Origin of the sequence: Acinetobacter sp. OYA S30 (genome assembly GCF_033599315.1) — a bacterium.
GTDB classification, from domain to species: Bacteria; Pseudomonadota; Gammaproteobacteria; order Pseudomonadales; family Moraxellaceae; genus Acinetobacter; species Acinetobacter baumannii.
This window is the reverse complement of the sequence record NZ_JAWVAV010000023.1, coordinates 1-57671: the sequence shown is the minus strand read 5'-3', so window position 1 is coordinate 57671 and position 57671 is coordinate 1. Positions and strand designations below refer to the sequence as shown.

The 57671-nt window shown below is 40.3% G+C and carries 55 protein-coding genes, 4 tRNA genes, 1 pseudogene and 1 riboswitch (1 of these 61 running past the window's edge); of the genes and pseudogenes, 38 read left to right on the top strand and 22 right to left on the bottom strand.

Annotation, left to right across the window (positions count from 1 at the left end; all coding sequences use genetic code 11):
* The 3 genes and pseudogenes from R5R67_RS12405 to R5R67_RS12395 all read right to left on the bottom strand — a co-directional run.
* Positions 1-560, bottom strand: the 5' portion of a protein-coding gene (locus tag R5R67_RS12405; protein WP_188198993.1) for a hypothetical protein. 169 nt of this gene lie to the left of the window's left edge; the window shows 560 of its 729 coding nt (coding positions 1-560); its start codon is at positions 558-560; the stop codon falls past the left edge of the window.
* A 130-nt stretch (positions 561-690) separates the two neighbouring features.
* Positions 691-1593: pseudogene (locus R5R67_RS12400) on the bottom strand (YifB family Mg chelatase-like AAA ATPase); the annotation flags it as partial.
* Between the two features lie 65 nt (positions 1594-1658).
* Entirely contained in the window at positions 1659-1886 is a 228-nt protein-coding gene (locus R5R67_RS12395; RefSeq protein ID WP_000894500.1) for an accessory factor UbiK family protein, read from the bottom strand.
* Positions 1887-2165: 279 nt separating this feature from the next.
* Here R5R67_RS12395 and glnK point away from each other — a divergent pair, with 279 nt between their 5' ends.
* The 6 genes from glnK (at position 2166) to R5R67_RS12365 (ending at position 7668) form a co-directional block, all read left to right on the top strand.
* The gene (gene glnK / locus R5R67_RS12390; RefSeq protein ID WP_000780326.1) at positions 2166-2504 is read left to right on the top strand and encodes a P-II family nitrogen regulator; all 339 of its coding nucleotides are present in this window, start codon (positions 2166-2168) and stop codon (positions 2502-2504) included.
* A 57-nt stretch (positions 2505-2561) separates the two neighbouring features.
* Positions 2562-3959: an ammonium transporter gene (locus R5R67_RS12385; protein ID WP_135013342.1), complete on the top strand. Its 1398-nt coding sequence runs from the start codon at positions 2562-2564 to the stop codon at positions 3957-3959.
* Between the two features lie 158 nt (positions 3960-4117).
* Positions 4118-4576 (top strand): transcriptional regulator NrdR, encoded by a 459-nt coding sequence (nrdR, locus tag R5R67_RS12380; protein ID WP_000543541.1) that lies wholly within the window; start codon positions 4118-4120, stop codon positions 4574-4576.
* Positions 4577-4591: 15 nt separating this feature from the next.
* Positions 4592-5677 carry a bifunctional diaminohydroxyphosphoribosylaminopyrimidine deaminase/5-amino-6-(5-phosphoribosylamino)uracil reductase RibD gene (gene ribD, locus R5R67_RS12375; RefSeq protein ID WP_135013340.1) on the top strand — a complete coding sequence of 362 codons (1086 nt, stop codon included), beginning with the start codon at positions 4592-4594 and terminating at the stop codon, positions 5675-5677.
* Complete coding sequence (locus R5R67_RS12370) at positions 5674-6966, top strand: DNA adenine methylase (RefSeq protein ID WP_001083669.1); 1293 nt, start codon at positions 5674-5676, stop codon at positions 6964-6966. The genes ribD and R5R67_RS12370 overlap by 4 nt, the downstream gene beginning before the upstream one ends.
* Positions 6967-7008: 42 nt before the next feature.
* The gene (locus R5R67_RS12365; RefSeq protein WP_000493866.1) at positions 7009-7668 is read left to right on the top strand and encodes a riboflavin synthase; all 660 of its coding nucleotides are present in this window, start codon (positions 7009-7011) and stop codon (positions 7666-7668) included.
* Positions 7669-7727: 59 nt separating this feature from the next.
* On the opposite strand, the gene R5R67_RS12360 is transcribed toward R5R67_RS12365, so the two are convergent.
* The 4 genes from R5R67_RS12360 to R5R67_RS12345 all read right to left on the bottom strand — a co-directional run bounded on the left by R5R67_RS12360 (position 7728) and on the right by R5R67_RS12345 (position 10602).
* Entirely contained in the window at positions 7728-7946 is a 219-nt protein-coding gene (locus R5R67_RS12360) for a hypothetical protein (protein WP_000354154.1), read from the bottom strand.
* Between the two features lie 130 nt (positions 7947-8076).
* Entirely contained in the window at positions 8077-8715 is a 639-nt protein-coding gene (locus R5R67_RS12355) for a hypothetical protein (RefSeq protein ID WP_001985629.1), read from the bottom strand.
* A gap of 38 nt (positions 8716-8753) precedes the next feature.
* Complete coding sequence (locus tag R5R67_RS12350) at positions 8754-9161, bottom strand: DNA polymerase III subunit chi (protein ID WP_001151592.1); 408 nt, start codon at positions 9159-9161, stop codon at positions 8754-8756.
* Positions 9154-10602: a leucyl aminopeptidase gene (locus tag R5R67_RS12345; protein ID WP_000673449.1), complete on the bottom strand. Its 1449-nt coding sequence runs from the start codon at positions 10600-10602 to the stop codon at positions 9154-9156. Before R5R67_RS12345 ends, R5R67_RS12350 begins: the two co-directional genes overlap by 8 nt.
* A gap of 143 nt (positions 10603-10745) precedes the next feature.
* Here R5R67_RS12345 and lptF point away from each other — a divergent pair, with 143 nt between their 5' ends.
* From lptF to R5R67_RS12325, 4 genes are all read left to right on the top strand, one after another.
* Positions 10746-11846: an LPS export ABC transporter permease LptF gene (gene lptF / locus R5R67_RS12340; RefSeq protein ID WP_000586912.1), complete on the top strand. Its 1101-nt coding sequence runs from the start codon at positions 10746-10748 to the stop codon at positions 11844-11846.
* Positions 11846-12916 carry an LPS export ABC transporter permease LptG gene (lptG, locus tag R5R67_RS12335; RefSeq protein ID WP_000881094.1) on the top strand — a complete coding sequence of 357 codons (1071 nt, stop codon included), beginning with the start codon at positions 11846-11848 and terminating at the stop codon, positions 12914-12916. Before lptF ends, lptG begins: the two co-directional genes overlap by 1 nt.
* Before the next feature lie 125 nt (positions 12917-13041).
* Entirely contained in the window at positions 13042-14589 is a 1548-nt protein-coding gene (gene gpmI, locus R5R67_RS12330; RefSeq protein WP_000128750.1) for a 2,3-bisphosphoglycerate-independent phosphoglycerate mutase, read from the top strand.
* Between the two features lie 15 nt (positions 14590-14604).
* On the top strand, positions 14605-15789 hold the full coding sequence (locus tag R5R67_RS12325; RefSeq protein ID WP_000939107.1) for a S41 family peptidase: 1185 nt from the start codon (positions 14605-14607) through the stop codon (positions 15787-15789).
* Between the two features lie 3 nt (positions 15790-15792).
* Here R5R67_RS12325 and R5R67_RS12320 read toward each other — a convergent pair whose 3' ends face one another.
* The 3 genes from R5R67_RS12320 to R5R67_RS12310 are packed head-to-tail and all read right to left on the bottom strand — an operon-like array spanning position 15793 to position 19452.
* Complete coding sequence (locus R5R67_RS12320) at positions 15793-17214, bottom strand: sigma-54-dependent transcriptional regulator (RefSeq protein WP_135013338.1); 1422 nt, start codon at positions 17212-17214, stop codon at positions 15793-15795.
* A gap of 23 nt (positions 17215-17237) precedes the next feature.
* Positions 17238-18806 carry a sensor histidine kinase gene (locus R5R67_RS12315; protein ID WP_202977410.1) on the bottom strand — a complete coding sequence of 523 codons (1569 nt, stop codon included), beginning with the start codon at positions 18804-18806 and terminating at the stop codon, positions 17238-17240.
* A 10-nt stretch (positions 18807-18816) separates the two neighbouring features.
* Positions 18817-19452: a response regulator gene (locus R5R67_RS12310; RefSeq protein ID WP_000633799.1), complete on the bottom strand. Its 636-nt coding sequence runs from the start codon at positions 19450-19452 to the stop codon at positions 18817-18819.
* 212 nt (positions 19453-19664) lie between these two features.
* Here R5R67_RS12310 and pbpG point away from each other — a divergent pair, with 212 nt between their 5' ends.
* Positions 19665-20711, top strand: a complete 1047-nt coding sequence (pbpG, locus tag R5R67_RS12305) for a D-alanyl-D-alanine endopeptidase PBP7/8 (RefSeq protein WP_001984577.1) — start codon at positions 19665-19667, stop codon at positions 20709-20711.
* Between the two features lie 105 nt (positions 20712-20816).
* On the opposite strand, the gene thrC is transcribed toward pbpG, so the two are convergent.
* The 4 genes from thrC to xerD form a co-directional block, all read right to left on the bottom strand.
* Complete coding sequence (gene thrC / locus R5R67_RS12300; RefSeq protein ID WP_000063596.1) at positions 20817-21956, bottom strand: threonine synthase; 1140 nt, start codon at positions 21954-21956, stop codon at positions 20817-20819.
* 55 nt (positions 21957-22011) lie between these two features.
* On the bottom strand, positions 22012-23313 hold the full coding sequence (locus R5R67_RS12295; protein ID WP_039254228.1) for a homoserine dehydrogenase: 1302 nt from the start codon (positions 23311-23313) through the stop codon (positions 22012-22014).
* Positions 23314-23557: 244 nt separating this feature from the next.
* Positions 23558-24373: a DsbC family protein gene (locus R5R67_RS12290; RefSeq protein ID WP_000011163.1), complete on the bottom strand. Its 816-nt coding sequence runs from the start codon at positions 24371-24373 to the stop codon at positions 23558-23560.
* A gap of 146 nt (positions 24374-24519) precedes the next feature.
* Positions 24520-25440, bottom strand: coding sequence for a site-specific tyrosine recombinase XerD (xerD, locus tag R5R67_RS12285; RefSeq protein WP_000608735.1), 921 nt, complete (start codon positions 25438-25440; stop codon positions 24520-24522).
* A gap of 143 nt (positions 25441-25583) precedes the next feature.
* On the opposite strand from xerD, the gene R5R67_RS12280 reads away from it, so the two are divergent.
* The 5 genes from R5R67_RS12280 (at position 25584) to ftsW (ending at position 30697) form a co-directional block, all read left to right on the top strand.
* Positions 25584-25847, top strand: a complete 264-nt coding sequence (locus R5R67_RS12280) for a FeoA family protein (RefSeq protein WP_001991212.1) — start codon at positions 25584-25586, stop codon at positions 25845-25847.
* Positions 25844-27697 carry a ferrous iron transporter B gene (gene feoB / locus R5R67_RS12275; protein ID WP_001278225.1) on the top strand — a complete coding sequence of 618 codons (1854 nt, stop codon included), beginning with the start codon at positions 25844-25846 and terminating at the stop codon, positions 27695-27697. Before R5R67_RS12280 ends, feoB begins: the two co-directional genes overlap by 4 nt.
* 20 nt (positions 27698-27717) lie before the next feature.
* A complete protein-coding gene (locus tag R5R67_RS12270) occupies positions 27718-27969 on the top strand; it encodes a DUF6587 family protein (protein WP_000942501.1) in 252 nt (83 codons plus the stop codon).
* A 160-nt stretch (positions 27970-28129) separates the two neighbouring features.
* The gene (gene murD, locus R5R67_RS12265; RefSeq protein WP_135013334.1) at positions 28130-29476 is read left to right on the top strand and encodes a UDP-N-acetylmuramoyl-L-alanine--D-glutamate ligase; all 1347 of its coding nucleotides are present in this window, start codon (positions 28130-28132) and stop codon (positions 29474-29476) included.
* A gap of 24 nt (positions 29477-29500) precedes the next feature.
* Positions 29501-30697 (top strand): putative lipid II flippase FtsW, encoded by a 1197-nt coding sequence (ftsW, locus tag R5R67_RS12260; protein ID WP_000907680.1) that lies wholly within the window; start codon positions 29501-29503, stop codon positions 30695-30697.
* Positions 30698-30746: 49 nt separating this feature from the next.
* On the opposite strand, the gene gluQRS is transcribed toward ftsW, so the two are convergent.
* The 6 genes from gluQRS to R5R67_RS12230 all read right to left on the bottom strand — a co-directional run bounded on the left by gluQRS (position 30747) and on the right by R5R67_RS12230 (position 37163).
* Positions 30747-31679, bottom strand: a complete 933-nt coding sequence (gluQRS, locus tag R5R67_RS12255; RefSeq protein WP_135013332.1) for a tRNA glutamyl-Q(34) synthetase GluQRS — start codon at positions 31677-31679, stop codon at positions 30747-30749.
* A 2-nt stretch (positions 31680-31681) separates the two neighbouring features.
* On the bottom strand, positions 31682-32218 hold the full coding sequence (dksA, locus tag R5R67_RS12250) for an RNA polymerase-binding protein DksA (RefSeq protein ID WP_001262524.1): 537 nt from the start codon (positions 32216-32218) through the stop codon (positions 31682-31684).
* Positions 32219-32428: 210 nt separating this feature from the next.
* Positions 32429-33241 carry a 3',5'-cyclic-AMP phosphodiesterase gene (gene cpdA / locus R5R67_RS12245; protein ID WP_000143915.1) on the bottom strand — a complete coding sequence of 271 codons (813 nt, stop codon included), beginning with the start codon at positions 33239-33241 and terminating at the stop codon, positions 32429-32431.
* 4 nt (positions 33242-33245) lie between these two features.
* Positions 33246-33872, bottom strand: a complete 627-nt coding sequence (locus R5R67_RS12240) for an NUDIX domain-containing protein (protein WP_135013330.1) — start codon at positions 33870-33872, stop codon at positions 33246-33248.
* Positions 33873-33947: 75 nt separating this feature from the next.
* Positions 33948-35825 carry a phosphomethylpyrimidine synthase ThiC gene (gene thiC, locus R5R67_RS12235; RefSeq protein ID WP_135013328.1) on the bottom strand — a complete coding sequence of 626 codons (1878 nt, stop codon included), beginning with the start codon at positions 35823-35825 and terminating at the stop codon, positions 33948-33950.
* 89 nt (positions 35826-35914) lie between these two features.
* Positions 35915-36049, bottom strand: a riboswitch (TPP riboswitch).
* 34 nt (positions 36050-36083) lie between these two features.
* Positions 36084-37163 (bottom strand): hypothetical protein, encoded by a 1080-nt coding sequence (locus R5R67_RS12230; RefSeq protein ID WP_202977409.1) that lies wholly within the window; start codon positions 37161-37163, stop codon positions 36084-36086.
* Positions 37164-37273: 110 nt separating this feature from the next.
* Here R5R67_RS12230 and R5R67_RS12225 point away from each other — a divergent pair, with 110 nt between their 5' ends.
* From R5R67_RS12225 to phoU, 4 genes are all read left to right on the top strand, one after another.
* The gene (locus R5R67_RS12225; RefSeq protein WP_000999891.1) at positions 37274-37855 is read left to right on the top strand and encodes a TetR/AcrR family transcriptional regulator; all 582 of its coding nucleotides are present in this window, start codon (positions 37274-37276) and stop codon (positions 37853-37855) included.
* Positions 37848-38753 carry a DMT family transporter gene (locus R5R67_RS12220; RefSeq protein WP_000624466.1) on the top strand — a complete coding sequence of 302 codons (906 nt, stop codon included), beginning with the start codon at positions 37848-37850 and terminating at the stop codon, positions 38751-38753. Before R5R67_RS12225 ends, R5R67_RS12220 begins: the two co-directional genes overlap by 8 nt.
* Positions 38754-38848: 95 nt before the next feature.
* Positions 38849-40180 carry a TolC family outer membrane protein gene (locus tag R5R67_RS12210; protein ID WP_000959169.1) on the top strand — a complete coding sequence of 444 codons (1332 nt, stop codon included), beginning with the start codon at positions 38849-38851 and terminating at the stop codon, positions 40178-40180.
* A gap of 107 nt (positions 40181-40287) precedes the next feature.
* On the top strand, positions 40288-41010 hold the full coding sequence (gene phoU / locus R5R67_RS12205; RefSeq protein WP_000075183.1) for a phosphate signaling complex protein PhoU: 723 nt from the start codon (positions 40288-40290) through the stop codon (positions 41008-41010).
* A gap of 314 nt (positions 41011-41324) precedes the next feature.
* Here the strand turns inward: phoU and R5R67_RS12200 are convergent, their stop codons facing one another.
* Positions 41325-41594, bottom strand: coding sequence for an oxidative damage protection protein (locus R5R67_RS12200; RefSeq protein ID WP_000089996.1), 270 nt, complete (start codon positions 41592-41594; stop codon positions 41325-41327).
* A gap of 9 nt (positions 41595-41603) precedes the next feature.
* A complete protein-coding gene (argH, locus tag R5R67_RS12195; RefSeq protein WP_000213740.1) occupies positions 41604-43037 on the bottom strand; it encodes an argininosuccinate lyase in 1434 nt (477 codons plus the stop codon).
* Here argH and R5R67_RS12190 point away from each other — a divergent pair.
* From R5R67_RS12190 to R5R67_RS12105, 18 genes are all read left to right on the top strand, one after another.
* A complete protein-coding gene (locus R5R67_RS12190) occupies positions 43028-44167 on the top strand; it encodes a sensor histidine kinase (protein WP_135013327.1) in 1140 nt (379 codons plus the stop codon). The two genes, argH and R5R67_RS12190, sit on opposite strands and share 10 nt — an antisense overlap.
* Positions 44168-44227: 60 nt before the next feature.
* Complete coding sequence (locus R5R67_RS12185; RefSeq protein ID WP_135013325.1) at positions 44228-44968, top strand: LytR/AlgR family response regulator transcription factor; 741 nt, start codon at positions 44228-44230, stop codon at positions 44966-44968.
* A 100-nt stretch (positions 44969-45068) separates the two neighbouring features.
* Entirely contained in the window at positions 45069-45986 is a 918-nt protein-coding gene (gene hemC / locus R5R67_RS12180; protein ID WP_002159654.1) for a hydroxymethylbilane synthase, read from the top strand.
* Between the two features lie 4 nt (positions 45987-45990).
* Positions 45991-46758 (top strand): uroporphyrinogen-III synthase, encoded by a 768-nt coding sequence (locus R5R67_RS12175; protein ID WP_000897416.1) that lies wholly within the window; start codon positions 45991-45993, stop codon positions 46756-46758.
* An 8-nt stretch (positions 46759-46766) separates the two neighbouring features.
* Complete coding sequence (locus R5R67_RS12170; RefSeq protein ID WP_001230194.1) at positions 46767-47606, top strand: hypothetical protein; 840 nt, start codon at positions 46767-46769, stop codon at positions 47604-47606.
* A gap of 9 nt (positions 47607-47615) precedes the next feature.
* Positions 47616-48809: a heme biosynthesis protein HemY gene (locus tag R5R67_RS12165; RefSeq protein WP_181951916.1), complete on the top strand. Its 1194-nt coding sequence runs from the start codon at positions 47616-47618 to the stop codon at positions 48807-48809.
* A gap of 7 nt (positions 48810-48816) precedes the next feature.
* A complete protein-coding gene (locus R5R67_RS12160) occupies positions 48817-49257 on the top strand; it encodes an acyl-CoA thioesterase (RefSeq protein ID WP_000661569.1) in 441 nt (146 codons plus the stop codon).
* A gap of 194 nt (positions 49258-49451) precedes the next feature.
* Positions 49452-49778: an H-NS family nucleoid-associated regulatory protein gene (locus R5R67_RS12155; protein WP_000801427.1), complete on the top strand. Its 327-nt coding sequence runs from the start codon at positions 49452-49454 to the stop codon at positions 49776-49778.
* A gap of 330 nt (positions 49779-50108) precedes the next feature.
* Positions 50109-50852 carry a type II secretion system protein N gene (gene gspN, locus R5R67_RS12150; RefSeq protein ID WP_000730345.1) on the top strand — a complete coding sequence of 248 codons (744 nt, stop codon included), beginning with the start codon at positions 50109-50111 and terminating at the stop codon, positions 50850-50852.
* A complete protein-coding gene (locus tag R5R67_RS12145) occupies positions 50852-51688 on the top strand; it encodes a type II secretion system protein N (protein ID WP_000870031.1) in 837 nt (278 codons plus the stop codon). The genes gspN and R5R67_RS12145 overlap by 1 nt, the downstream gene beginning before the upstream one ends.
* Positions 51689-51729: 41 nt before the next feature.
* A complete protein-coding gene (gene gspD / locus R5R67_RS12140; protein WP_001196431.1) occupies positions 51730-54000 on the top strand; it encodes a type II secretion system secretin GspD in 2271 nt (756 codons plus the stop codon).
* Between the two features lie 40 nt (positions 54001-54040).
* Positions 54041-54670 (top strand): FHA domain-containing protein, encoded by a 630-nt coding sequence (locus R5R67_RS12135; RefSeq protein WP_000219965.1) that lies wholly within the window; start codon positions 54041-54043, stop codon positions 54668-54670.
* A gap of 65 nt (positions 54671-54735) precedes the next feature.
* Positions 54736-55404 (top strand): phosphoglycolate phosphatase, encoded by a 669-nt coding sequence (locus R5R67_RS12130; protein WP_000109463.1) that lies wholly within the window; start codon positions 54736-54738, stop codon positions 55402-55404.
* Positions 55405-55512: 108 nt separating this feature from the next.
* Positions 55513-57006, top strand: a complete 1494-nt coding sequence (gene trpE, locus R5R67_RS12125; RefSeq protein WP_000209083.1) for an anthranilate synthase component I — start codon at positions 55513-55515, stop codon at positions 57004-57006.
* A gap of 98 nt (positions 57007-57104) precedes the next feature.
* Positions 57105-57180: transfer RNA gene (locus R5R67_RS12120), tRNA-Thr, on the top strand.
* A gap of 56 nt (positions 57181-57236) precedes the next feature.
* Positions 57237-57320: transfer RNA gene (locus R5R67_RS12115), tRNA-Tyr, on the top strand.
* Positions 57321-57357: 37 nt separating this feature from the next.
* Positions 57358-57433, top strand: a tRNA-Gly gene (locus R5R67_RS12110).
* 13 nt (positions 57434-57446) lie between these two features.
* Positions 57447-57521: transfer RNA gene (locus R5R67_RS12105), tRNA-Thr, on the top strand.
* The last annotated feature ends 150 nt before the right edge of the window (positions 57522-57671 follow it).

Sequence of the window (57671 nt, the reverse complement as noted above, 5' to 3'; positions counted from 1 at the left end):
TTTGATCTTTTAGAAGTTATTATTTTTAGAACATCTAGGAGCGATGATGTGTATATTTTGCCGTAGCTTTTATATATATTGGTTAAATTAATATAAAGTGTATGGCCTTCAGAACAATTTACATACCATCCTTTATAGTATTCGATTTTCTCTAAATTTTTTCTTGAATGTAAATAATGTTTAATATAGTCCTCTACATTTTTAGATTCACATATTGAACTAAATTTTGAATTGTGTAGCGTAAATTTTTCTTTGAAAATTTCAATAAAAAGTTTTAAAAATATTTTTGCATATTTATATTTTGTTTCATATTTACCATCAAACTCACAATACATAAAACCAATAAGCATTTTGAAGTGAGAATCAATGCATTCAATATCTTTTAAATCAAAAGGTTTATTTTTTTCATGCTCAGTTATATCAATGAAAGATCTATAAATATTGAATACTACATCGAATCTCAAAAACTTCTCTTTTTCGATAGTATTTTTCCAATGTTGTTGAAAACTTGAACTTAAAATTTCATCAAGCTCATAGTTTTTTAGCTTAGAGAATCTCATTGTCAAAGCCCAAAAAAGTCCTCAGTTAATTTTGACAATTATCAAAATTATTTCTGTTTATTTTTTGTTCAATGTGATGAAAATTCAGTTCTTTTTCTTTTTGACGAAATTATAGAGTTAGGGAAATATCCAGTTCATCTAAAAATAGAACACCTAAATGAGATAAAGTAATTTCACCCGGTTTAGGGTGTGAACCGCCCCCAACCAGTGCAATTGCTGATGCTGTATGGTGGGGCGCGCGAAATGGACGCTGCCCAAAAGTATGCGGTGTATTTGAAATAGAATAAATACTTGCAACTTCAAGAGTTTCTTGAGTAGAAAGTGGCGGTAAAATGGAAGGCAGGCGTGAGGCCAATAAAGTTTTACCTGTGCCTGGTGGTCCTTTAAAGAGCAGGGAATGTCCCCCAGCGGCAGCAATTTCTAGTGCACGCCGTGGGCGTAGCTGACCTTTAACATCTGCAAGATCAAATTTATAGGGCATTTCATTTGAATGGGCACTTGGCTGTGCGTGAGCTAGCTTTTGTGTGCCTAAAAAGTGCTCGCACACCTCTTTTAAATGATTAACCGGATAACACTCAAGATTAGGTAAATGGCTAATATCTTGGCTATTATCGACTGGTAAAACGATTTTATGCTGAGCTTGCTGGCATGCCATTGCTAAAGTTAAGGCGCCTGACACAGGTCTTACATGACCGTCTAGAGCTAACTCTCCAATAAATTCAAAGTCTTCTGTGCAGTTTTCCGGAAGTTGACCAGAGGCAATTAAGATGCCTAAAGCAATTGGTAAATCTAGCCGTGAACCATCTTTGGGCAAATCTGCAGGAGCAAGATTAATGGTCAGCCGCTTAGTTGGAAATTGAAATCCACTGTTAATAATAGCTGAGCGAACCCTATCCTTACTTTCCCTAACTGCTGCTTCAGCTAAGCCTACAATAGTCAGAGAGGGTAAGCCTTGACTCACATGCACCTCAACCTCAATGAGAGGCGCATGTAATCCTAAAAGTCCCCGAGTATAAATTTTAGAAAAAGACATCTTATTGTTCCATTATGGTGCTTCATTTTTAATCGTTGTAAAGTATAAGTGCGCTACGTTGGTGCTTATTTTTTATTCTTTAAAGCTTCTTCTAATAGACTGACTTGTTTTTGTAGCGCTTCTAAACGTTGATTGGCTAAATGAAGGGCTGTTTTTTGTCTTTCGATTTCTTGTTTAGAGACAAGATCTAATTTCTCGACAGTTTCATTTAATAATGCACGTAAGTTTTTTTCTAAATCTTTTTTAGGCTCGTCAATTTGTTCCAAGATGGCCTGTAATAGAGTTTCTAGCATGAGATATCCAAACTGTTGTATTACCTTATGCTCGCCAGTTTAACACTGCTTGAATCTAGGATATAGGCTTCTTGGCTTTTAGCCATGTCATAACGATAAATTGAAATAAAAACAGGACTGAAAATTCATTTTATTTTTAGTTGCTCATCTACATCTTGATAACTAAATAGGTTATAAAGAAAGCTCATGCAAAAGATTCATATCCTCCAACCTTTGAAATATTGGCATGAAAATTGAACATAAAACCTTACTGGTGAAAAGAAGCCGAAGGAAACAAACATGAAGCTTGTAACTGCAATTGTAAAACCGTTTAAATTGGATGATGTGCGTGAAGCACTCTCTGACATTGGTGTACAAGGGATTACCGTAACTGAAGTTAAAGGTTTTGGTCGTCAAAAAGGACATACAGAACTTTACCGCGGCGCTGAGTATGTGGTTGATTTCTTACCTAAAGTAAAAATCGAAATTGCGATTAGTGATGAAATGGTCGACGCGGTAATTGAGTCAATTACACGTGTGGCAAGCACTGGAAAAATCGGCGACGGTAAGATTTTTGTGACTAATCTGGAACAAGTCATCCGTATCCGTACAGGTGAAACAGGACCAGATGCTGTCTAAATTGGCACAAAGCTTGCTGAGCAATAAATAGCTCGCAAATGAGGTTGGGGGACACGAATGAAAAAAATGCTTATGGCGCTGAGTTTAACCGGCGCACTTTTTGGTGGTACTGCCGCTTGGGCAGAAGAGACTGTAACAACACCAACATCTGAGGTTACAGCAACATCAACGTCTGAAGCTCCTGCAACAATTGCAGCGGCACCAGCAGCTGAGGAAACTCCGGCCGCTCCGACACCGACTGCAAAACTCGATACCGGTGATACATCTTGGATTTTAATTTCAACAGCTTTGGTTCTGTTGATGACAATTCCAGGCTTGGCGTTATTTTACGGTGGTATGGTCCGTAAGAAAAATGTCTTAAGCACTATGATGTTTAGCCTTTCTGCTGCAATTTTAGTAAGTTTGCTCTGGGTGATTGCAGGTTATTCAATCGCGTTCTCTGGCACAGGTGCATACTTTGGTGATTTGTCTAAAGCAATGCTCAATGGCGTCGCTTTTGATGCACTAAGTGGGACAATTCCTGAAAGCCTCTTTGTTATTTTCCAAATGACTTTCGCCATCATTACTGTCGCAATTTTGAGTGGCTCGATTGCTGACCGTATGAAATATTCAGCTTTCATGGCATTCATTGCAATTTGGGTACTTGTAGTTTATGCGCCAATTACTCACTGGGTGTGGGCGGCAGATGGCTGGTTATTTAAAGCAGGTGCATTAGATTTCGCTGGCGGTACGGTTGTACACATTAACTCCGGTGTTGCAGGCCTAGTTGCTGCTTATATGCTTGGTAAACGTATTGGCCTTGGCCGTGAATCTATGGCACCACATAACTTAACTTTAACTGTAATCGGTGCAAGTTTACTTTGGGTGGGTTGGTTCGGCTTTAACGGTGGTAGTGCTTTAGGTGCTGGTGCTCGTGCAAGTATGGCAATTTTAGTGACTCAAGTTGCTGCCGCTGCTGCTGCGTTCTCTTGGTTGGTAGTAGAACGTATGATCCGTGGTAAAGCTTCTGTATTGGGCGGTGCGTCTGGAGCTGTTGCTGGTTTAGTTGTGATTACGCCTGCAGCTGGTTTTGTTGGGGTAGGCGGAGCTTTAGTAATGGGCCTTATTGGTGGCGTAGTCTGCTTCTGGGGTATTACGGCACTTAAACGCTTACTTAAAGCAGATGATGCTTTGGATGCGTTTGGTTTACACGCTGTAGGTGGTATTGTCGGTGCGATTTTAACTGGCGTATTTTATAGTGATGAAATCATTAAGGCAGCCAACGTAGCATTAGCGCCAACATTCGCTGGTCAGTTGTGGGTACAAGTCGAAGGTGTGCTTGCGACAATGGTTTACAGTGGTATCGCAACTTTCATTATTCTTAAAGTGATTGACCTTATCATTGGACTTCGTGTTAATTCCGATGATGAACGTATGGGTCTGGACTTAAGCCAACATGGCGAACGTATTGAATAATCACTAATAATACTTATATCAAAAACAGTCTTGTGCTGTGATCAAAGCGATGCTTTGATCTCGGACAGGACTGTTTTTTTGTCTCATAGAATGCTGGTTCTGTAAGTGTAGAAATTTTGCTACACTAGGTCAAAGTAATTGACCCTATTAAGTCCGCTATGCATTGTCCATTTTGCAACGCCGCAGATAGTAAAGTCATCGATTCGCGTCTAGCCGCAGAAGGCTGTCAGATTCGTCGACGTCGTGAGTGTGTAAGTTGCGGTGAACGTTTTACCACTTTTGAAAGCTATGAAGTGGTGATGCCCCGTGTGATCAAATCGAATGGAAAAAATGAACCGTTCGATGAGGCGAAGCTACGTCGTTCGCTTATGCATGCTTTGCAAAAACGTCCAGTGACACAAGAGCAGATCGAGACGGTTCTCAGCGATATTCAGTTGCAAATTCGCCGTTTGGGTGAGCGTGATGTGAAATCCAGAACGATTGGTGAGATTGTCATGCAATCTTTATTTGCACTTGACCACGTTGCCTATGTTCGTTTTGCTTCGGTTTATCAAGACTTTCAGGATGTTGAAGCGTTTCGCCGCCAAATTGAGCAAATGCAACAACGTGAGCACTAATCATTTGAGATTTTTATGTCTGAGTTAAAACAAGATCAATACTGGATGCAGCAAGCCATTGAACTTGCCAAACGAGGACTCTATTCGACCAAGCCTAATCCAAATGTTGGTTGTGTCATCGTCAAAGATAATCAGGTGATTGGTGAAGGTTTTCACCCTAAAGCTGGTCAGCCACACGCTGAAGTTTTTGCCTTACGTGAGGCGGGTGAACAGGCACAAGGTGCAACTGCTTATGTGACGCTTGAGCCGTGTGCTCATTATGGACGAACCCCTCCTTGTGCCGAAGCATTGGTGAAAGCCCAAGTTAAAAAAGTGGTTGTGGCATGTCCCGACCCAAACCCGCTTGTTGCAGGTAAAGGTGTTCAGATATTAAAAAATGCCGGTATCGAAGTAGAAATCGGTATTTGTGAAGACTTAGCCGCTAAACTTAATCAAGGCTTTTTAAAAGCGATGTCTACGGGCATGCCATATGTACGTTTAAAAGTAGCCTCTAGTCTAGATGGACGTACTGCAATGGCATCTGGTGAGTCGAAGTGGATTACAGGTTCTGCTGCCCGTCAAGATGTCCAACATTGGCGTGCCATTTCAGGCGCCGTGATTACAGGTATTGAAACTGTAATTGCTGATGATTGCCAGCTTAATGTACGTTCACTCCATAATATTGATATCGAGACGGTTGCTCAGCCAAAACGAGTAATTCTAGATCGGAGAGGACGTTTACCGCTCACCGCTAAAATATTAGAAAATCCTGAAACTGTCATGGTGATGGGGCCATATCGTCAGGAACTTGCTGACTTAGGCGTGATACAATTAGAAATTCAACCTTTAAAAACGTTATTACAGACCTTATCTAAGCAATACCAAATTTATGATGTGCTGATCGAGGCTGGCGCGACATTATCAAGTGCCTTTTTGCAAGAAGGCTTGATTGATGAAATGATCAGTTATGTGGCTCCAACTTTATTGGGCCAAAGTGCAAGAGCCATGTTCAATGCAGATTTCGAATATATGGCACAGCAACTTCGTTTTAAACTTCTTGATGTAACACAACTTGATCAAGATATACGCTTAAGGTTAATCCCTACGCAAGAGAAAGTATGAATTCAGAGCCTTCGGTATACCACAAACGTCGTCATGCAGCCCGCACGACAGACGAATATCTTTTCCATCAGCTTGTCCCGTATTTGGGCAACAAGCGCCGATTGCTCCACTTGATTTTAGAAGCTCTGGAAATCACAGGGACGCTGAATAGCAAGAAAAAGAACCCCCCGATTTTTGCCGACTTTTTTGCAGGCAGTGGGGTGGTTTCTCGTTTAGCACGTCAAAATGGATACCGTGTCATTGCCAATGATTGGGAACCTTATAGTCATGCTTTAAATCATGCAATTTTAGCGTGTGTCGATGCACCTGCTTTTAAAGAGTTGGGTGGCTATCAGAAAGCGATTGATTATTTAAACCGCTTACCCGAGGTTAAAGGCTGGGTAACACACAATCTTTGCCCTCGTAATGATGATGTCTATGATCCATCCCGTGACCGTTTATTCTTTAAACGTCGCAATGGTATGCGCATCGATGCGATTCGCCAGCAAATTGCCACATGGCAAGCGCAAGGTGCAATTAATGATGTAGAAATGAGTGCCTTGCTTGCGCCATTACTCTATTCGGCAAGTTTTGTGAGTAATACTAGTGGTGTATTTAAAAGCTTCCACCAAGGGTGGGGCGGACGTACACAAACAGCGTTAGAGCGGATTGAATCATTACTTTGGTTAACACCGAGCCGTTTCTGTGAGATTGGCGATCGTAAACGCCCTGCTGCTGAAATGTGGTGTGTAGATGCTCAGCATCTAGCAAATCAAATGAGCGGTTTTGAAGTAGATGTAGCCTATCTTGACCCACCTTATAATCAGCATGCTTACAGTAGTAACTATCACGTTTTAAATGCATTGACGTTATGGGATCAAGTCGACCTACCGCCACCAGACACTAAGGGTTATAAGAGTGGTATTGACCGTGCATGGCGTAAAGAGCGTCCAAGTCCATACAACTCTTCTAAACATGCAAAAGATGCGTATGAAAAATTACTTTCAACCATCAATGCACGTTATATTCTGACCAGTTATTCGACCGATGGTAACATTGAGCCGAAAGATTTACTGATGGCCAATCTGGAACGTGGAAAAGTGACTTTACTTACTCAAGATGTTCCACGTTATCGCGTAAGTAAACAACGTCAGTCAGAGCGTGCACGTGTGCTTGAGTTTATTGTGATTACAGATACTCATGCCAAACCAGGACCACCGTTACGTCAATTGTTAGGCCAGCTTTACCACTTCGCCGAGCTAGGTGGTGTAGATACTTCAGGTAACAGTACGCAGCTCGCACTTTGGTAAGCGCTGCAATTTAAGCAGTGTAAAAGATTTGGAGATTGAGCCATGTTTACAGGCATTATTGAAAGTTTAGGTAAAGTAGAAAGCCTGCAAAGTGTAGGTGGCGATGTGCGTTTACGTATTCAAACCGATTTGGATATGTCTGATGTACATTTGGGTGACTCAATTGCAACTAACGGGATTTGCCTCACAGTGATTGAGTGGGGTGATAACTGGTATGCGGCTGATGTATCTCGTGAAAGTTTAAACCGCACGACTTTGGGTAACTGGAAAGTTGGTCAACGTGTCAATGTGGAAAAAGCCATGTTACCGACTACCCGCTTTGGTGGACACATTGTAAGTGGTCACGTTGATGGTGTAGGTGAAATTACCCTAGTACGTGAAGATGCTCGCTCAATTTATTTTGAAGTGACTGCGCCTGTAGAACTTGCTAAATATCTGGCAGAGAAGGGTTCAGTAACTGTAGATGGTATTAGCTTAACGATTAATCATTTACGCGGTAATATTTTAAGTTTAAACCTCATCCCACACACAGCAGAGCGTACTAATATTGGAACGTGGCAAGTGGGTAGCAAGGTCAACCTTGAAGTTGATGTTTTAGCACGTTATATCGAGCGTTTATTACTAGGTGATAAAGCTGCTGAACAGAAAACCGAATCAAATATTAGTATGGCTTTCTTAGCTGAAAATGGTTTTTTAAAATAAACTTTTAAATTGCCAAAATAAAAAAACCGGACATACGTTCCGGTTTTTTATTTTAAAAATTAATGCTTGGTGAGAGTAACTGAGTGTGTACCGACCCAAGGTTTATTATGCTGAGTGCGTGTAATTGAAAATTCGCCTTTTTCCGATGCTCGTGTGAGTAAGATTGAAAGCGAATTAAAGTCGTTATGACTCATATAAAGTTCTTGTGCTGAGAAGGTCCATTGCTCGCCTTGATTAAGTTGCTCAATTTGCGTTGAAATCTGATGCGGAATGTCCATTTCTTACCCTCATTAATTTTCATAAATAATCATGACTTATTCTTATAATTGCTTGAACCATAAGAATATTATGCATGACCATTTTGTGACAATTAAATGTCATTTTTATGACAGGAAGAATATTAAAACTTTACTTTTCTATTTTTTCATCAGAAAAGTTAGAATTCTTTAAAATATATTCAATTTCTTCTTGAGCCGCAGCATGCAGTTTGGCACGGAAAACTGTTACTGCCTGTTCAATTAAGCTTTCAGCTTCAAGTTCTAGGCGAACGCGTACACTTTCAAGCTCAGATAAGATCTGATCGTCAGTAATGCTAAGTTTTGCACCAGAAGAATAGTCAATTGCTGGCGTTTCAGGGTTTTTCTGATAACGTGCAGTTTGTTCAGCAACTTCTTGTTCTAAATGACTGCGTAAAGCCTGCAAAGCTTCCGTTTGTTCACTAAATTTACGAACTTCGTCAGCTTGTAATTCAGCAGCATAAGCTGCTTCCTTTGCGCGCTTATCTGCAAGAGCTTTTTCTAAAGCAAGCTGGCGACGAATTCGTGCTTGCTCGATTAACTCTGCCTTTAAGTCAGCATATGCCTTTTCAATATTTTGTTGTGATTCTAATTGCGCTTTTTCGTCATTTAAAACCCATAGTTGAATAGGGGTCTGAGGCTCTAATAAATCACAAATACGAGCCAAATCCTGTTGATAAGCATGACGGACAGCTTCAGGCGCATTTAACCATCTTTTTTTAAAATCTTGCCCGACATTTAATGCCACCACAGTTCTCCTTTGCTCAACAGTATTTACATTTTAGCGCGTTATAATTTAAAGGTTCGAGGTTCTATACCTAAACGACGATACATTTTAAATTTTTCTCGGCCAATTTGCTTGGCTGCTTCATTATTTTCAACAATTTCTATAATGTGGCTAAAATGATTCACTTGTTCAAGTGCATGATTGTTAAAATTAAATACCAGCCAACCTTGTTCAGAAGGTTGTTTAGCCGAAATACATACTGCTGCATCTACCTGATCAACGCCATGAGCAATAAAGCTGGTCGGATCAAAGCTCCACAATTTTTCATCAAGTGTTTGTTGTAACTGCACATCTGGGCAATACCACCAGATTTGTGAATGCTTCAGTAAAATTTTTCGACATAAACGGCAAGCACTATCGACTTGCCGTTCTTCACTGGTTTCAAACAGATAAAAGCTAACTTTAGCCATTCGTACTTACACGGTTAGCCAAGAATTGCATAAGTAGCGGTACTGGACGACCAGTTGCGCCTTTTGCTGAGCCTGATAACCATGCTGTTCCGGCAACATCTAAGTGAGCCCAGCGATAGTCACGAGTAAAACGCTCAAGGAAGCAGGCTGCTGTAATTGCGCCGCCGTGTGGTCCACCAATGTTAGCGATGTCTGCAAAAGGAGAGTCCAATAGTTCTTGATAATCATCAATCACTGGCATGCGCCATACACGGTCAAATGACTGCTCACCAGCTTGTTGGAGTTCAGCTGCCAAAGTATCGTCCGGAGAGAATAAACCACTCAGTACTTTACCTAACGCAACTACGCAAGCACCAGTTAATGTTGCGATATCAATCACAACTGCCGGATTGAAACGTTTGATATACGTTAAGGTGTCGCAAAGGACCAAACGGCCTTCAGCGTCAGTGTTTAAAATTTCAACGGTCTGACCACTCATGGTTGTTACAATGTCGCCTGGGCGAGTTGCTTTACCTGAAGGCATATTTTCCGCAGCTGCAATCGCACCCACAACATGGATTGGAAGACGTGCCTCACATAAAGCACGGATTGTGCCGAGTACAGAAGCTGCACCACACATATCAAACTTCATTTCATCCATGCCAAGCCCTGGTTTTAAAGAAATACCGCCTGTATCAAAGGTTACGCCTTTACCGACAAGTACGACAGGAGCTTGTTCAAGTTGTGCTTGGTATTCAAGAGTCACAATACGGCCCGGACGCTCGGACCCTTTGCTGACTGCAAGAAATGCATACATGCCTAAATCAGCCATTTGTTGCTCATTTAAGACAGTGACTTTAAGTAAGTCTGGGAATTCTGCAGCTAAAGCTAATGCCTGTTCTGCCAGATATTCAGGGAAACAGATGTTACCTGGTCGGTTTCCTAAGTCACGAGCATAAGACTGACCAGATTGTACGGCATGTACTAAAGCGAGTTGATTTTCATCAAGGCTGGTTTGTGAGCTAATTAAATCAACTTGTTGTAACACAAATTCATTTTTTTTCGATTTAAACTCATCATAACCATAAGCTGCTTGAGTTAAGCTTAATGCAAATAAATAATGGTATTCGACAGGTAACGCAGCAATATCAATTGCGATATGCTTAAATTTATTTTGTGCCGACTTGATAATGGTTTGCGCCAATTTTGCTAACTTAGCTGCTTGAAGTTCAGCTGCTTTTCCTAAACCAAGTAATTGGCTATGGGGCTGAGTGCTAAGTTGACCAAATAATGGCAACGTTTCATTGAAGTTGGCTTTAAATTGAGTTGCTGTAAGAATACTTTCTAGATTATTGATTTGATATGTATTGAGATTGCTTTGTAGCTGTTCTGAATCAACTAAAATCCACAAAGATTCATTAGATGTTTGTTCAGGAAAAGTTGTATAAGTTGTAAATTTCATGGCTGCCGTGATTGCCTATAGAAAGTTATGTTGGATTAAAACATTGAAACACTTTCAAGCATAGCGTTGCAATGTGCGGTTTTATATTTTTAACATTCGGGTAAACTAGCGTTCGTCCCGATTAGCCTTTTGGAAGTATTAATTTGATTATTCGGCGTTATCTCGTCAAGCAAGTTGTCTCTACCTCATTGGTGGTCATTGCATTATTGACCTTAATCATGATGGGTGGTCGTCTGATCAAATACTTTGGTGTGGCGGCACAGGGGCGGCTAGATGCCAGTATCTTGTTTAGCATCATTGGATATCGTTTACCTGAATTTCTAACCCTCATTTTACCACTTGGGTTTTTTATTGGTTTAATGTTGGTGTTTGGTCGTTTATATGTTGACCATGAAATGGCCGTATTGAATGGTAGTGGGGTAAGTCGTCATCAGTTAGCGCGCTTACTTATTCCAATGACACTGGTTTATATGGTGTGTCAGTCCGTACTTATGCTTTGGATGACGCCGTGGGGACTTCGTGAATTCGAAAAATTAACTACAACCCAAGCAGTGCGTACAGGGTTTGACTTGGTGCGACCAAGAGAGTTTATTTCTTCTGGACCTTATACGATTTATGCAGGTTCATTGTCGGAAGATCGAAAAAACCTTAAAGATATTTTCTTTTATCAGCGTGCAGCCAAAGAAGGCAAGCCAGATGTCATGATTTTGGCAAAAGAGGCGACTCGTGTAGAAGTTGCAAATGACACCGCCAATGTCGTTGATCTCGTTCAAGGTCGTCGCTATGAAATATTCCCGGGACAACCAAAATATACACAAGCAGAGTTCCAGTCTTATCGTCTACGTTTAGAAAATGACAAAGATGTTAAGTTTGAGAGTGGCGATGTAGAAGCACTTTCCACATCAAAACTATTTTCTAAAGCAAATGATCCGGTCGTAAGAAGTGAGTTGGGCTGGCGCTTATTTGGTCCGTTTACCATTATTATTGCCTTGATGCTATCTGTGGCATTGTCGGAAGTAAGCCCGCGACAAGGTCGTTATTATCGTCTTATTCCATCTATCTTTATTTTCGCGAGTTTGATCGTACTCATGATTGCAATTAAAACTCGTATAAGTAAAGGAGAACTGGATATTTGGGCTTATCCAGTGGCTTTATTGGTTTATGCAATCGCAGCTGCCTTATTTTCACGTAAGCAGAAATTAGGGCCGAAAATCAAGAAACAGATTAAGCGAGTGAAATTATAATGTTAGCACGTCGAATAGTCGCCAAATATGTGACGAAAACCACTGCGCTCGCAATGTTTGGTACCACCATTGTTTTGTCTGTTTTGCAAATCCTGTTTACTTATCTGGGTGAATTAGGTGAGCTAAAACCTGACTATAATGCATGGCAAGCTTTTATCTATGTGTTATGGGGTGCCCCTCGCTATCTATATGAAATTTTACCTATCTCGGCCTTAATTGGCGCTGTGATTGGGTTAGGCGCTTTAGCATCCAATAGTGAGCTGATCGTGATGCGTTCGGTCGGGATTAGCTTATGGCGTATTGTAGGTTGGGTTATGCGCTCAGCTTTGCTACTTATTGTTTTATCTTTTGCTCTAAGTGAGTGGGTTGTTCCCTATACAAATGAGAAAGCGCAAAGTGTCAAAAGCCATCGATCAGTTGCTGCTTTAGGTGAAGTGAAAGGCTATTGGTCACGAGAAGGGCAACGTTTTATTTATATTGATTATGCGAACTCACAAGGAAATTTAAGAGATATCCAGGTCGTAGACTTTAACAAAGACTACCATTTACAGTCTTTAATTAATGCAGAGCAAGGAAAGTTTATCCAGGATGGTCAATGGACTTTACAAAAAGCCAGCCAGATGGACATTCTTACAGATGGTAATTCGATACTAAATAATCATGATCAGCAGTCTTTAGGTTTGGCTCTACAGCCTAAATATGTACACATGGTGACTTTAGACCCTGAGGACTTGTCTCCAAGTCAGCTGATTAGTTTTATGCGCTATATGGACGAATATAGCCAAGTACCGAAAACTTACCAATTAGCTTTTTGGCAAAAAGTCGCTTCTCCATTTTCACTCATTACTCTTGTATTAGTGGCTTGTTCTTTTATTTTTGGTCCACTACGTCAACAGTCGATGGGTTTCCGTTTGGTGATCGCACTCTTCATTGGTTTAGGCTTTTATTATTTACAAGACTTCTTGGGCTACGCAAGTTTGGTATACGCGCCTTCACCAGCTTGGTTTGTACTCATGCCTATTATTTTAATGTTTGGTGCCGGAAGTTATTTGCTTTATCGGGCCCGTTAAATTGAAAGTATATGAATGGCTTTCTCAATGAGGAGCATTGGGGAAAGCCATAGGAAAAAATAGAGTCTTCACCGAAAATTCGGTAAGATATTGCGATGAAATTGTAGACAAAAGAGAAATTGATTATGACGGATGCAACTGCTGGCAAGATCCCTCACGTTCTGGTCATTATGGATGGTGTTGGACACCGTGAAGCGATTGAAGATAATGCTTTTCTTGCAGCAAAAACCCCGAATTTAACTGCAATGAAAGCAAAGCATCCAAATAGTCTCATTTCTGGTTCTGGTGAAGATGTTGGTTTACCTGATGGACAAATGGGTAACTCTGAAGTTGGTCACATGAACCTTGGCGCTGGCCGAGTGTTATACCAAGACTTCACACGTATTACTAAAGATATTCGTACTGGTGCTTTTTTTGAGCACGAAGTATTGGTTGATGCCGTAGAAAAAGCAAAAGTAGCGGGTGGCGCAGTTCATATTATGGGCCTACTCTCTGAAGGCGGTGTTCACTCACATGAAGATCATATTGTGGCGATGTGTGAGCTTGCATTAAAACGCGGTGCAAAAGTTTACTTACACGCGTTCCTTGATGGCCGTGATACACCTCCACGCAGTGCTCAGCCGTCTTTAGAAAAATTAGATGCATTATTTGCTCAATATGAAGGCAAGGGCCGTATTGCAACCATGATTGGTCGCTATTTTGCAATGGATCGTGATAACCGTTGGGATCGTGTTGAGCAGGCTTACCGTTTATTAACGGAAGGTGAAGCTGTTCGTACTGCAACTACTGCGGTTGAAGGCTTAGAGCTTGCATATGCTGCAAATGAAAATGATGAGTTTGTAAAAGCAACCCGTATTGGTGAGATCGCTAAAGTTCAAGATGGCGATAGCGTTGTATTTATGAATTTCCGTGCTGACCGTGCCCGTGAAATTACGCGTGCGTTTGTTGAAAAAGATTTCGCAGGTTTTGAGCGTAAAGTTGTACCGAACCTTTCTAAATTTGTCATGTTGACGCGTTATCAGGCAAGTATTGATGCACCTGTGGCATATATGCCTGAAGAGTTAAAGAACTCGCTTGGTGAATATTTATCTTCTTTAGGTAAAACACAATTACGTATTGCTGAAACTGAGAAATATGCCCATGTGACTTTCTTCTTTAGTGGTGGTCGTGAAGACGAATATCCAGGTGAGAAGCGAATTCTAATTCCATCGCCAAACGTTGCGACATATGACTTAAAGCCTGAAATGAGTGCTTATGAAGTAACTGATGAGCTAGTCAAAGCAATTAACTCGGGTGAGTACGACTTACTTGTTGTGAACTATGCCAATGGTGATATGGTCGGTCATACAGGCGTATTTGATGCTGCAGTTAAGGCTGTTGAAGCAGTTGATACATGTTTAGGTCGTGTATACGAAGCTGTAATGGCGAAAAAAGGCCATATGCTTATTACGGCTGACCACGGTAATGTTGAACAAATGCAAGATTATGAAAGTGGTCAGGTTCATACTCAGCATACAACAGAGCTTGTTCCTTTTATTTATGTGGGTCCAACCCAAGCAACGATTGCAGAAGGTGGCGTGCTTGCTGATGTTGCACCGACCATTCTGAACTTAATGCAGATTCCTGTGCCTGCTGAAATGCAAGGCCGTAATCTCATTACATTGTCTGCTTAAGCGATAGGTGACTAAATGCTGCAACACAATATATATAAAGCTTTTTTTGTTAGCGTATTGATGTGTTGCAGCCAGCTTGCTCTTGCAGCCCCTGTTGTAAAAGAAAAATTATCGCCTCTGCATGCTGATGCCCCAGAATCAGAAGAAAGTTATGCAGAAGTGCCTATTGAGTCTATTCAACAGTTTGTACAAATATATGGAATCGTCCGTGATAACTATGTCGATGAAAAATCGGACGATGCTTTATTTTTACAGGCAATTAAAGGTTTAGTCAGTGGTCTAGACCGTTACTCCCGCTATTTGTCAGCTGAAGAATACCGTCAACTCATTCAATATACTGAAGGGGATCTTGCTTCAGTTGATTTTGTACTAAGCCCCGAATCACATGTTCATAAATGGATGATTCGTGACCTTAAGACGGGTTCTGACTCATATAAACTAGGCTTAAGAAATGGCCAAACTATTTTAAAGATTGATAATCAGGAACTTAAAAATCTGACACATGATCAGGTGCTAGGTTTGCTTTATGGATCGATAGGCTCGACGCTTCAAGTACAAACAGAAGAGTCAAATAGTCCAATTAGTTTAGTCCGTAATAAAAAGATTGAAACCGATATTGAGCCTGTGATGTTGCACAATCAGGTGTTGGTATTAAAAATTAGAGTATTTCAACAAGATACCGCCAATGAGATTAAGCGTTTAATTGAAGAAAATAGTTCTTCGCGTTTAAAAGCGGTGTTAATTGATTTAAGAAATAACCCAGGCGGCTTGTTATCTGCTGCTGTTGAGTCAGCCGATTTATTTTTAAATCATGGCATTATTGTCTCTACAAAAAGTCGTTCAGAAGGCAATCAGCAATTTCAGGCTTTACCGGGTAACGATTTTCAAAATATAAAAGTTGGTATTTTAATCAATCACAGATCTGCCTCGGCAGCAGAAGTTTTTACTGCTGCAATGAAAGAGCATCAACGTGCTTGGGTCATGGGTGAAAAAAGTTATGGTAAGGGTGTTGTGCAAAAGCTTTTCCCTCTACCAAGTGGGGCAGCGCTACAAATGACAGTCTCACATTACTACACACCAAATGGTAATATGATTGAGGGGCAAGGTATTCAGCCTAACCAGACTTATCCCTTACCTCCAGAAATGAAAGAGGAAGTTTATCTAGATCGTGTTGCCGATCTCCTTCTAAAAAGAAAATAAATTTTATACTTCCTGTTCTGTCTCCGTATCTAAGCCAAATTTTTTCAGACGATAGCGTAAAGAGCGGAAAGTCATTCCTAATTTTTTAGCTGCTAAGGTACGATTCCAATGAGTCATATTGAGTGCATTGAGTAAAATATCTTTTTCAATATTTTCTAAATAACGTTCTAAGCCTTCACTTGGTAATTTTTTTACGACTTGAGGAGCTGCCACAGTGGTTTGTATGCTTTGAGCAGCGGAAGCAAAAGGATTAGAAATATTCGCTCTTAGTGGAGCAGGATGTAAATGAGATATATCTATGGTGGCATCTTCACTTAAGGTAATTGCGCGCTCAATCATATTTCTTAATTCACGAACATTACCCGGAAAGTGTTGCTGTAGCAGATAAGTTTCGGCCGCTTCTGTTAATTGTTTAGGTGGCGTTTCCCACTCCATACAAATTTTCTGAATAAAGTGATTGGCAAGCAAAAGGACATCTTCGCCACGTTCACGTAGAGGTGACAATATGAGGTCCATAACGTGAATACGGAAGAATAAATCTTGACGGAATTTACCTTGTCTAACCAATAAATCTAAATCTTGATGACTTGCACTAATTACACGGAAATCAACATCGATTTCCTGATCTGAACCGACAGGTCGGATCTTTTTTTCCTGTACTGCGCGGAGCAGTTTGACCTGCATACTTAAAGGTAATTCGGCAATTTCATCTAAAAATAAACTGCCACCGTGTGCCGATAAAATTAGACCTTGCTTATCTTGAGTTGCTCCGGTAAAGCTCCCTTTTTTATGCCCAAAAAGCTCACTTTCCATGAGTTCGGTGGGAATGGCACCGCAGTTAATTGCAATAAAAGGGCCTTCACTACGGTTACTCAGCCGATGAACCAAATTGGCAACTACTTCTTTACCTGTTCCAGACTCACCGGTAACAAATACAGGTGCTTGTGAGCGCGCAATTTTTTTAATTGCAATACGTAGCTGCTGGATGGGTAGAGAACGGCCGATTAATAATTTATTTTCTAACGCATTCTCGGTAGCATCATGCTCTACTTTTTGCCGATTCAAGGCTTTTTGTAATAATTGATCTAGATGTACTTGGTTGACTGGTTTGCTTACAAAATCAAAAGCGCCTGCTTTTAATGCTGCAATTGCAATATCCATATTGCCGTAGGCAGTTAAAACGGCAATGGGAGTATTAGTATAATTTTGAGAGACATGTTTAACTAAATCTATCCCGCTCCCATCGGGTAGGTTTAAGTCGGTTAAACACGCATCGTAATGAAACTGAGTGAAGAGTTGTTTGGCCTGTTCAACCCGATAAGCAAGATGTGTTTTAATCCCCATTCGTGCAAGTGTCATTTGCATTAAAAGGCACAAATCTTCTTCATCGTCTACAAGCAAAACCAGTGGTTGCTGTTCTGCCATTTCCCCAAAAACCTAATAAAAAATCAATATATTATTGGGCATTCTATTCTGAAGCATGCCCCTTGTTTTTGCTCTACATAGGTGAGCCTTGCATGGTTCGCCTCACAAAAACTATGAGACAAATATAATCCTAAACCAGTTCCATTAATTTCGGTACTAAAAAATGGTTTAAATAATTGAGATATATCACGTTTTGAAACACCTTCACCGTAATCGATCACATCAATATAAATTTTATTTGTCTGTGAATGGATGTTGACCGTAATGTACGGCGAGTCGGGGGCATTATGCCGTAAAGCATTTCTCACCAGATTGATCATGACTTGTCTTAATTGTTTTTCATCAAATAAAAATTTTAGAGAACTATCCGAAATTTTAAGTTGAATTGAATGTTTAACGTCAAATAAATCTTCTTCGAGCAATGTATCTATGAAGTGTTTTACATCGATCTGGATAGGATGTGTTCTTTCACTACGAGCAAGTCCTAAAGTATCTTGAACAATACTATCAATGCGTTTGGTTTGTTTGCCAATCATATGACGCAAAGTATTTTGTTGTTCTGGATTGCTATCTTTCAGTAACTCATTTGCTTGTACGATTGCAGCGAGAGGATTGCGGATCTCATGTGCAATACTTGCTGAGAGTTGCCCTAGCGCAGCAAGCTTAAGCTGTTGTGCTTGCTGATTAATTTGTTGGGCATCTTGTAAAATGAGCAGGGTTAGCGTTTGTTGTGGGACCAAAAGGTGTTGCACTTTAATGTTGATGGAGTACGCCGATAGCCGAGACTCAAAAATGAATCGGTCACCTTCTTTTAAGTCGCCAAACTTTAAAATTTCAAATAAATCGGTATGCCACTTTGCTAAAGGATATTTTTCATTAGCAAATTGAGGGGGAATACCCAAGAGTGAACAGGCCGCAGGATTACTGACAACGATGTCGTAATTCTCATCCAAAACTAAATAGCCTTCTTCAATTTGTTCTAAGATATAACGGTTAATATTTGGGAGTTGATAAAGTTCAATTGACTGGTGAAAGGTGAGTGCTTCAAGTAATTTAAAGCGCTGCACTGCAATTTGGCCAATTCCGTGAACCACAAAAAATAAGAAAGCTAAGAGAGCGCTATTACCAATAGTATTTAGATTGTTATAGTCAAATAAACTACCTACAAATCGTTGGTAAATAACAGCAATAACCGCAAGCAATGTAATCAGCAAAGACATTCTTGCGCTGAGCAAAATCGCCGAGGTAAAGATGGCAATTACATAGAGTAAGCTGAGTTGTAAATTTGGTTCACCCACAGAAAAAGTCAGTAAACTCAAACAAATAATATCAACAATAAAAAATAAAATAAGCTGTCGTGTGGCTTGAGTGGCAATAAATTTAAAGCATAACAGCTGAACAAGACTTAAGAGCGAATAGCCGAGTAGTGTGTAGGAATATAAGGCAGGTTGCTGCAAACTGTTATCAGTTTGCGCATCGGTTAAAACTAAAATAATATTCAGGCTAACCGCAATAATAAGACGGTATAAGCCGTACCAAGTGCCCAAACGAAAAATCGTATGGGACAAGGATGAATTTAAGGGAAATTGCATGTAAATTTGGTTATGGTTTGATCAAACCGTAACGAATCGCAAGATGTGTTAGTTTTACATCGCTATCAATTCCTAACTTTTCAAAAATACGATAACGGTAAGTATTTACAGTTTTCACACTTACAAAAAGTTTATCGGCAATTTCTTGGGCGCTAATACAGTTGACGACCATCATTGCAACTTGCATTTCCCGTTCCGATAACGAATCAAAAGGGGATTGTTGAGTGTCGGATAAATATGAGCTCGCGAGTTGTTCGGCAATATCTGCACTAAAATATTTACCGCCTTGCATGACCTTATTAATTGCACGAACCATTTCGGCAATTGGCGCGCCTTTAGTGATATAGCCTTTTGCACCGGCTTTTAATAATAAAGATGGGTAAGGCTCTTCGGCAAGGCCGCTTACAGCAATGACTTTCGTCTCTGGAGCCGTCTGTAATAAACGACGGGTTGTTTCTACACCACCGATGCCCGGCATGTTGACATCCAGCAGCACGACTTGCGGATGTTGTTGGCGAACGATAGCAATTGCTTCTTCGCCCGATTCGGCTTGTCCAATTACCTCAACATCGGCATGATCTTCTAACATACGGCAAATACCCGTACGTACCAGTTCATGGTCATCGACAACTAAAACTGTAATCAAGAAGACCTCCTTTCTTTCAAAAAACAAGTTTTTTGTTACATAAAGCAAAATAAGCTTGCAATGGAATGACAAAATTAGCAATCCTATTCTTCTATAGTGAGCGAATAGTTGTGCACAATTGTGTCGGTAAAAGCTTTATACCTTATATCTCAAATGTAAGGCATAATGATAGTAAGCGCAAATGTGTGTCACCCTGAGTCGAGTATTGTGCCGTGAAAAATTCTAAAAAGTCTTTAATGCATGTGCTAAGCATGTCTATTTTGCTTAGTTTGAGTTCAACAAGCTTTGCAGAACTCGTCAATAACCCGTCTTCAGGGAGTACTGGTACTGCAAGTTTAAATTGGTCTGCAGCGGATGCTAGTCAACTTTTAAATGATGAAGATGATGAACCGACTCCGCAAGGTTCAACTTCTGTAACCACAACATTGCGTGGCAGTAATGCGCCAAGAGTTATTACTTCTGCCCCTAAAGTTGCTCCAATCCGTGATACTGTGGGTTATAACGCCCAGCCAAGTGTCAGTGCACGTGCTGCACTTGTAATGGATGCACAAACAGGTGAGGTACTTTATAGTAAAAATACCAACGCATCAGTGCCGATCGCTTCTATTACCAAATTGATGACAGCAGTTGTAACGGCAGATGCCCGTTTAAACATGTCTGAAGAAATTACACTTGAGCAAATTGATTTTGCTGGGGCTGGCGGGAAAAACTCAAGCTCAACACTTCGTGTTGGCGATAAAATGAACCGCGCAGAAGTTCTTCTGTTTGCTCTGATGAAGTCAGAAAATCCGGCAGCAGCAGCTCTAGCGCGTACTTATCCGGGTGGCCGTGCTGCATTCGTGGCGGCAATGAATGCTAAAGCGCGTGCTTTAGGTATGAATGCAACTCATTATTATGAGTCAACTGGTTTAGATCCGCGTAATGTATCTTCTGCACGTGATTTGGGAATTTTGGCGAGTACAGCATCTCAATATGGTTTGATTCGTCAGTTCTCAACCACACCGACCTATGACTTTAATTTAGGTTATCGTGTTCTTAAATCAAATAATACAAATGCTTTAGTCCGTAATGGTGGTTGGAATATCAACTTATCTAAGACTGGTTATATTAATGAAGCAGGCCGTTGTGTAGTTATGCATACTACTGTGAACTCACGTCCAGCAGTGATTGTATTATTGGGTGAGCCAAGTACTCAGGCACGTAATAACGATGCAACTAACTTGCTCGGTTGGTTAAGTAATTTGCCAAAACGTATTTAATTTAATTATTTTTAAAAACGCTTCTTTAGAAGCGTTTTTTTATGCCATTTAAAAAGCATAAAAAACGGCTGTATTAAACAGCCGCTTTTTATAAAAACTCAGATTTTACATATTAGATAAAATCGAATCTTTTACTTGGTCCATTGTTGCATCAATTGACAACATCACTGCATCAGCACATTGTTTAATTGCTGTATCAGGGTCTTTCAAGCCATTACCCGTTACTGTACATACAATGACAGAACCTTCAGCAATCTTACCGGCTTTAATGTCACGGATCGCACCGCCAATAGAAGCAGCAGATGCCGGCTCAACAAATACACCTTCATACATAGAAAGTAAGCGTTGAGCTTCTAAAATTTCGCTGTCTTGAAGTTCATCGAACCAACCTTTAGAGTCACGTACTACAGCTTTTGCATGGTTCCAGCTTTGTGGGTTACCAATACGAATCGCAGTTGCAACTGTTTCCGGTTTTTCTACTGGAGCACCACGTAAGAAAGGAGCTGCGCCAGAAGCTTGATAACCTACCATTGTTGGTAAGCCTTCTGGTTTTGGACCAGTGAATTGATCAGTCGCAGCGTCATAAACAACTTGTTCAAATTGGCCAGCAGGTTGGTTAGCTACTGCTTCGGTATAACCCATCCAGTGAGCTGTAATGTTACCTGCGTTACCAACTGGTAAGCAGTGGTAATCAGGTGCACGGCCTAAAGCTTCAACGATTTCATAAGCAATAGTTTTTTGACCTTGCAAACGGTAAGGGTTGATTGAGTTTACAATCGTTACAGGTGCTTGATCAGCCACTTCTTTTACAAGACGCATACCATCATCGAAGTTACCACGGATTTGCATAGTGATCGCGCCATACATCATGGCTTGCGCCATTTTACCCATCGCAATTTTGCCTTCTGGAATCAAAACAAACGCTTTGATACCTGCACGTGCAGCATAGGCAGCAGCAGCAGCAGAAGTGTTACCTGTAGATGCACAGATAATTGCTTTAGAGCCTTCTTCAACTGCTTTGGTTACAGCCATGGTCATACCACGGTCTTTAAATGAACCAGTCGGGTTTAAGCCCTCGTATTTCACATAAATTTCAACGTCTTTGCCAATAATACGTGGAATATTCTCAAGTTTAATGAGAGGGGTGTTGCCTTCACCCAAAGAGATAGCACGAGTAGTTGCCGAAACTGGCAAACGGTCACGATAACGATCTACAAGACCAGTATAACGATTGGCATTAGACATGATGGTGTTCCAATTATGAGGTGAAGCGGGAGAGGGAATCTTTCCCTCAACCTGATTAACTATCGAGCGATTCTAAACGAATTCTTACGATTTCGCCACGAATTGCAGGTAATGCTTGAATTTGCGCAAGAGCGTCATCCATTTTGGATTCAACGATTGGATCAGTCAAAATCACAATTGGAATGAGGTCTTTTAAGCGAGATTGTTGCATGATGGCATCAATACTGATTCCGGCACGGCTTAAGATGGTCGTCACATCTGCAAGTACACCAGTCTGATCTTCAGCATTTAAGCGGATGTAATAACCTGTGGTCATTTCTTCACGGCTTAAAATTGGCATATTTGTTAATGCTTCAAAAGCCAGTTGAGGAATTGTGCCTGCACCATCTTCTGTATAAGAAATATCACGAACGATATCAATTACATCAGCAACAACTGCAGAAGCTGTTGGGCCAGCACCAGCACCAGCACCGTAATAAAGTGTTGGACCTACTGCATTGGCTTGAACTAAAACAGCATTTTTAACGCCGTTTACGTTCGCAATAAGCTGCTCATCTGGAATAAGTGTCGGGTGAACACGTAGCTCAATACCCTTTTCAGCACGGCGGGCAATGCCTAGATGTTTAATACGGAAACCCAGCTCCTCAGCATACTTCACATCTTGTGCAGTAATTTTGCTGATACCTTCGGTATAGACTTTATCGAACTGCAAAGGAATACCAAACGCACAAGACGCTAAAATTGTAAGCTTGTGTGCAGCATCAATACCTTCAACGTCAAAAGTTGGGTCCGCTTCTGCATAACCGAGTTCTTGAGCTTCTTTTAATACATCATCAAATGCGCGGCCTTTTTCACGCATTTCAGTCAAAATAAAGTTACCTGTGCCATTAATAATGCCTGCAAGCCATTCGATATGGTTTGCCGCAAGGCCTTCACGAATCACTTTAATAATTGGAATACCGCCAGCAACAGCTGCTTCATAAGCAATTTGTACAGCATTATCTTCTGCTGCTTTAAATAGTTCATTACCATGTTCAGCGAGTAATGCTTTGTTTGCAGTCACGACTTGTTTGCCGTGTTTGATCGCTTCCATGATAACTTCATAAGCAGGGTGGATCCCACCCATAACTTCTACAACCACATCCACATCGGGTTGACGAACGATGTCAAGTAAATCGGCGCTTTGTTTAATCCCTTCCAATTCAAGATCTGGACGAGGACGACGTGTTCCAACGTGGGTAATTTGAATTTCTCGACCGGTGCGACGTTTAATTTCAGCGGCATTTTCTTGTAGTAGTTTAAGGGCTCCTCCACCTACGGTACCTAGACCGAGTATTGCCAGGCGAACTGGTTTCACGTCACACTCCATATCATCATTGAATCATTTAATTGAAGCTAGATCATAGCTAAAAAAAACGCCAGACTCTAGCGCTTTTAGCGCCTGTTCAGTGATTTAGAGTGCGATGTTTGGAAAAGAAGAGTAGATCACTCTTTAAACACTGGTATGAGAAGAAGTATTTATTGAAAAAACAAAGCGCTGCAATAAGATCAGCGCTTTATTTGTAAGATGGATGATGAATTGTTCATCAACTTGGAGAGGGTTATTTATCCAATCGTTTAATCAATTCATCCGGTGTTAAGTAGCCACCCAAGTACTCACCATCAACATTATAAATAGCTGGTGTACCATTTACGCCCATGTTTAGACCAAGTTGGTATTGTTCACGAACAGGGTTTTTACATTGAGCAGGTGGAATACTAATGCCCTGTACAGCTTGGTCAAATGCAGCTTTACGGTCTGCACTACACCAAACCGCTTCCATAGTTGGCATAAACTGTTCGCCGCGTGGCCATGCAATGTAACGAACCTCAATACCTTTCTCATTAATCTCAGCTAAATGCTCATGTAATTTATGGCAGTAAGGACAGCTTGCATCGGTAAACACATAAATCACATGTTTAGCTTTACCGCCTTTAGCTGGATAAACAATTAAGTCTTCATTTTTTAAAGCAGCAAGATGCTTTTTGTTTTCTGAGGCTTGAAGGCTATCGCCGATATTATGAAGTTCTTTACCGCCTAAACGGATGACATCACCTTGAATCAGGTATTTACCATCACTTGTTGTATAAACCGATGTCATTCCTTCAAGGTTAACCCAATATAAATTAGGAACTTCGGTAGGCTTAATATCTAAAATTTTGACGTTGATATTTGCATTCTTAAATTGTTTTTGCAAAGTTTCAATTAAACGCTGTTTAGCATTGCGTTCAATAATGGTTGAAGCTTCCCCTGTAGCAGGCGCGGTCGCTGTGAGCGCATCTTCTTTTTGTGGTTTGTTTTCTTTAGAACAAGCACTGAACAACAGGCTAGAAGCCAAAGCACAGGCAAGAAAAATTTGAGATCGGGTAAAGGACATAGATAACCCTTATTTCATCAGTATTTATAGTCAGAAGCTGCTAAGCATAACAAAAAATCTAGTGTGTATTGTTAAAACTTTCTTAACCTTTGTGAACGAAATCAAGTGATTGTTTGGGGCATTCCAAAATATTCTTTTAAAAAATTTTAACCCCTAGGGTGATGTTTTTCATGCAATTGTTGCATTCTGACTTGTGCTACATGCGTATAGATTTGCGTGGTTGATAAGTCACTATGACCCAGTAACATTTGTACTACGCGTAAGTCCGCCCCGTGATTGAGCAAGTGTGTTGCAAAGGCGTGACGTAAGGTGTGAGGTGAAAGTTCAGCTTGAATATTGGCCTGTAGCGCATAACGCTTTATGGCATACCAAAAGTTCTGACGGCTCATAATTCCACCGTGCTGGGTTAAAAATAAATAGTCAGTTGAACTTTTATAAAGTTGTGGACGTGCCTCGTTTAAATAGCGTTCCACCCAATCGCAGGCATATTGGCCTAAAGGCACTAAACGTTCTTTGTTACCTTTACCAGTAATACGCAGGTAACCTTGTTTTAAATTAATAAGTTCGAGGCGTAAATTTAGTAATTCAGAGACACGTAAACCACAAGCGTAAAGGACTTCAAACATTGCTCGGTCACGTAAGCCCAACGCCGTTGTAATGTCTGGCGCCTGAATGAGCGCTTCTACATCTTCTTCAGACAAGTCTTTAGGTAAGGCTCGGCCAATTTTTGGTGAATGGTGAGTAGCTACAGGATTATCACTTCGTAATTTCTGTTCACGTAGAAATTTATAAAACTGACGTAGGGCAGATAAGCAACGAGCAATTGAGCGTGGGCTTTTCCCTACTTTGGTAAGTTCAATGAGGACGTCAGAAATGTCATCGCTCGTCCAGTCTGGCAATCTATTTTTTTTATGAAGTTCACTACATTGAATCAGGTCAGATAAATAGGCATTGCGCGTATGCGGACTGACTGTCTGTGCAACCAGATAGTCGCGAAAACCTTGTAAAAAGCTTAAATGTTCAGGAATTTGAACAGGGCTCGGAATACGCGGTTTTTTATTTATCATAAACAACTTCCTCTAAACCACTGTACTGTAAAAGAAACTTTAAGGTTTGTCGATTAAACTCCATAAGAATTGAAATCTAACCTTATTTGGTAATTATTCTCATTTATATGTATACTAGTAAAAAAGGTTTAGGATCGGATGCGGTGCGTTTATCAGCGTTGAAAGTGAAGCAAGCGGCGACCATCACCAAAGTGAATCGGATAGAAGTAGAGTCCGAGCAGCAAGATTTGGTCGCAATTCGTTTGGAAAGTCTGGGTTTTGTACCAGGCACGCGAGTGGAAGTGATTACCAAGGGTGTTTTTGGTGGTGATCCGATCTTAATCCAAATTGGCTTTACTCGTTTCGCTTTACGTAAAGCAGAAGCGGAAAAAATCGAAATTCAAGTAGAAGAAGGAGTACCCGCATGAGTGATGCGTTACGTATTGCCCTTGTGGGAAACCCTAACTGTGGTAAAACCTCTCTTTTTAACCATTTAACTGGAACTCGACAAAAAGTCGCCAACTATGCTGGTGTAACGGTCGAGCGTAAAGTTGGTCATTTTCAGTTACCTTCAGGCCGTTCGGTTCGAGTGCTCGATTTGCCGGGTACATACAGTCTTAATGCGACCAGTCCGGATGAAGCAATTACTCGTGATGTCTGTTTAGGAAAAATAGCGGAAGAGGGGCAACAAGACGCTTTTTTATGTGTGGTTGATGCGACCAACTTAAAATTGCATTTAGGCCTTGTACTCGAAATGATCGAGTTAGGTCGTCCGATTTTACTAGTACTGAATATGATGGATGAAGCGCGTCGTCGTGGCATCCAGATTAATACTCAAAAGTTATCTCAACGTTTGGGTGTACCAGTCGTTGAAACAGTAGCTGTCCGTAATGCGGGTATTGAAAATTTATTACATGCCCTTGATCAAGAAAAATACAGTGTGCCACAAACTGAACTGAGTGGCTTAACTGGGACTCATCATCAAAAAATCGATATGATTTTTAAAGATGTTGTTCATTATGTTGATCAGGAAGACAAGCGTACTGATTTTCTCGATCGAATTTTCTTACATCCAGTCTTAGGTCTACTTAGTCTTGCCATCATGATGTTTATTGTGTTCCAAGCAGTTTTTGCATGGGCAGCACCTTTTATGGATGGTATTGAAGGCTTCTTCGGCTGGCTGGGTGAAGTAGTCGGTTCTGTGATTACACAGCCACTACTGCATAGTCTGGTGGTTGACGGAATTATCGCGGGTGCAGGTGGCGTAGTTGTTTTCTTGCCACAAATTCTAATTTTGTTCTTCTTCATTTTAGTATTAGAAGAATCGGGCTATTTACCGCGTGCAGCATTTTTACTTGATAAATTAATGTTTCAAGCCGGTTTAAGTGGTCGTGCTTTCATTCCGTTACTTTCAAGCTTTGCTTGTGCAGTACCGGGAATTATGGCAACGCGTAGTATTAGTGACCCTCGTGACCGTTTTACAACGATTATGGTTGCGCCACTAATGACTTGTTCGGCACGTTTACCCGTATATGCCTTGCTAATTGCTGCATTTATTCCAGAGAAAATGGTCTGGGGTATTTTCAACCTACAAGGACTGGTGCTGTTCGGTCTGTATATGGCTGGGATTGTGAGTGCACTGTGTGTTTCATTCTTAATGAAATTTTTCCAAAAAGATAAGTCTCAACACGCTTTACTGCTAGAGCTGCCGAGTTATCGTTTCCCTGATTTAAAAAGTGTGGGAATCGGTTTGTTAGATCGTGCGAAGATTTTCTTGAAGCGTGTCGGCGGCATTATTTTTGCGCTTTCTATTTTGCTCTGGTTCTTGTGTACTTTCCCACAACCACCAGAAGGGGCGACATTGCCTGCTATAGATTACAGCTTCGCAGGTATGCTTGGACACCTTATCCAGCCTTTATTCGCTCCAGTTGGTTTTAACTGGCAAATCTGTATTGCCTTAATCCCGGCTATGGCAGCTCGTGAAGTTGTAGTGGCTGCATTAGGTACCGTATATGCCTTGTCGGCAACTGATGAAGATGCGGTAGCACAAGGTTTGTCTCATTTGATTAGTGCAGATGGTACAGGGTGGTCGTTGGCAACAGGTTTATCGCTTTTAGTGTGGTTCATTTATGCGCCGCATTGTTTGGCAACATTGGCAACAGTACGTCGTGAAACAGGTTCATGGAAACATGTTGCAGCTATGACTGCATATCTGTTTGGTTTAGCTTATTTTGCATCGTTTGTTACCTATCAAATTGCTTCCCACTACTGGGGTTAGGGCAATAAAGGAGGTTGTATATGCTTCAATATCTGATTATTGCGGTTTTAGTGATTTGGAGTGCTGTTGTTGTTTTTAAGAAAGTATTTCCAAAAACAGCAAACTCGGCCTTTTCAGCACTATCCGTTTTTTGTGAAAAGCAGGGTTGGGCAACTTTAGCAAAATGGCTGAAACCAAAAATGACTTTTGGTTGTGCAGGTGGCTGTGGCTGCTCAAGTGAAGATAAACCAACTAATACAGTTCAAGAAATTAAACCAGTTAAATGGCAATAAATTTAGCCATTCCTGTTTCGTATAAAAAGCCATCATATTGATGGCTTTTTTACGCACTGACACAAAAAAAGATGAATAAAGTTCAAACTGAAAAAGCATTCAAAACAGCAAAGTGCTAACATTTTTGCCATTCTGTCGATTGATAAATTGTGGGGCAAAAATGTTAATACAACGTGGTGGATTAAAAGTTGTCGCAGGCTTGGGAATATCAGGCGTTTCTGCTGTAAATTTCCTGCATGAACAAGGCTACCAAGTTGCTGTAACGGATTCCCGCCCCACACCTCCCGGACACGATCAGATTCCGGCTGGCGTTAAAACCAGTTTTGGTCAACTTGATCAAGAATTATTATTACAAGCAGAAGAGATTATTTTAAGCCCAGGCCTTGCACCGCAATTACCGGAAATTCAGGCAGCTATTGCTAAGGGTATTTCTGTGGTGGGCGATATCCAGTTATTGCGCCGTGCCACTGATGTGCCGATTGTAGCGATTACAGGTTCCAATGCAAAAAGTACTGTAACGACTTTAATTGGCTTAATGGCTAAGGATGCAGGTAAGAAAGTTGCAGTAGGCGGCAACCTTGGTCGACCAGCGTTAGATTTACTTAAAGATCAACCAGAGTTACTGGTCCTTGAGTTATCAAGCTTTCAATTAGAAACCACCTCTCACTTAAACGCTGAGGTAGCAGTGGTTCTCAATATGAGTGAAGACCATTTAGACCGTCATGGAAATATGCTGGGGTATCATCAAGCAAAACATCGTATTTTCCAAGGCGCTAAAAAAGTTGTATTTAATCGAGATGATGCGTTAAGCCGCCCACTTGTTCCAGATACGACACCATTGCAAAGCTTTGGTTTAAACGCACCGGATTTAAATCAATATGGCGTTTTAAGAGATGCCGACGGTACGCTTTGGCTTGCTCGTGGTTTACAGCGTTTAATTAAAAGCTCAGATTTATATATTCAAGGTATGCACAACGTAGCCAATGCTTTAGCGTGTTTAGCATTGGGGGAGGCAATTGGTTTACCTATGGAGTCAATGCTTGAAACTTTAAAACAATTTAAAGGATTAGAGCACCGCTGTGAGTACGTTAAAACCGTGCATGATGTCCGTTATTATAATGACTCTAAAGGTACCAATGTTGGTGCTACACTTGCAGCAATTGATGGCTTAGGTGCTGCCATTGAAGTGAAAAAAGGTAAGGTTGCACTTATTTTAGGTGGACAGGGCAAAGGACAAGATTTTTCTCCTTTACGTTCTTCTATCGAAAAATATGCCAAAGTTGTGGTATTGATTGGTGAAGATGCGCCTGTCATCGAACAGGCCATTCAAGGCGCAACTAAAATTTTACATGCAGCAACGCTTAAAGAAGCTGTTGAGCTGTGTCAACGTGAAACACAAGCTGAAGATGTGGTATTGCTATCACCCGCATGTGCAAGTTTTGATATGTTTAAAAGTTATAATGACCGTGGTCAGCAGTTTGTTGCCTGCGTCAATTCGTTGGTTTAAAGAAAATATGATTAGGAATGTAGTATGGCAGGCTTAGCTCAGACCACAATCCAGAAAATCAATCATTGGTATGAACGGATATTGCCGAAATGGCCAGCGGAAGTGACGCCACGTAATGTCTTGATTTTCTGTGTGGTTGCATTGTTATGTATCGGTTCAGTGATGGTCGCATCTGCTTCCATGCCTTATGCTGAATATATGCATGAAAACCCATTTCACTATGTGATTCGTCATGGGATCTCAATCGTTGCTGCTGGCGTGGTGGCTTATTTAACCTATCGAATATCACTCAATACATGGTTTAAAAATACGTTTCCATTGTGGTTATTAACCATGGTTCTGTTACTTGCGGCTTTGGCTGTAGGTTCGGAAGTCAATGGTTCTACACGTTGGATTAAAATTGGTGGTTTTACCTTGCAGCCAACAGAGGTTGCCAAGGTTATGATGGCCATCTTTACCGCAGATTACGTAGTACGCCGTGCCAAAGAAGTCCGTACCCACTGGAAAGGCTTACTTCGTTTAAGTGGCGTTATGGCAATTACGGTAGGTTTAATTATTGCCGAGCCTGACTTGGGTGCGACGGTTGTTATTGTCATGATGATGGTCGGAGTGTTCTTTTTAGCGGGTGCGCCTCCAACACAATTCTTAATCATGCTTGGTGCAATTGTCACGGGTATTGTGTTTTTGATTTTATTTGAACCTTACCGTTTCCAACGTTTGATTTCGTTTACTGACCCTTGGGCAGACCCATTAGGTGTGGGTTATCAGTTATCAAATGCGTTAATGGCTTTTGGTCGTGGTGAGTGGTTTGGTACAGGCTTGGGGCATAGTGTTCAAAAGCTTTCCTATTTACCAGAAGCGCATACTGACTTTATGTTGGCTGTGTTAGGTGAAGAATTTGGTTTCTTTGGTATTTCAATTGTCATTGGCTTATCTTTCTTGATGCTGGCATGTTGTATCAAAATCGGCCACCGTGCCTTGAAACATCATTACCTCCGCGCAGGTTACTTGGCTTACGGTATTAGTATTATTTTCTTACTCCAGATTTTGGTAAATGCGGGTATGAACATGGGCTTAATGCCAACCAAAGGTTTAACTCTGCCATTTATTAGTTATGGTGGTACGTCTTTAATGATGTGTGCAGCTATGATTAGCTTGATCTTGAAGATCGATGCTTCAACTCAAGAAGTGAACCCTGAGAGGGAAGAATCAAACTTCTAAACCATGAAGCGTTATAAAAAGCCCGATATCAAATCGGGCTTTTTATTATTTATAAATATGTTCCGCAAAGCTGTTGCCCATGAGGAATCAAATCTACATTCCACTGGGTTACCGCCTGCTTGAGCATCACTTCGGGACGATCTAAATCAACCTGTGGTTGACCTAAGGCTTGTATGGCTTGTTGTAGTAATTCAGGAGCCTTTGTTAAATCAAGTGCATGGGCAAGGTTTTGCTTTGAAAGTTTTTGCCCTTGGTCGTTCATGGCGAGCGGAAGATGCATGTAACTCAGCTTAGGGTAGCCGAGGAGTTGACCAAGCCAGATTTGACGCTCAGTGTTATCTAACAGGTCTGCGCCTCGCACAACATGAGTAATGCCTTGTAGGTAATCATCTACGACGACAGCAAGCTGGTAGTTAATAATTCCATCACGGCGTTTAAGGACAAAATCACCAAGGTCATGCTCTAGATTAGAACAATGAAGCCCTTGTAGGCGGTCATCGAAACAGATTGGCTGATCTTGAACTTTTACCCGAATGGCTTGATGTTGGAAGTCGAGATGCAAATCTCGACATGTGCCTGCATAGATAGCGTTTGAACCGAGCATTTTACGGGTACATTGACAGGCGTAAACCAGACCCTCTTTTTTAAGTTGGTCTAATACACTTTCGTAAATATCTAGGCGGTCTTTTTGAAAAATGATCTCGGCATCCGGATCGAACTGAAAAGCTTCAAGTGATGCGAGTATATGGTCTTCACTACCGGGGTAGATGCGGGGGATATCGGTGTCTTCAACACGCACTAACCATCGACCTTGATGGGCTCTGGCATCGCAATAACTGGCAACAGCAGTAATGAGTGATCCGAAATGTAAAGGGCCGGTTGGCGAGGGCGCAAACCGACCTGAGTAGCGAATCAGTGGAACATCGTTTCGCTGATTCACAAGAGCCGAACTAAGCTCGGCTGGAGAATTCTTAACCGTCACAATTAACCGTTATTTTGCTTCTCTTTAATTTCTGCCAAAGTTTTGCAGTCAATACATAATGTTGCAGTTGGACGTGCTTCTAAACGACGTAAGCCGATTTCGATACCACAAGTTTCACAGAAACCGTAGTCTTCGTTTTTAATCGCTTCAAGAGATTGTTCGATTTTACGAATTAATTTACGTTCACGGTCACGTGTACGTAATTCAATTGCAAATTCTTCTTCTTGGGTAGCACGGTCATTTACGTCTGGCAATGCAGTTGATTCATCTTGCATCGTATTTAAAGTACGATCAACTTCAGACATTAATTCAGCTTTCCATGCTTGCAGAATTTGTCGGAAATGCTCGAGCTGTCCTTCAGACATGTACTCTTCATTTTTCTTAGGTTGATAAGGTGCAATACCAAATAAACTTGCAGTTGAGCCTACGTCAGAAGTTTTAGGTTTCACTTTACGTGCACGTTTTGCAGAAGCTTTATCACCTTCTACTACAACTTCTGTATGTTCATCCAAAACTTGGTTGTGGTTGTCATTCGCCATAATAGGGCATTCCTCATCATACACGTATTATCTATACGCAAAAAATATGGTGATATGCAAGTGTTTTTATAGAAAACCATCGATGGATTTTTCCATCGGGTCGTCATCATATAGATTTTTCCTGCAAGATGATAGTCATTCTGTCCCGTAAATATTTTCAAAACGTGTTTACCCTAGTCATAATTCTTTTGGGTTATATAAACTTTAGGGCTAATAACCTGAAATATCAGTATTTATACGGGTTTTGAAATTTTCAAGGCGAAACACTTTTGTTTCAAAACTACCATCGTTATTCAGACGAATGTAACGATAACCCGGTGCATTTTGGTCGAGTGCAAAATCATTACTAAACGGCTTAAACTGTACACTTGTGGAAGGCGTAGAAAAAAATTCGATACCTTGCCAGATATTAAGGGAATCTTGATGAACATGTCCGCAGACTAGGGCCTTCACGTTTTGAAATGGACTTAAAGTATCTAAAAGTGCATTTGAGTTTTGAAGCTTATGGTGGTCAATCCATTTTGATTTCATGGCAAATGGATGGTGATGACAAGCCAGCAAAACAGGATGATCTGCAAATTGTTCAAGTAAATTCGCTAAATTTTCTAATTGTTCCGAAGACAGATGACCATCTACTTTTCCCTTTACCGCGCTATTTAGCATAATCACACGCCAGTTTCCTAAACCGACAACTACAGGTTGTTGATGGTTTTCGTTATGTAGAGGAAAGTGGTCGACATTGTCATGATTACCGAGGGTCTGGAAAAAAGGCAGACCCAAGGTTTGCATAAAATTGATATAACGTTTGTAGGTAATAGGTGTTGGGGCTTGTGCGAGGTCACCGGTATGAATAATCGCATCAGCTTCGGGATGTTGTTTTAGTATCTGTTGAATAATGGCGTGGAAACTTTCTTCAGGATTCATCCCCACAAATTCTAGCTGTGGATACTCCAATAAATGTGTATCGGTAATTTGTATGATGACATGATTTTTTTGTGAAAGTGTTGAGACTTGAAAAGTCACCGTCCTACCTCTTCGGATTTATTATCGTTTTGCTGTGTTGAGTCAGCCATTGTAATGCCATAATAACAGGGGCATTTCTTAAACGTCCGCTGTTGAGTAGTGTTTGAATTTCACTATAACTAAACAAATGCAGCTGAATATTTTCACCCTCATTATCTACCCCAAAAACACCACCTACAGCAGGTAAATTGGTTTCGGCAACGTACAGATGAAATAACTCTGAACAGGCGCCAGCTGATGGGTAAAAACTAAATAGATGGTCTAAATCCTGAACTTCACAACCTGATTCTTCAAGGCTCTCGCGTCGAATGCAACTTTCTGGTGATTCATTGCCATCTAATACGCCTGCGATAATTTCGAGTTGCCATGGCGAATGGGAGTCATCTAAAGCACCAACACGAAACTGTTCAATCAGGGCAAACTGTTGTTTTTGATCATTGTAGAGTAGAACGCCAGCCGCTTCAGGCCGATGCACAAGTTCGCGCTGCAATACAGGAGTATATTCAGATTGATTAAATAGACGATGTCGAAGGCTGACTTTTTCAACTTGAATAAAACCACTGAACAGAGGTTCACGTGATGTTACTTCGACATCTTTAGATGTATAACTTGGACGCTCGACAATACTCATGATTCGATCAGGACGAAATCTATTTATTTCATCCTAACCGAGAATCATGGCTAGGCAAGTGTTTTTTTTGAATATTTACACTTTATGATACAGTTTTTGTCCTTGCTCTTGATAAACCTCTTTCATCGCTTTGAGGCCTTCTTCAACCTCTGAATCGCTATTGGTGAGATTGTTGGCATAGTCACGAACATTCTGGGTGATTTTCATCGAACAGAATTTTGGACCACACATTGAGCAAAAGTGAGCAGATTTATGCGCTTCTTTTGGTAAAGTCTCGTCATGCATGCTGTGTGCTGTATCTGGGTCTAGGCTTAGGTTGAACTGGTCGTCCCAACGGAATTCGAAACGTGCTTTAGACAAGGCATTATCACGAACCTGTGCACCCGGATGACCTTTGGCAAGATCGGCTGCGTGTGCTGCAATCTTGTAGGTAATAATTCCGTCTTTTACATCTTTCTTGTTTGGTAAACCTAAATGTTCTTTAGGTGTCACATAGCAAAGCATTGCTGTGCCATACCAGCCAATCATGGCTGCACCAATAGCAGAAGTAATGTGGTCATAACCCGGAGCGATATCTGTGGTTAAAGGCCCAAGCGTATAGAATGGAGCTTCTTTACACACTTCCAACTGTAAGTCCATGTTCTCTTTAATCATGTGCATTGGTACGTGACCCGGACCTTCAATCATGACCTGAACATCATGTTCCCATGCACGGTGAGTCAGCTCACCCAGTGTTTTAAGTTCGCTGAACTGCGCTTCGTCATTTGCATCTTGAATACAACCCGGACGTAAGCCATCGCCTAAGCTAAATGACACATCATAGGCTTTCATGATTTCACAGATTTCATCGAAGTGTGTGTATAAGAAGTTCTCTTCATGATGAGCGAGACACCACTGCGCCATGATTGAACCACCACGAGACACAATACCTGTTAAACGGTTTGCTGTAAGTGGCACATAACGAAGTAGAACACCTGCGTGAATGGTGAAGTAGTCAACACCTTGTTCAGCTTGTTCAATAAGCGTGTCTTTAAAGATTTCCCAAGTCAGGTTCTCGGCAACACCATCAACTTTTTCAAGTGCTTGATAAATTGGTACGGTACCGATTGGAACTGGTGAGTTACGAATAATCCATTCACGTGTTTCATGAATGTTCTTACCTGTAGACAAGTCCATAATGGTGTCAGCGCCCCAACGGGTTGCCCATGTCATTTTCGCAACTTCTTCATCAATTGAAGAACCAAGCGCCGAGTTACCAATATTGGCATTAATCTTAACCAAGAAGTTACGGCCAATAATCATTGGTTCAAGTTCTGGGTGGTTAATGTTGGCAGGAATAATAGCGCGGCCTTCGGCAACTTCTTGGCGAACAAACTCAGGTGTAATTTCTTTTAAGTTTTTCGCACCAAAGTTTTGACCTGGGTGCTGGCGCATATCTACAGCTTCACGTTGACGCTGATTTTCACGAATTGCAATATATTCCATTTCAGGCGTGATAATACCTTGCTTGGCATAGTGCATTTGAGTGACATTTTTGCCTGCTTTAGCGCGGCGTGGGTTTTGAATATGTGCAAAGCGAATATCAGCAGTACGAATATCTTTTAAACGCTCCTGTCCAAACTTTGAAGTTAGGCCAGAAAGAACGTCAGTATCGTTACGCTCTTCAATCCATTTTTGACGAACTGAAGGTAAACCTTTGTTTAAATCAATTTGAACATTCGGGTCAGTATAAACACCTGAAGTGTCATATACCATAATAGGTGGGTTGTGCTCACCACCAAGGCCAGTTGGGGTATCGGTTAAAGAAATTTCTCGCATTGGAACCTGAATATCAGGGCGAGAGCCTTCAATATAAACTTTTTTAGAAGCGGGTAAGATGCGGGTTAAGTCTTTTGCATCTTGTTCATGTTGTGCTGAAATTTCAGCAGAAGAGAGATTCGTTAATTGGTTCATCACATGATCCTTATGAATAACATCAACGAATCAAGCACGACCAAAAACGATGGCGGATTTATCTTGAACTAGATAAATTGAGGGCTTAGGTTTTCAGATGGCTTGATTCCTACGCAGGTCTTAACCTGATCAGGTTCAACGGTACTTGTGATCAAACTGGTGTTGCGATAACACGAAATTTACACAATCTCAGCGAGCTATTACTCGCGCTCCGTCAAGCGATTTAAAGACTAACATGTTTTAGGTTGGCTGGCATTGTCAATTTGTATCTATACAAACCGCATCTATATGGCAGTCACGATAGACTTCCGTGTTCCATGGCGAATCAAATTTTAATAGCTGCTCAAGTTGTTCATGCACAATCTGATAGGTAGATTTCTTTTGCCCATTTTCATCAGTTAAATCTATTTTAAATTGCTTATTGCGCTCATCGACAGGGGTGGCAATAAATTTAAGAAATTGTTGGGCAGGTTTCGCTAAACTTGATTGGCTCTGAGTTGATAAAAAGCGGATTTGCTGAAGTGCATCAGGGTCAAACCATGTGTTCGGGGCATATTCATTTGACACAGGTGTGTTATCTAGACCAAAGAAAATGAAGTATCGATATTCATTAAAGAGTAATTTGGCATCATTAATAAAATAACTCTTTGGATATTTTTGAATAAACTTTTCCCAAAATAAAGCACGTTCAGTAAGCTCTTTCCATGAAACAGCCAAAGCACCATCGTTATAGAAAATGTCTTGATTGTCTTTTGCCATGCGAGATAAAAATTCTTTCTGGTCAGCGGGTAAAGCCTTAGAAAAAACATCAACTAAGTAGTTTGGCTGGCGGCGATAAGTAAACATACCTTCACCTTGATAGAGCAGGTCAATATAGGCTTGGCCTTCATGTTGAAGTAAATATTGATCACGCGGGCTCAGTTGGGCGAAGAGCTTTTTCTGACTTTGAATCACCTTTTTAAGGTCTTGTTTCTGTTCTAAAACAGCATAGCCAAATGCTTCAAAAGCTCTAGCTGTTTTATCAGTGTAGGCTTGTTTTAGAAAACGCTGATACATGGCAGTTGATGCATCAATTAGCTTAAGCTGTTCCTCATTTTTTAACGAAGGAACACAGGTTTTAAGCTTTTCATTAATTTGATTTAAGTCTTCTATTTTACTGTTCTGATTAATCGTGTGCATGGCTACCATAATTTGTAAGCAGCTACTGTCTCGCTGTTCGGTGGCCTTTTGCGCAGTTGATTTTTGCTCTTTAGATACAGTTTGATCTTGCTGTGATGTTTTATTACAGCCAGTTAAAAGTAGTGCGCCGCACATACTCATCATTAGAATTTTTTTCATCTTTATATTTTTATCGAAATTGATCTTGCTCAAATTATAACGCTTAAAAAGATTGCATCACTGTTAGAAATCTTTATTATTAGGTAGGTCGGTCTACTTAAGTAAAAGCTATGAATGATAGAACAGCAAGACAGAAAATTCTCGATGCAGCGGCAACACTGTTTTATAACGATGGCATTACTGCAACAGGAATTAATACGGTTACGGCTAAAGCAGATGTAGCTAAAATGTCGCTTTACAATAATTTTTCTTCAAAAGGTGAACTTGTTGATGCCTATATTGCTGCACGGCATCAAGAGTGGTTAGACCTTTATCAAAAGCGTTTAGAAAAAACAAAAACAGCGAAAGAAGCTATTTTGGCCGTATTTGATGCCTATCAAGATCATGCCGAGTTTGCTTATGAAAAGGGTTTTAGAGGATGTGGGCTATTAAATGCTGCCGCAGAGTTCCCAGCAAATAGTTCAGGACGAAATGCTGTAAGACAGCATAAAGAACAAGTTGAGGCGATTGTTGCCGAGCATTTAAATCACTTATTAAAAGATTCACAGCGTGTTAGCTATATCGCCTCACAACTTTCTTTTTTATTAGAAGGGTCGATGGCAAGAGCTGGTTTAGAGGGTAGTAGCCGTCAACTTCAATTAGCGAGACAAATGGCAGAAGATATTTTAGATCGAGAATGCCAACATGATTAGCCTTATTAAAAATAGTAGTTATGGTGGCACTATTGCAATTTTAGTAGCCTCTTTCTTATGGGGAACCACGGGCACAGCCGCAGCATTTGCCCCAACACTCGGACCACTTGCAATTGGCGCGGTTGCTATGGGGGGAGGTGGGCTTTTACAGGCATTGATTGCATCTCAGGCCATTCGGGAACACCGACAATTTATTGGGCGAAATATTTCTATTATTCTTTTAGGTGTTGTGGCAGTTGGGATATATCCCCTAGCTTTTTATTCTTCCATGCATTATGCCGGAATTACGATTGGTACGGTGGTTTCAATTGGTTCGGCTCCACTCATTGCAGCAGTTTTAGAGCGATTCTTTGACCGTAAAGTTTTATCTAAAACGTGGTTCCTAAGTTTTGTGTTGGGTGTTGTGGGGGTAAGTTTATTATCTATGGGCGAAAGCCACGCAGCACAAGAGAGTACAAATGAATGGAATAAAATTTTTGGTATTTTTCTTGGGCTGGTAGCGGGTGCAACATATTCACTTTATTCATGGGCTGCAAAAAGATTAATAGACCGAGGTATTGCTGCTAAAGCTGCAATGGGCATGATTATGGGTGGTGGGGCAGTCATCTTGCTTCCAACTTTATTAATTACAGGTGGTGGGTTACTGCAAAGTTCAACAAATTTACTTGTTGCTGGCTATATGATGCTGATTCCTATGTTTTTGGGTTATTTGCTTTTTGGTTTCGGGTTAAAAACTGTAAATGCCAGTAAAGCCACCACTTTAACTTTATTTGAACCTCTTGTTGCAGCGATTTTTGCCATTGTTTTGGTTGGCGAAAGTGTCTCATGGATTGGGTGGGTAGGCATGTTTTTGATTTTCATTTGTATTTTGATGTTATCAAAGCCTGAAAATACATAAAAAATGAAAACTTTTACTGGCTTGAGTTTAAATTAAATTTTTCTTAGTCTTAAAGCCAAGTTTTATCGTTGATTTAAACAATGAAAATAAAATTAATGCTTGTTGCTGGTTTATGGAGTTTTACATCGTCGAGTTTTGCTCTAGATTTAGTTGAAACTTATGAGCGCGCAAAACTAAATGATCCGACGTGGCAAGCGAATCAACAACAGTTTGAAGCAGATCAGCTTAATTTAGGCTTAGCAACAGGCGCTTTACTACCAACAGTTACATTATCTGGAAATATTACCCGTAATCGACAAACGGTAAAGCGTTCAAATTTTCCTGGTGTTGATCAGGAAGGACTTTCCGATGCTTTGGTAAGTAATACATCGACTACCAAACAAGCAACTTTATCTGCCCGTCAGCCTCTTTTTCGTATGGATGCATGGGAAGGTTATAAACAGGTTAAAACTTCGGTTGCTCTTAGTGAAATTACTTTAAAACTGCAAAAACAAGATCATGTTTTAAATGTAGCTGAAGCCTATTTTAATGTACTGCGTCAACAGGCACTTACCGCTGCATATTTACAAGAAGAAAAAGCTTTGCTTGAACAGCTCAATATGATGAACGCCAAGCTTAAAGAAGGGTTGGTAGCACGTAGTGATGTGAGTGAAGCAAATGCCCAGTATCAAAATGCCAGAGCCAACCGTATTGCTACCAATGTGCAGCTTCTATTGGCTCAAGAGCAACTATCTGAATATATTGGTCCTTATCAAGATAGGCTTGCTGTATTGAGAAGTGATTTTATCTTTCAAAAACCTTATCCGGCACAGCTCGATGAGTGGTTAGGATTAGCCCAACAGCAAAATTTAAAGATTCAACAAGCACGTTTACAAAAGCGATATGCTGAAGATCAACGTCGTGTGGAAAAAGCTGCACTTTATCCACAGATAGATGCAGTGGCGAGTTATGGCTATACCAAACAAACGCCAGAAACGCTGATTTCGACTGATGGGAAGTTTGATCAGGTCGGGGTAGAAATGAACTGGAACTTATTTAATGGAGGCCGGACACGAACTTCTATTAAAAAAGCCAGTGTGGAGTTAAATAAAGCGCAAGCCCAACTTGATGCGGCCATTCGCCGTGCCAATGTCGATGTGAAAAGTGCTTTTATGCAGGTAGATACCGACCGAGCAAAACTTGAAGCAAGAAAGGCGGCAATGGACTCTTCAGCACTTGTTTCTCAAGCTTCAAAAGCAAGTTATAACGAAGGCTTAAAAAGTATGGTCGATGTTTTATTGGCGCAGCGTAATGCTTTTTCAGCAAAACAGGATTATCTTAATGCTCAGTATGACTATTTATTAAATGTATTACGTTTAAAAGCGGCTGTAGGTCAGCTAGGAGAAAAAGATCTAGTTGAATTAAATAGCTGGTTAACGTATCAATAATAAAAAATGCTTTTATCTGAAATTTAATTTTGTCATAAAAATTTAATGATTGATGTGTTTTAATGCTCAATCATTTTATCCCTGCGCCATCATGTTGGAGGCTTCCCTTGAGTCCGAGTAATCCAGTGTTAAGCCATCATATTTCTTCTCAATTTAATGAAGATTTGCAAGATGTGAACACAAAGTTTATGACCATGGGTGGCTTGGTCGAACAACAGGTTGCCAATGCAATTCATTCTTTGCTTGATACAGATGCGAACTTAGCAATTGATGTTCAATTTAAAGATAATGCAGTCAATCAATATGAACGTGATATTGATGAAGGGCTGACGCTGATTTTGGCACGTCGTCATCCGGCAGCAATTGACTTGCGTATGGTAATTGCCATGAGTAAAGCCAATACTGACCTAGAGCGTATTGGGGATGAAGCTGCAAAAATTGCCCGTATTGCGCAAAATCTATGTGAAGAGGGCGGTTCTCCTCGTGGCTATATGGAAACACGTCATATTGGTAACCAAGTACGAGTCATGATTCATGACGCACTTGATGCTTTTGCACGTTTAGATGCAGATCAAGCATTACGTGTACTTTTAGCTGATGCTGACATCGACCGTGAATATCAGTCGGCAACGCGTACTTTAATGACTTATATGATTGAAGACCCGCGTCATATTGCTCGTGTGATTAATGTCATGTGGGTTTTACGTTCTTTAGAGCGTATTGGTGACCACGCTCGTAATATTGCTGAACAAGTCATTTACATGGCAAAAGGCTTTGATGCACGCCATACCAAAATTGAAGAAATTGAAGCAAAAGTACACGAAAAGTAATATGTGAGCTGAGATATTTAAAGGCCTTGTTTGAAACAAGGCTTTTTATTTTTTTTAAATAATAGATAAAAAAATATCCCGAACTTTGGGGGGAAGTTCAGGACAGAAAATCAAGTGCATTAAGAGAAAACACGACAGGGATCGTGTCTTACTTGCTATGAATTGATATTAAAGTTTCAGCCATTTCATGTCATGTAGAGTCCTGTGCGCTCTATGTAAGGCTTTATATGTTTGTGTAAGTTTCACGTAAAAAAAGGCAGGTCTATGTATATAAACCTGCCTTTTTAAAAAATGATGGGCTTGGAATAAACCTGTTATTCTGGTTTCCAGCCTTCCGCTTTTTCAACGCTCTCATCATTATTGAAGAACTTCTCACGTTGCTCTTCAAGGAATTTTTTCGCTTCTGGTTCAAACACGTTTAAACGCTTTTCATTAATTAGCGTAGTTTGGTGCTGTAACCATTCTTGCCATGCTTGCTTAGAAACATTTTCAAAAAATTCCTGACCTTTAGCACCCGGAAATGGAGCAAAGTCTAATCCTTCCATTTCCTTTTGGTATTTACGGCAAAATACTTGTCGACTCATTTTGTATCCTTAAGCGTATAACTGTTCTAGACGTTTATGGGCACGTGCAATCGCAGCTTCAACCTGTTTTGGTGAAGTTCCGCCAATATGATCACGTGCATTTACCGAAGCTTCTAGTGTCAAAGCTTTATCAAATACATCTGCTGTAATTAGGTCAGAGAATTGTTGTAATTGCTCAAGTGTTAACTCAGATAAATCTTTTTCTTCAGCAACACCTAATGCAACAGCTTTACCTACAATTTCATGTGCATCACGGAACGCAACGCCTTTTTTCACTAAATAGTCAGCAAGGTCAGTTGCTGTAGAGAATCCGCGAAGAGCAGCTTCACGCATGATTTCAACATTTGGAACCAATGCAGGGATCATGTCAGCAAACGCCATGAGTGAACCACGAACGGTATCAATGGCATCAAATAAAGGTTCTTTATCTTCTTGGTTGTCTTTGTTGTAAGCCAGTGGTTGACCTTTCATAAGCGTAAGTAAGCTAATTAAGTCACCAAATACGCGGCCAGATTTACCACGGATGAGTTCTGGAACATCAGGGTTTTTCTTCTGCGGCATGATTGAAGAACCAGTACAGAAGCGATCAGGAATATTTACGAATTTAAACTGTGCAGAAGTCCAAAGAATAAGTTCTTCAGACATACGCGATAAATGCATCATGATTAAAGATGCTGCTGCATTAAATTCGATAGCAAAATCACGGTCAGATACAGCATCAAGAGAGTTTTCAGATACAGCTTCAAAGCCTAGTAACTCTGCTGTATAAGCACGATCAATCGGGTAAGTTGTACCAGCGAGAGCCGCAGACCCAAGTGGCATACGGTTAACACGCTTACGGCAGTCTTGAAGACGTTCAGTATCACGAACTAACATTTCAAACCATGCCAACAAGTGATGGCCGAAAGTTACCGGTTGAGCTGTTTGTAAGTGTGTAAAGCCAGGCATAATAGTATTTACATTTTTGGCAGCCAAGCCCAACAAACCTTTTTGTAAACGCTCTAATAAGCCTAAAATGTCGTCAATTTCGTCGCGGAGATAAAGACGGATATCAGTTGCAACTTGGTCGTTACGGCTACGACCAGTGTGAAGTTTTTTACCTGTAATACCGATACGTTGAGTCAAACGTGATTCAATGTTCATGTGAACATCTTCAAGATCGATACGCCATTCAAAAGTTCCAGCTTCAATTTCTGCACGAATGGTGCTTAAACCTTCAATAATGTCGTCTCGTTCTGCTTCTGTCAGTACGCCAACTTTCGCAAGCATGGTAGCATGCGCAATAGAACCAGCGATGTCTTGCTTATAAAAACGCTGGTCAAATTGAACAGAGGCGGTAAATTCGGCTACAAAAGCATCCGTCGCTTCAGAAAAACGACCACCCCACATACCTGAGGTTTGGTTTGGGGCTGCTGAATTAGGGGGATTTGAAGATGTGGTCATGGTGGCTCAGTAAAATAAAAAAGAGTATATCACTTGCCGAAGCTCAACAAACAAAGTTGTTTTCTACAGCATATCGAAATCAAAATTCCTCCTATTTTTTTACGAAAATTGATCGTTGGCAACATTTATTAGAATTAATTATCGCAAGTAATGTTTTAGCTCTGGTTTTAGCTTTGGCTGAAGCACAGTCTTGGCATGCATTAAACGGCTCACGTCTTTTACAATACATCGTTTTTATTAACTGGGTGATTTTGTCTTTTTTTGCCTTGGTTGAACATTTTCAGGATTTTTTTAGTCAGCTACAGCAAAAATATGCTTTGGTAATTGGCTTTGTTATGCTGCAAGCGATAGTTGTGGTAACCACCATAATAAGCAATTTTTTTGAGTTCGGAGTTTTGAAAAAAACATCTGTTATAGCGCAGGACTGGAGCATTTATTTTACCAATGTCCTTTTATATTTAAGTTATGGAATATTATTAGGGGCCTTTTGTCTGCGTTATTTATATGTTCGAGAACAATGGTTACACCAACAATATGCAGAATTAAATGCCCGTATTCAGGCAATGCAGGCTCGCATTCATCCTCATTTTTTATTTAATAGTCTAAATAATGTGGTGAGTTTAATAACGATAGATCCAGATAAAGCAGAAAGTATGTTAATTAGCCTGTCACGACTGTTTCGGGCGAGTTTTCAAGAATTAAAATTAGTGAGCTTGCATGAAGAAATTGAGCTTAGTAAGCAATATTTAATGATTGAGCAAATACGTTTGGGCGAGCGTTTAAAAGTCGAATGGAAAGTGGAAATTGAACCTTTGCAATTAAAACAGGTCACTATTCCTTTATTGACATTACAACCTTTATTAGAGAATAGTATTTTTCATGGGGTAGAGCCAATGATGGGTAAAGCAACCATTGGGGTATTGGTTGAAATATTGCAAAATCAGGTCAGTATAGTCATTACCAACCCTTATACACACGATACAATAAATTCACGGAAAGGGCATGGAATCGCTCTTGAAAATGTTAAACAGCGCTTAAAAGCGTATTATGGGAATTCAGTGAGATTCCAGGTATATAAGGGTGAGGCTTTATATACCACTCTTATGAGCTATCAATACCAATCAAAATAATAAGTCAGTCAGAGTTAACCATAAAAAAATGGACCAAGTTAACGGTGACAAGGAGGATGAATGAAGGTGCTAATTTGTGATGACGAACCACTTGCAGTGGAACGATTGTCACGTTTAGTTTCAAAGATGGGACATGAGGTTGTCGCAACAGCTCATCATGGCCAAGATGCCTTGGAACAGGCACGGCTTCATCACCCAGATGTGATTTTACTTGATATCCAGATGCCGGGTATGAATGGTCTCGTCTGTGCGGAGCAATTAAGCCAACTTAATCTTCGACCTGCCATAGTGTTTTGCACAGCTTATGATCAGCATGCATTGGAGGCATTTAAGTCACAAGCACAAGCTTATCTTCTTAAGCCCATTGATCCTCAAGAGCTGGAGCAGACATTTAAGCAATTAACCCAGCTAACGCAAGCGCAGCTCAGCGCTTTGCCTAAACCTGAGCTTTTACAGGATTTAAAAACACAACGTCATCAAATTGCTGCTAAAACCTATCGTGGGGTTGAGCTAATTCCTGTTGAAAATATCTATTACTTTTTAGCAGATCAGAAATATGTCACGGTACGTCATAAAAATGGCAGCGTATTGATTGACGAAACACTTAAAGAACTTGAAACTGAGTTCGCAGATCAGTTCATCCGTATTCACCGTAATGCATTGGTCTCGATTGCTTATTTAGATGGTTTAGAGCTAGTAAGTTCGGACCAATATCAGGTTCGCTTACGTGGCTTAGATGAAAGACTTTCCGTAAGCCGCCGTCATTTATCTACCCTTAGAGAACGGATACACCAACTTTAACCTGTATTCATCTTATTTTTGCTTGTGAGATTTTACTTGCAATTTTAAGGGATCAAGTTAAGTTTAGGGTGTATTGTTTGACCAGCCTATGCTTGAATTTATGAAAACCTTGAAAATTGCTACACGACAAAGCCCACTTGCTCTTTGGCAGGCAGAACATATTCGTGCCCGTTTACAGGAGCTTCACCCAGATTTAACGGTGGAGTTGGTTAAGTTTGTCACGCAAGGCGATAAAATTTTAGATACACCTTTAGCAAAAATTGGTGGCAAAGGGTTGTTCGTTAAAGAATTGGAAGCAGCACTTTTAGATGGTCGTGCGGACCTTGCTGTACATTCAATGAAAGATGTTCCGATGGCATTACCAGAAGGTTTAACTTTGGCCGTAATTTGCGAACGTGAAGATCCGTTAGATGCTTTTGTTTCGAATCAATTTGAAAAATTTGCTGATTTGCCGCAAGGAGCAAAAGTTGGCACCTCAAGTTTACGTCGTAAATCACAAATTTTAAAACAACGTCCAGATCTACAAATTATTGATTTACGTGGTAATGTCGGTACCCGCTTAGCGAAGCTAGACGATGGTCAATATGATGCTATTATCTTGGCGAGTGCTGGTTTAAAACGTTTAGGATTGGCAGAACGCATTCGCCACTGTATCGAGCCAAGTGTAAGTTTGCCTGCGGTGGGACAGGGCGCTCTTGGTTTGGAATGCCGTGCAGATGACCAAGAAGTGTTGGCTTTAATTCAGCCACTTCTACACCCAGAGACAGATGTATGTGTACGTGCTGAGCGAGCGTTCAATGCCTATCTTGAAGGTGGTTGTCAGGTGCCGATTGCAGGTTATGCAACACTCCAAGATGGAAAAATTCATATTGAAGGCCGTGTAGGTAGTGTTGATGGGCAAACATTATTACGGGCTGAGCTTACAGATGAAGCGAATAATGCTCAGCAATTAGGTGAAAACCTTGCTCGGAACTTACTTGATCAAGGCGCTGGTGATTTATTAAAGGCCCTCTACTAACGCTATGTTGTTTATTAATACCCGACCTGACTCGCGTGCGGCTGAATTAACTCATGCTTTGCAGAATAAGGGGTTTCAGGTCGAGTCTTTACCTCTTTTAGAACTGGTTGCTCAACCTTTTTCAGAATCACTCTCTCAACTCTATCAGCAGTTAACTGGCGCACAAGCGATTGTAGTGGTTAGTCCCACTGCTGTTGATGTGGGGATGCAGTATTTAGCACAAAGTGGTTTAAAAATAGATGAGCTAAAACATATTCAATGGATTGCGGTGGGACAGGCGACGGCTAATCGTCTTCACGACTATGGGATTGAAGCGCATGTTCCTGAGGTTGAAACTTCCGAGGGGATGCTTAACTTACCTCTCCTTCATTGTATGAAAAAATCAGGTAGTGTGGCTTTTTGGAGAGGTGAAGGCGGCCGTCAATTTATGATGGAAACTTTGCAACAGCAAGGAATTCAGATTTTAAATTTTGTTCTATATCGCCGGCAGTGCCCGCAAGCTTCATATTCGACATTCAAACATCTGACACAGAATTCAAATTATAATTTAGATAAATGGCTCGTCTTAATTACCAGTGAGGCGAGCTGGAAATACTGGTTAGAGCTTTGTTTAAAAAATAAGGCACAACCTGATTGCGTATATTTAGTTTTAGGACCACGCCTTTTTCAACTTGTTAAAGACTATCGCGATCAGCAACAAGCTCATTTTCACATTATTCAACTTGAAAATTTATCGCCTTCGGGGATGATTCATCACATTCAGGCATTATAAGGATTCGTATGAGAAAACTTGTTTCTATCATCATTTTGCTGGGCATCGCTTGGGTGGCTAAGCTCAGCTACGATATGTGGCAAATTTCTCGTACCGTCCCTGAACTTCAGCAAAACTTGCTGCAATCTGAACAGCAATATGCCAATTTGAATGATCAATTGGTTGCTTTGCAAAGACAAATTCAAAATCAACCAAGTCATAATTCTAAAACAACGCCTTTAGCAACGACTGAAATTGTTCAAACCGGAATTGCACCGACCGTATTAATTAAACAAAAATTAGAGTTAATCCAATTTGCAATTGACCAACAGCAATTTATTTATGCTGTAGATCATCTAACCCAACTACAGCAAACCCTACCACAATATGGAATTGCTCCTGCATTACAACACAGCTTAAATCAGGCTCTTGAGCAAGATAAGCAGGCTATTCAACAGTTTGTACTTGCTCAAAATCAGCGACATCAACTCATTGATGATTTACTCCAGAATATTGATAAAAATATTCAGCAAGCCTTAAAACAGCCTAAATTTGAGATGGACCAATCCGAGGCTGTGTCATGGTGGAAAAAATGGTTCCGTATTGAGAAAGTAGAAACGCCGTCTATTAATTTAATGAACCGAAGTGTAGTGCTTAAAGAAGTGCAATTAAGGCTGTTAATTGCTGAGCAAGCTTTAAACCAAGGAAAAATGGCTGAATATCAAAATGAGTTGCAGACAGTAATGCAAAAACTAAATGAATTACCCGATGCGACTAGCCAACAACTCAAAACCCGTATTGCTAAAGTGGCACATTTATCTGTAGTGCCTGTTCCTAAATTATCGACACTTGGTCTAATCGGCTCATAAGGAGGACATATGAAGCATCTCCTGTGGGTTTACTTTTTAATTAGCTTAGCCCTTTTCGCAGCCTTGGCTTTATTTAGTTATGGCTATGGTATGGGTTATGTCTATATTTACTGGCGGCAATTGCAATTGCAAACAAATGTATGGGGATTAGTCCTTACGTTTGTTGTGATGAGCTTTATTGCTCAGGTGATATGGCTCTGGATTAAGCGTTATTCTTCTCGGGAACAAAGAAAGAGAGAGAATATTTTTCAGTTTAAAAATCTTCATCCATATGAACAATTAGGTATTGTCTGGTTATTAGAGGCTGCTGAAGATCAACGGGTATTTATCGAACGTGTTTTTACTCAATCAGGCCTTCTAAAAAATATTATTGATGCCAAATTTCTAGTTTTAAGTGGAGATTACCAAAAAGCTTTAGAGGCCTTGGATCAATCCCCACCAATGGCTTTTGAGTTAGCAGAATTACAGCGTATTGAAATATTCTTGGCACAAAACGAAGCTGAACGTGCCTTAACCCATCTTGAGTTTTTATATCAGCATCAGTTATCGCCATGGCTTGAAGAGATTGAGACAGCATATCAACAACGTTTAACGGCGCTTTGGGGCCAGCTTGCTTTACAACAACCATGGGTATACTTGCGTTCTATGAAATATGGTTTGTTGGACGCTGAACATCGTGATTTATGGTTACAACAATTACTTCAACAGTTTGATCAAGCTTCAATTGATGATTTACAAGCACTGCAACAGCGCTATCTGGATTTAGAGTCAGAAATTCAAACCAGACCTTATAGCAGTAAATTGTTATGGTTAAAACTTTTGGCCCGTATGCCAGAAATGAGTATTCAGCATGAAGCATTAACCTTGCATTTACTCAAAGAGCAATTCGATCCGGACGTATTTTACTTATGGTTTCAGCAACAATTGCTTAAGCAGGTTCCTGACTATGCCGATGTCGAAGAAAAGATTAATCAATTTGAATCTCAATATATGAATTTGCCAGTTTTAACATTTGCAAAATGGCATGTTTACATGGCAACAGGTCGTCACGCTGAAGCAGAAATATTATTAAGTTTATATCCAGATAATATTTTAATGAGCTATTTACGTATTAAATCAACCTTAAAAGAAGATGATGAGTTAATCAAACAGTTAAACCTAATCTTTGAAAATGATGCGAATTTTTTAAAATTTAAAATCTGAGGTAAAAATGAAAGAACTGTCTGTCTACCCTGTAATATACGACCAGAAAGTAGCATGGGGAGATATGGATGCTTTTGGTCATGTCAATAATGTGCAATATTATAGATATATTGAAAGCTCACGTATTTTATATATGGAAAATGTAAATATATTGACTCCAAATATATATACTGTTGTTGCTTCAAGTCAGTGCAAATATTTAAAACCTGTGTTTTATCCAGATGTATTGAAAGTAGGGGTTCGTGTAGAAGAGCTACGTAAGAGCGCGTTCCGTATGGCTTATATATTATGGAGTGAATCTCAGCAGCAAATCGTTGCTACAGGTGAAGCAGTTATGGTTTGTGTGAATAAAATGACAGGATTAAAATGTGAAATACCAAGTGAAGTAAAAAGTAAAATTATTGAATTAGAAAAATCAGTTGGGCATGATTTAATACATTTAGCTTAAATAAATATTAAGAAAATATATTACAATTATAATTACTAATGTAATTAAAAAGTAAATTTATAGCGTTATTCTGATGAACTTGACTTTCAAACTATTGCTTATTGAATAGATTATAAATACTATTGGTTATGATTTAATGTTTTTAAATTTTGTCTGTATTATTTGAATTGTCAGTAAGACTGGAGTATTTATTAATGAAACCGGATATTAGTGAATTATCTGTTGAAGAGTTAAAACGCTTACAAGAAGAAGCAGAAGCTTTAATTGCAAGCAAAAAAGATCAAGCAATCGAAGATGCTTATAATCAAATTATCGAAATTGCTGAAAATGTAGGTTTTAGTGTTGAACAGCTTCTAGAATTTGGCGCTCAAAAACGTAAGAAAACAACACGTAAATCTGTAGAACCACGTTACCGTAACAAAAACAATGCTGAAGAGACTTGGACTGGTCGCGGTAAACAACCACGTTGGTTAGTTGCTGAAATTGAAAAAGGTGCAAAACTTGAAGATTTCTTAATCTAATTGTATTGCCTCTTAAAAAGCCAAGCGATTCTGCTTGGCTTTTTTATTTTTAAAAGAATTAAAAAAATTTATTTTAAATATGAATATTCAATAAGGTGCTTGAATTCCTAATTAAGAGCATTGTTGAGACTAAATTTTCATTTAGCAAGATCAATCGTAAATTTCATGATTTTGTCATACGTTCAACTTATAGTCTTTAGCGAGACGCCAAGCCCGATTGCTTGGTTTTTTTATATGAAGTGAATTGGCGATGTTGAAAAAGTATGCATAATGTCAGACTAGAGAGGAACTCTCATATAAGGATGATAATTTGCATGTTGGTAAGGCTGAATGAAGAAAAAGTCTAAGCAATGGAAGTGGTGGTTTTTTGCCCTCATTGCATTTTTAATTTTTATTATTTTACAAATTCCGGCGACTTGGCTTATCTCTAAATTTTCAAAGAATAATCAAACTGTCCATAATGTAAGTGGCAATATCTGGCAGGGGCAGGCAGACTGGCACCGTGGAGCGTTACGAGGCACTATCCACTGGAAAACGAGACCGCTAGACTTACTTTTATTACGCTTTGCTGCAGATGTTGATATTCATAGTGGTAATACGCAATTAACGGGGATTATGGCGTATGGTTTTGGAAAAAAAGTTATTGTAAGGGATATGAATGGCCAGATTGCTCCAGAAACACTGAAGCAAGTTGTAAATTGGCAATGGCCTGTAAATAGTATTCAACTTAAAGATATCCAATTTAATTATAAAAAAGAGCAAGGCTTTGCGGCAGTTGATGGGCAATTGCATTGGGGTGGTGGAGCGCTCATTTATAATATTGGTGATCGTCAAGATCGTATGAATATGCCTTCTTTAAGTGGGCAGTTGACTGACCAGAACGGACAACTACAAGTGGACATCCGTGATCAGCGTAATCAAAAAATGGCCAATCTTTTACTAGATGCCAATATGATGCTGGATGTTCAGCTCACACAGCGTTTATTACTCAATGTTCCATCATATGACGGTAAAGCTGGTTTGGATACTTTTGTCATTAGTTCTCGCCAACCATTATTACAAGGTGGTAACTAATGAAAGTATGGATTGATAAATTACAGCAATTGCAATGGCAAAAATTAGATCGACTGAGTGTAGTGGTCCTTGCCATTTTAATTTTATGGTTATGCTGGAAACTCGCTTCATTTTTTTGGTTGGTGATTGCGCCTCCTCAACTGATGCAATTTGATCGGGTAGAACTCGGTTCTCAACAACCACAAATACCAAATATTAGTACTTTTTCACTTTTTAACGAACCTTCTGCCAATGCGGCTCAAGAAAGCGTGAATTTAGAATTGCAGGGTGTAATGGTCGGCTATCCAAACCGGTTTTCCTCTGCTGTTATTAAAATTGATAATACTGCTGAGCGTTATCGAGTTGGTGAAACCATTGGTTCAACTTCTTACCAATTGGCAGAGGTGTATTGGGATCATGTTGTGTTGAGTCAAGGAAATGGCAGTACCCGTGAACTTCAGTTCAAAGGTTTGCCAAATGGTTTATATCAACCAATGACTCCGGATGCTTCACAACAAAGTGCTACACCATCTCAACCTACAGAGCCTATGAATACGGCCCAACAGGCATTGGGACAAGCGATCCAGCAGATGCAAGGTAACCGAGAGCAATACCTCCGAGATATGGGGGTAAGTGGTAACTCAGGTGAAGGCTATGAAGTTACAGAACGTACACCGACTGCACTTAGAAATAAGTTAGGTTTAAGGCCTGGCGATCGAATTGTCTCTTTGAATGGTCAAACGGTTGGGCAAGGGCAAACAGATGTGCAATTACTTGAGCAGGCTCGTCGAGCAGGGCAAGTAAAAATAGAAATAAAACGTGGTGATCAAGTGATGACCATACAACAAAATTTTTAGTGATAACACGTCACCATAAGAGTTAGGAAATATCGCGAGTTATGGCTTTATTGAATCATCAACGTCCACTTTGGGCATTACTTGCAGCAGCCCCATTGATTGCGACAGTAAGTAGCAGTGCCTATGCCCAAACATGGAAGATCAATTTACGTGATGCTGACTTAACTGCCTTTATTAATGAAGTTGCAGACATTACAGGAAAGAACTTCGCTGTAGATCCGAGAGTACGTGGTAATGTCACGGTTATTTCTAATAAGCCATTAAATAAAGATGAAGTTTATGATCTATTTCTTGGGGTCTTAAATGTAAACGGGGTGGTTGCAATTCCTTCTGGTAATACCATTAAGCTTGTACCGGATAGCAATGTTAAAAACTCGGGAATTCCTTATGATTCTAGAAATAGGGTCCGTGGTGATCAAATCGTTACACGTGTGATTTGGCTGGAAAATACTAATCCAAATGACTTAATTCCAGCACTCCGTCCCTTAATGCCGCAATTTGCACATATGGCGGCAATTGCAGGAACCAATGCACTTATTGTTTCTGATAGAGCTGCGAATATTTATCAACTTGAAAATATTATTCGTAACTTGGATGGAACTGGGCAAAATGATATTGAAGCGATCACGCTTCAGTCGAGCCAAGCAGAAGAAATTATTACCCAGCTTGAAGCGATGAGCGCAACAGGCGCATCTAAAGATTTTAGTGGTGCCCGTATTCGTATTATTGCTGATAATCGGACAAACCGTATTTTAATAAAAGGTGATCCGCAAACACGTAAACGTATTCGTCATATGATTGAGATGCTGGATGTACCTTCGGCAGATCGTTTAGGTGGCTTAAAAGTTTTCCGTTTGAAGTATGCCAGTGCTAAAAACTTGTCTGAAATTTTGCAAGGCTTAGTCACAGGACAGGCAGTATCTTCATCGAATAATAGTAATAATTCATCTAACTCATCGAATCCGATTAATAGTTTAATTGGTAATAACCAGAATTCTGGTTCAAATACATCGGGTTCAAGTGGTACCTCAATTTCAACTCCTGCAATTAACCTAAACGGTAATTCGAACAGTAGTAATCAGAACAATATCACCAGCTTTAATCAAAACGGTGTGAGTATTATTGCAGATAATGCTCAGAACTCATTGGTAGTTAAAGCTGATCCCCAATTAATGCGTGAAATTGAGTCTGCGATTCAGCAACTTGACGTTCGCCGTCAACAAGTACTCATCGAAGCTGCAATTATTGAAGTCTCTGGTAAAGATGCGGATCAGTTAGGGGTGCAATGGGCTCTTGGTGATATTAATAGTGGTATAGGCTTGATTAACTTTACAAATGCGGGTTCAAGTTTAGCTTCGCTGGCAGCTGGCTATTTAACAGGAGGAGCTGCTGGTTTGGGAAGCGCAATTGGTGCTGGTAGCTCAATCGCATTAGGAAAATATAAAGAAGGTGCAGATGGTTCTCGTCAACTTTATGGAGCCCTAATCCAAGCTTTAAAAGAGAATACAGCTTCTAATTTATTGTCTACTCCCTCTATTGTGACTATGGATAATGAGGAGGCTTATATTGTTGTAGGTCAAAACGTTCCATTTGTAACAGGTTCGGTCACTACCAATAGTACAGGTATCAATCCCTATACAACTGTGGAGCGTAAAGATGTCGGTGTAACATTAAAAGTCATTCCTCATATTGGTGAGAATGGTACAGTTCGCCTTGAAATTGAACAGGAAGTTTCAAATGTTCAAGCAAGTAAAGGACAAGCTGCGGACTTAATTACTAATAAACGTGCTATTAAAACGGCTGTATTAGCCGAACATGGCCAAACAGTAGTTTTAGGTGGTTTGGTTTCAGATGACGTTGAGTTTAACCGTCAGGGCATTCCTGGCTTAAGTAGTATTCCTTATTTAGGACGTTTATTCCGCTCAGATACTCGAAGCAATACTAAACGTAACCTTCTCGTTTTTATTCACCCAACAATTGTGGGCGATGCAAATGATGTACGCCGTTTATCTCAGCAGCGCTATAATCAACTTTATAGCTTGCAATTGGCTATGGATAAAAATGGCAACTTTGCAAAATTACCTGAGCAAGTTGATGATATTTATAACCAAAAAATGACCCCGCCGAGTATTGCCTCTAAGCCAAAAAATTACCAACAGGTTCCATCAGGTGGTAAAAGTTCGACCATAACTACGCCGGTAGCTGTAGAACCTACCGTCCAAAAGCAAACACTACAGTTGCCTGATCCTGAAATTAATCGTACTAAAAATACAGTAACAACAACGACACTGCGTCCAAGCACAGCGCCGTAGTAGCATGTTATGATTAATAAAAAATGAATAGGACATAGGCATGACTTGGAAATTACAAGCAATTACTGGTGAATTTACTGGCCAAGAAATTAATGTTGATCGTGATATGTTGGTGGGACGTCATCAAGATGCCGATTTATTACTACAGGCTGCTGAAATTTCACGACGCCATGCAGCATTGCTGTTAAAAGATCAAGCGCTATGGGTGCAAGACCTTAATTCATCGAATGGTACGTTTGTGAACGATATTCGTATTGAGCAAGAAAAACAGTTGCATGATGGTGATATTGTTCAATTCGCAAGTTTAAAATTTTCAGTTTTCGCCCCTGCACAAGAAAATACTGATTTACCTGAAATAGAGGTGGAGCCAGTACAAACTGCACCGATACAAGATTTAAGCGATCAAGGTATGCCAAGTATTGCGGAGCGTGCAGCAGAAACTGAAGTGAGTCGTGATGGAATGCCTCAGCGAGTTTCTGTGCCAAAACCCGCACCGATTCCTGAAGGGGTGGATATTCATGCTCAGCCAGAACAAACTCCTGTTGCTATTGAGGAGCCAATTTCTCGGGTTACTGAAGAGAAAGAGCAGCAGAAGAATGCATCTATTGGTCTAGTGACCATTATTATTTTAGTGATTTTAGCTGTATTGGCGTGGTTATTCTTTAAATAATTCGTTGGTGCTTTTACAATCAAGGCATGCTAAACGCATGCCTTTTTAATTTTGAGTAGAAGAAAATGTCTGTTGCACAACTAAGTAAGCGCGATTTAATTTTATTTGACCTAGATGGAACGTTGGTTGACTCCGCTGCCGATTTATATCGGTCTATGAACTTAAGTCTGCAATCACTCAGTTGGCCATTGGTAACAGAAGCACAAATACGGGAATGGGTAGGTAAAGGGGCTTCAAAACTTTGTGAAAGTGTTCTGCTTCATATATTTGGAAAATTAGATGTTGAACAACATAAAGTTTTATTACAGAAATTTGTAGAGGTATATGGTGCGGAGCTGTGTGTGAATACTCAAATTTACCCAGGCGTACCTGAGTTTTTAAAACATTGCCAAACTTTGAATATTAAAATGGCATGTGTGACTAATAAGCCTGTCAAACTTGCTCAAGGGTTACTGGATGCGCTAGAGCTTTCTTCTTATTTTCAAGTTGTACTTGGAGGAGATAGCTTACCTGAAAGAAAGCCGCACCCACTACCATTATTGCATTGCATGGAAAGCCTAAAAATATCTGCTTCACAATCATTAATGATTGGCGACTCAAGTAATGATATTGAAGCTGCACGCCGTGCTGGAATTGATTGTATTGTGGTTAGCTATGGCTATAATCATGGAGAGAATATCTATGATTGCCAACCTCAGCAAGTTGTTGATAGTCTTGCTGAGTTAATTGTCTAATGAAGAAAATGGAGATAAGAATGAATAAGCGTATGGTTTTTCGATGGCGTGTCTAAACCGAATCTAGAAAAACACACTTTTAAATCGAAACCATATTAGAGAAGATTCATGACAACATTAGCGCAATTCGAGCAACTTAAGGCTGCTGGTTACAATACCATTCCTGTTTATCGTCAACGTTTAGCGGATACAGAAACCCCATTATCTGTTTTTGCTCGTTTTAAGGATCAAACACAGGCTTACTTATTTGAGTCTGTTGAAGGGGGCGAAAACTGGGCGCGCTACTCTATGATTGGTTTAGGCGAATCAACAGTTTTTTCCTGTAACGCTGGCGTTTTATCTATACAACATGCTGACGGATCAGTAACACAGCAAAATTGTCTAGACCCATTCCAATATATCCGTGAATTCCAAAAACAATTTAAAGTTCCTGCGGCTAAACTCTTACCGGACTTACCAAGCTTTACGGGCGGTTTGGTGGGTTATTTGGGCTATGATGCTGTCCGCTATATCGAGCCACGTTTAAAGAATGTACCTGCGGCTGATCCGATTGCGCTACCAGATTTATGGTTGATGCTCTCAAAGACAGTCATTGTTTTTGACAATCTTAAAGATACGCTATTTTTAATTGTGCATGCGGATACAGAGCAGAGTAATGCTTATGAAGACGCTCAGCAAAAATTAGATCAATTAGAACAGTTGTTGGCGACTCCAGTTAGTTTGCAAGCGCGACCACATACGCCTCCGCATTTTGAATCAATTACTGGTAAAGCAAAATTCTTAGAGACGGTAGAGAAGGTTAAAGAGTATATCCGTGCAGGCGATGTGATGCAGGTTGTACCTGGGCAGCGTATGGTTTCTGATTTTGATGGAGAAGCTTTACAGGTTTACCGTGCATTACGTCATTTAAATCCATCACCTTATCTATTCTTGGTTCAAGGGCAAACGATTACTGATAAAAAACCATTTCATATTGTTGGCTCATCACCGGAAATTTTATCTCGTTTAGAAAATGGTATTGCTACAGTTCGACCTTTGGCAGGAACTAGACCGCGCGGTAAAACTAAAGAAGAAGATATAGCATTAGAAAAAGATTTGCTGTCTGATGAAAAGGAGATTGCTGAACATTTAATGCTGATTGATCTTGGGCGAAATGATGTAGGGCGCGTATCGAAGATAGGTAAAGTCCAAGTCACGGATCAAATGGTGATTGAGCGCTATTCACATGTCATGCATATTGTTTCAAATGTACAAGGTGAAGTGCGTGATGATATTGATGCACTTGATGTATTTAAAGCCACCTTTCCGGCAGGAACGTTATCAGGTGCCCCAAAAATTCGCGCAATGGAAATTATTGATGAAGTAGAGCCTGTGAAAAGGGGAGTTTTTGGCGGGGCTGTTGGTTATTTGGGATGGCATGGTGAAATGGATATGTCGATTGCAATCCGTACTTGTGTTATCCGTGACAAAAAGGTGTATGTACAGGCTGGTGCAGGGCTAGTTGCTGACTCAAATCCGGAATCTGAGTGGAATGAAACCCAAATAAAAGCTCGCGCAGTGATCAAAGCGGTTGAATTATCGTCAAACGGATTGATTTTATAAGTTTTTAGCGGTTTTTTTAAAAAAACCGCTTGCATCGTTTGGAAGTTTTGCTAAACTGCACACCGTTCCGATACGAAACGTACGAAACACTAAGAAGCGCCGGCATAGCTCAGTTGGTAGAGCAACTGACTTGTAATCAGTAGGTCCACAGTTCGAATCCGTGTGCCGGCACCATTTTAAAGTGTTAAGTTAATTGAGTAAAGAACGGCACTGTAGATAAGTGCGATATTGGTGAGATTCCCGAGCGGCCAAAGGGGGCAGACTGTAACTCTGTTGCGAAAGCTTCGAAGGTTCGAATCCTTCTCTCACCACCATCTCTAAACTTCGAGTGAAGTGGTTATTACCAACGTTGCGGGAGTAGCTCAGTTGGTAGAGCGGCAGCCTTCCAAGCTGCATGTCGCGAGTTCGATCCTCGTCTCCCGCTCCATCGAAGGATAGTCGCTCTTATAGCTCAGTGGTAGAGCACTCCCTTGGTAAGGGAGAGGTCTCGAGTTCAAATCTCGATAAGAGCTCCAGATATTAAAGTTTAATGTGGATTTCCACAAAGATTTCAAAAAGCAGGCTATATAGTCTGCTTTTCAAGTATTAGGTGTCTAGTTTTTTTAGGCGATATGTCGATAAACTGAGTTAGCTCAGCGCCATTTGTAGGTGGTTCGACGTAAACG

Bases quoted from the DNA above. Each gene is read 5' to 3' on its own strand.
- R5R67_RS12175 (WP_000897416.1), top strand. From the start codon at position 45,991: ATGTTGTTTATTAATACCCGACCTGACTCGCGTGCGGCTGAATTAACT.
- R5R67_RS12240 (WP_135013330.1), bottom strand. From the start codon at position 33,872: ATGAGTATTGTCGAGCGTCCAAGTTATACATCTAAAGATGTCGAAGTA.
- R5R67_RS12315 (WP_202977410.1), bottom strand. From the start codon at position 18,806: ATGCAATTTCCCTTAAATTCATCCTTGTCCCATACGATTTTTCGTTTG.
- R5R67_RS12365 (WP_000493866.1), top strand. From the start codon at position 7,009: ATGTTTACAGGCATTATTGAAAGTTTAGGTAAAGTAGAAAGCCTGCAA.
- gspD (WP_001196431.1), top strand. From the start codon at position 51,730: ATGGCTTTATTGAATCATCAACGTCCACTTTGGGCATTACTTGCAGCA.
- R5R67_RS12190 (WP_135013327.1), top strand. From the start codon at position 43,028: ATGTGGTCATGGTGGCTCAGTAAAATAAAAAAGAGTATATCACTTGCC.
- R5R67_RS12155 (WP_000801427.1), top strand. From the start codon at position 49,452: ATGAAACCGGATATTAGTGAATTATCTGTTGAAGAGTTAAAACGCTTA.
- R5R67_RS12270 (WP_000942501.1), top strand. From the start codon at position 27,718: ATGCTTCAATATCTGATTATTGCGGTTTTAGTGATTTGGAGTGCTGTT.
- R5R67_RS12210 (WP_000959169.1), top strand. From the start codon at position 38,849: ATGCTTGTTGCTGGTTTATGGAGTTTTACATCGTCGAGTTTTGCTCTA.
- R5R67_RS12170 (WP_001230194.1), top strand. From the start codon at position 46,767: ATGAGAAAACTTGTTTCTATCATCATTTTGCTGGGCATCGCTTGGGTG.
- R5R67_RS12200 (WP_000089996.1), bottom strand. From the start codon at position 41,594: ATGAGTCGACAAGTATTTTGCCGTAAATACCAAAAGGAAATGGAAGGA.
- R5R67_RS12395 (WP_000894500.1), bottom strand. From the start codon at position 1,886: ATGCTAGAAACTCTATTACAGGCCATCTTGGAACAAATTGACGAGCCT.
- glnK (WP_000780326.1), top strand. From the start codon at position 2,166: ATGAAGCTTGTAACTGCAATTGTAAAACCGTTTAAATTGGATGATGTG.
- R5R67_RS12230 (WP_202977409.1), bottom strand. From the start codon at position 37,163: ATGAAAAAAATTCTAATGATGAGTATGTGCGGCGCACTACTTTTAACT.
- murD (WP_135013334.1), top strand. From the start codon at position 28,130: ATGTTAATACAACGTGGTGGATTAAAAGTTGTCGCAGGCTTGGGAATA.
- R5R67_RS12135 (WP_000219965.1), top strand. From the start codon at position 54,041: ATGACTTGGAAATTACAAGCAATTACTGGTGAATTTACTGGCCAAGAA.
- R5R67_RS12220 (WP_000624466.1), top strand. From the start codon at position 37,848: ATGATTAGCCTTATTAAAAATAGTAGTTATGGTGGCACTATTGCAATT.
- R5R67_RS12290 (WP_000011163.1), bottom strand. From the start codon at position 24,373: ATGTCCTTTACCCGATCTCAAATTTTTCTTGCCTGTGCTTTGGCTTCT.
- trpE (WP_000209083.1), top strand. From the start codon at position 55,513: ATGACAACATTAGCGCAATTCGAGCAACTTAAGGCTGCTGGTTACAAT.
- lptG (WP_000881094.1), top strand. From the start codon at position 11,846: ATGTTAGCACGTCGAATAGTCGCCAAATATGTGACGAAAACCACTGCG.
- R5R67_RS12385 (WP_135013342.1), top strand. From the start codon at position 2,562: ATGAAAAAAATGCTTATGGCGCTGAGTTTAACCGGCGCACTTTTTGGT.
- xerD (WP_000608735.1), bottom strand. From the start codon at position 25,440: ATGATAAATAAAAAACCGCGTATTCCGAGCCCTGTTCAAATTCCTGAA.
- thrC (WP_000063596.1), bottom strand. From the start codon at position 21,956: ATGTCTAATGCCAATCGTTATACTGGTCTTGTAGATCGTTATCGTGAC.
- R5R67_RS12320 (WP_135013338.1), bottom strand. From the start codon at position 17,214: ATGGCAGAACAGCAACCACTGGTTTTGCTTGTAGACGATGAAGAAGAT.
- hemC (WP_002159654.1), top strand. From the start codon at position 45,069: ATGAAAACCTTGAAAATTGCTACACGACAAAGCCCACTTGCTCTTTGG.
- thiC (WP_135013328.1), bottom strand. From the start codon at position 35,825: ATGAACCAATTAACGAATCTCTCTTCTGCTGAAATTTCAGCACAACAT.
- gspN (WP_000730345.1), top strand. From the start codon at position 50,109: ATGAAGAAAAAGTCTAAGCAATGGAAGTGGTGGTTTTTTGCCCTCATT.
- ftsW (WP_000907680.1), top strand. From the start codon at position 29,501: ATGGCAGGCTTAGCTCAGACCACAATCCAGAAAATCAATCATTGGTAT.
- R5R67_RS12360 (WP_000354154.1), bottom strand. From the start codon at position 7,946: ATGGACATTCCGCATCAGATTTCAACGCAAATTGAGCAACTTAATCAA.
- R5R67_RS12145 (WP_000870031.1), top strand. From the start codon at position 50,852: ATGAAAGTATGGATTGATAAATTACAGCAATTGCAATGGCAAAAATTA.
- R5R67_RS12225 (WP_000999891.1), top strand. From the start codon at position 37,274: ATGAATGATAGAACAGCAAGACAGAAAATTCTCGATGCAGCGGCAACA.
- ribD (WP_135013340.1), top strand. From the start codon at position 4,592: ATGTCTGAGTTAAAACAAGATCAATACTGGATGCAGCAAGCCATTGAA.
- R5R67_RS12130 (WP_000109463.1), top strand. From the start codon at position 54,736: ATGTCTGTTGCACAACTAAGTAAGCGCGATTTAATTTTATTTGACCTA.
- argH (WP_000213740.1), bottom strand. From the start codon at position 43,037: ATGACCACATCTTCAAATCCCCCTAATTCAGCAGCCCCAAACCAAACC.
- R5R67_RS12345 (WP_000673449.1), bottom strand. From the start codon at position 10,602: ATGAAATTTACAACTTATACAACTTTTCCTGAACAAACATCTAATGAA.
- R5R67_RS12325 (WP_000939107.1), top strand. From the start codon at position 14,605: ATGCTGCAACACAATATATATAAAGCTTTTTTTGTTAGCGTATTGATG.
- R5R67_RS12185 (WP_135013325.1), top strand. From the start codon at position 44,228: ATGAAGGTGCTAATTTGTGATGACGAACCACTTGCAGTGGAACGATTG.
- nrdR (WP_000543541.1), top strand. From the start codon at position 4,118: ATGCATTGTCCATTTTGCAACGCCGCAGATAGTAAAGTCATCGATTCG.
- dksA (WP_001262524.1), bottom strand. From the start codon at position 32,218: ATGGCGAATGACAACCACAACCAAGTTTTGGATGAACATACAGAAGTT.
- gpmI (WP_000128750.1), top strand. From the start codon at position 13,042: ATGACGGATGCAACTGCTGGCAAGATCCCTCACGTTCTGGTCATTATG.
- R5R67_RS12160 (WP_000661569.1), top strand. From the start codon at position 48,817: ATGAAAGAACTGTCTGTCTACCCTGTAATATACGACCAGAAAGTAGCA.
- R5R67_RS12350 (WP_001151592.1), bottom strand. From the start codon at position 9,161: ATGGCTAAAGTTAGCTTTTATCTGTTTGAAACCAGTGAAGAACGGCAA.
- R5R67_RS12165 (WP_181951916.1), top strand. From the start codon at position 47,616: ATGAAGCATCTCCTGTGGGTTTACTTTTTAATTAGCTTAGCCCTTTTC.
- R5R67_RS12370 (WP_001083669.1), top strand. From the start codon at position 5,674: ATGAATTCAGAGCCTTCGGTATACCACAAACGTCGTCATGCAGCCCGC.
- feoB (WP_001278225.1), top strand. From the start codon at position 25,844: ATGAGTGATGCGTTACGTATTGCCCTTGTGGGAAACCCTAACTGTGGT.